General features: G+C 36.1%; 62 protein-coding genes, 2 tRNA genes, 1 pseudogene and 1 other annotated feature (2 of these 66 running past the window's edge). Of the genes and pseudogenes, 29 read left to right on the forward strand and 36 right to left on the reverse strand.

The features are described 5' to 3' along the window. Window positions 1–398 carry the end of a glycoside hydrolase family 13 protein gene (locus STA7437_RS08430; protein WP_015192959.1) on the forward strand. 1,057 nt of this gene lie to the left of the window's left edge, so 398 of the gene's 1,455 nt are visible here — the last part of the coding sequence; its start codon lies off the left edge, out of view; it ends in the stop codon at window positions 396–398. Between the two features lie 431 nt (window positions 399–829). After that, window positions 830–1,033: a hypothetical protein gene (locus STA7437_RS08435; RefSeq protein WP_015192960.1), complete on the forward strand. Its 204-nt coding sequence runs from the start codon at window positions 830–832 to the stop codon at window positions 1,031–1,033. A 24-nt stretch (window positions 1,034–1,057) separates the two neighbouring features. Here STA7437_RS08435 and STA7437_RS08440 read toward each other — a convergent pair whose 3' ends face one another. The 4 genes from STA7437_RS08440 to STA7437_RS08455 all read right to left on the reverse strand — a co-directional run bounded on the left by STA7437_RS08440 (window position 1,058) and on the right by STA7437_RS08455 (window position 4,081). Next, window positions 1,058–1,432, reverse strand: a complete 375-nt coding sequence (locus STA7437_RS08440; RefSeq protein ID WP_015192961.1) for an ArsR/SmtB family transcription factor — start codon at window positions 1,430–1,432, stop codon at window positions 1,058–1,060. Between the two features lie 229 nt (window positions 1,433–1,661). After that, window positions 1,662–2,123: a cupin domain-containing protein gene (locus tag STA7437_RS08445; protein ID WP_015192962.1), complete on the reverse strand. Its 462-nt coding sequence runs from the start codon at window positions 2,121–2,123 to the stop codon at window positions 1,662–1,664. A gap of 238 nt (window positions 2,124–2,361) precedes the next feature. After that, entirely contained in the window at window positions 2,362–3,150 is a 789-nt protein-coding gene (locus tag STA7437_RS08450) for a globin domain-containing protein (RefSeq protein WP_015192963.1), read from the reverse strand. 154 nt (window positions 3,151–3,304) lie between these two features. After that, the gene (locus STA7437_RS08455) at window positions 3,305–4,081 is read right to left on the reverse strand and encodes an SAM-dependent methyltransferase (protein ID WP_015192964.1); all 777 of its coding nucleotides are present in this window, start codon (window positions 4,079–4,081) and stop codon (window positions 3,305–3,307) included. 184 nt (window positions 4,082–4,265) lie between these two features. Between STA7437_RS08455 and STA7437_RS26115 the strand changes: the two genes are divergently transcribed. The 9 genes and pseudogenes from STA7437_RS26115 (at window position 4,266) to STA7437_RS08500 (ending at window position 9,222) form a co-directional block, all read left to right on the forward strand. Beyond that, a complete protein-coding gene (locus STA7437_RS26115) occupies window positions 4,266–4,685 on the forward strand; it encodes a hypothetical protein (RefSeq protein ID WP_015192965.1) in 420 nt (139 codons plus the stop codon). Between the two features lie 131 nt (window positions 4,686–4,816). Further along, complete coding sequence (locus tag STA7437_RS08470) at window positions 4,817–5,002, forward strand: type II toxin-antitoxin system HicA family toxin (RefSeq protein WP_015192966.1); 186 nt, start codon at window positions 4,817–4,819, stop codon at window positions 5,000–5,002. Beyond that, entirely contained in the window at window positions 5,002–5,214 is a 213-nt protein-coding gene (locus tag STA7437_RS08475; RefSeq protein ID WP_015192967.1) for a type II toxin-antitoxin system HicB family antitoxin, read from the forward strand. Before STA7437_RS08470 ends, STA7437_RS08475 begins: the two co-directional genes overlap by 1 nt. A gap of 40 nt (window positions 5,215–5,254) precedes the next feature. Then, complete coding sequence (locus STA7437_RS08480) at window positions 5,255–5,461, forward strand: type II toxin-antitoxin system HicB family antitoxin (RefSeq protein ID WP_015192968.1); 207 nt, start codon at window positions 5,255–5,257, stop codon at window positions 5,459–5,461. A 6-nt stretch (window positions 5,462–5,467) separates the two neighbouring features. Then, window positions 5,468–5,568 (forward strand): annotated as a pseudogene (locus tag STA7437_RS27665) (type II toxin-antitoxin system HicA family toxin); the annotation flags it as partial. A gap of 315 nt (window positions 5,569–5,883) precedes the next feature. Next, window positions 5,884–7,011: an iron-containing redox enzyme family protein gene (locus STA7437_RS08485; RefSeq protein WP_015192970.1), complete on the forward strand. Its 1,128-nt coding sequence runs from the start codon at window positions 5,884–5,886 to the stop codon at window positions 7,009–7,011. A gap of 35 nt (window positions 7,012–7,046) precedes the next feature. Continuing rightward, window positions 7,047–7,790: a class I SAM-dependent methyltransferase gene (locus STA7437_RS08490; protein WP_041619269.1), complete on the forward strand. Its 744-nt coding sequence runs from the start codon at window positions 7,047–7,049 to the stop codon at window positions 7,788–7,790. A gap of 248 nt (window positions 7,791–8,038) precedes the next feature. After that, window positions 8,039–8,662, forward strand: a complete 624-nt coding sequence (locus tag STA7437_RS08495) for a LysE family translocator (RefSeq protein WP_015192972.1) — start codon at window positions 8,039–8,041, stop codon at window positions 8,660–8,662. Between the two features lie 365 nt (window positions 8,663–9,027). Next, a complete protein-coding gene (locus tag STA7437_RS08500; protein WP_015192973.1) occupies window positions 9,028–9,222 on the forward strand; it encodes a hypothetical protein in 195 nt (64 codons plus the stop codon). 141 nt (window positions 9,223–9,363) lie between these two features. On the opposite strand, the gene STA7437_RS08505 is transcribed toward STA7437_RS08500, so the two are convergent. Continuing rightward, window positions 9,364–10,071 (reverse strand): serine/threonine-protein kinase, encoded by a 708-nt coding sequence (locus STA7437_RS08505; RefSeq protein ID WP_015192974.1) that lies wholly within the window; start codon window positions 10,069–10,071, stop codon window positions 9,364–9,366. Between the two features lie 469 nt (window positions 10,072–10,540). Between STA7437_RS08505 and STA7437_RS08510 the strand changes: the two genes are divergently transcribed. After that, on the forward strand, window positions 10,541–11,224 hold the full coding sequence (locus STA7437_RS08510) for a hypothetical protein (protein ID WP_015192975.1): 684 nt from the start codon (window positions 10,541–10,543) through the stop codon (window positions 11,222–11,224). Between the two features lie 76 nt (window positions 11,225–11,300). On the opposite strand, the gene rplL is transcribed toward STA7437_RS08510, so the two are convergent. The 18 genes from rplL to STA7437_RS08600 form a co-directional block, all read right to left on the reverse strand. Then, the gene (gene rplL / locus STA7437_RS08515) at window positions 11,301–11,693 is read right to left on the reverse strand and encodes a 50S ribosomal protein L7/L12 (RefSeq protein WP_015192976.1); all 393 of its coding nucleotides are present in this window, start codon (window positions 11,691–11,693) and stop codon (window positions 11,301–11,303) included. A gap of 47 nt (window positions 11,694–11,740) precedes the next feature. Next, window positions 11,741–12,277 (reverse strand): 50S ribosomal protein L10, encoded by a 537-nt coding sequence (gene rplJ / locus STA7437_RS08520; RefSeq protein WP_015192977.1) that lies wholly within the window; start codon window positions 12,275–12,277, stop codon window positions 11,741–11,743. Window positions 12,278–12,312: 35 nt separating this feature from the next. After that, window positions 12,313–12,481, reverse strand: a sequence feature (ribosomal protein L10 leader region). A gap of 57 nt (window positions 12,482–12,538) precedes the next feature. After that, window positions 12,539–13,258: a 50S ribosomal protein L1 gene (rplA, locus tag STA7437_RS08525; RefSeq protein WP_015192978.1), complete on the reverse strand. Its 720-nt coding sequence runs from the start codon at window positions 13,256–13,258 to the stop codon at window positions 12,539–12,541. Window positions 13,259–13,336: 78 nt separating this feature from the next. Next, the gene (gene rplK / locus STA7437_RS08530) at window positions 13,337–13,762 is read right to left on the reverse strand and encodes a 50S ribosomal protein L11 (RefSeq protein WP_015192979.1); all 426 of its coding nucleotides are present in this window, start codon (window positions 13,760–13,762) and stop codon (window positions 13,337–13,339) included. Window positions 13,763–13,764: 2 nt separating this feature from the next. Beyond that, window positions 13,765–14,388: a transcription termination/antitermination protein NusG gene (gene nusG, locus STA7437_RS08535; RefSeq protein ID WP_015192980.1), complete on the reverse strand. Its 624-nt coding sequence runs from the start codon at window positions 14,386–14,388 to the stop codon at window positions 13,765–13,767. Further along, on the reverse strand, window positions 14,388–14,624 hold the full coding sequence (gene secE / locus STA7437_RS08540) for a preprotein translocase subunit SecE (RefSeq protein WP_015192981.1): 237 nt from the start codon (window positions 14,622–14,624) through the stop codon (window positions 14,388–14,390). The genes nusG and secE overlap by 1 nt, the downstream gene beginning before the upstream one ends. Window positions 14,625–14,738: 114 nt before the next feature. Next, window positions 14,739–14,811 (reverse strand) — tRNA-Trp (locus STA7437_RS08545). 93 nt (window positions 14,812–14,904) lie between these two features. Further along, window positions 14,905–15,267, reverse strand: coding sequence for a 50S ribosomal protein L19 (rplS, locus tag STA7437_RS08550; protein ID WP_041619272.1), 363 nt, complete (start codon window positions 15,265–15,267; stop codon window positions 14,905–14,907). A gap of 489 nt (window positions 15,268–15,756) precedes the next feature. Beyond that, entirely contained in the window at window positions 15,757–16,818 is a 1,062-nt protein-coding gene (locus STA7437_RS24805) for a glycine zipper domain-containing protein (protein ID WP_015192983.1), read from the reverse strand. 879 nt (window positions 16,819–17,697) lie between these two features. Beyond that, window positions 17,698–17,769, reverse strand: a tRNA-Cys gene (locus tag STA7437_RS08560). 80 nt (window positions 17,770–17,849) lie between these two features. Continuing rightward, window positions 17,850–20,555, reverse strand: a complete 2,706-nt coding sequence (locus STA7437_RS08565) for an efflux RND transporter permease subunit (RefSeq protein ID WP_015192984.1) — start codon at window positions 20,553–20,555, stop codon at window positions 17,850–17,852. A gap of 30 nt (window positions 20,556–20,585) precedes the next feature. Beyond that, entirely contained in the window at window positions 20,586–21,038 is a 453-nt protein-coding gene (locus STA7437_RS08570; RefSeq protein ID WP_015192985.1) for an ATP-binding protein, read from the reverse strand. Window positions 21,039–21,435: 397 nt separating this feature from the next. Continuing rightward, window positions 21,436–22,803, reverse strand: coding sequence for a 23S rRNA (uracil(1939)-C(5))-methyltransferase RlmD (rlmD, locus tag STA7437_RS08575; RefSeq protein ID WP_015192986.1), 1,368 nt, complete (start codon window positions 22,801–22,803; stop codon window positions 21,436–21,438). Between the two features lie 183 nt (window positions 22,804–22,986). Beyond that, window positions 22,987–24,381: a cytochrome P450 gene (locus tag STA7437_RS08580; RefSeq protein WP_015192987.1), complete on the reverse strand. Its 1,395-nt coding sequence runs from the start codon at window positions 24,379–24,381 to the stop codon at window positions 22,987–22,989. 127 nt (window positions 24,382–24,508) lie between these two features. After that, entirely contained in the window at window positions 24,509–25,009 is a 501-nt protein-coding gene (locus tag STA7437_RS08585) for an AAA family ATPase (RefSeq protein WP_015192988.1), read from the reverse strand. Between the two features lie 324 nt (window positions 25,010–25,333). After that, window positions 25,334–26,158, reverse strand: a complete 825-nt coding sequence (proC, locus tag STA7437_RS08590) for a pyrroline-5-carboxylate reductase (RefSeq protein ID WP_041619274.1) — start codon at window positions 26,156–26,158, stop codon at window positions 25,334–25,336. A 15-nt stretch (window positions 26,159–26,173) separates the two neighbouring features. Further along, complete coding sequence (locus STA7437_RS08595; protein ID WP_015192990.1) at window positions 26,174–26,770, reverse strand: cell division protein SepF; 597 nt, start codon at window positions 26,768–26,770, stop codon at window positions 26,174–26,176. 464 nt (window positions 26,771–27,234) lie between these two features. Then, window positions 27,235–27,672, reverse strand: coding sequence for a secondary thiamine-phosphate synthase enzyme YjbQ (locus STA7437_RS08600; RefSeq protein ID WP_015192991.1), 438 nt, complete (start codon window positions 27,670–27,672; stop codon window positions 27,235–27,237). Between the two features lie 140 nt (window positions 27,673–27,812). Here STA7437_RS08600 and STA7437_RS08605 point away from each other — a divergent pair, with 140 nt between their 5' ends. Together STA7437_RS08605 and STA7437_RS08610 are read left to right on the forward strand one after the other, a co-directional pair. Beyond that, complete coding sequence (locus STA7437_RS08605; RefSeq protein ID WP_015192992.1) at window positions 27,813–28,763, forward strand: ABC transporter ATP-binding protein; 951 nt, start codon at window positions 27,813–27,815, stop codon at window positions 28,761–28,763. Between the two features lie 138 nt (window positions 28,764–28,901). Beyond that, entirely contained in the window at window positions 28,902–30,575 is a 1,674-nt protein-coding gene (locus STA7437_RS08610; RefSeq protein ID WP_015192993.1) for an ABC transporter permease, read from the forward strand. Between the two features lie 154 nt (window positions 30,576–30,729). On the opposite strand, the gene STA7437_RS08615 is transcribed toward STA7437_RS08610, so the two are convergent. Beyond that, entirely contained in the window at window positions 30,730–31,065 is a 336-nt protein-coding gene (locus tag STA7437_RS08615) for a hypothetical protein (protein WP_015192994.1), read from the reverse strand. 236 nt (window positions 31,066–31,301) lie between these two features. Here STA7437_RS08615 and STA7437_RS08620 point away from each other — a divergent pair, with 236 nt between their 5' ends. The 3 genes from STA7437_RS08620 to STA7437_RS08630 all read left to right on the forward strand — a co-directional run bounded on the left by STA7437_RS08620 (window position 31,302) and on the right by STA7437_RS08630 (window position 34,546). Then, window positions 31,302–32,312, forward strand: coding sequence for a hypothetical protein (locus STA7437_RS08620; protein WP_015192995.1), 1,011 nt, complete (start codon window positions 31,302–31,304; stop codon window positions 32,310–32,312). Between the two features lie 173 nt (window positions 32,313–32,485). Then, window positions 32,486–34,255: a S8 family peptidase gene (locus tag STA7437_RS08625; protein WP_015192996.1), complete on the forward strand. Its 1,770-nt coding sequence runs from the start codon at window positions 32,486–32,488 to the stop codon at window positions 34,253–34,255. A gap of 69 nt (window positions 34,256–34,324) precedes the next feature. Further along, window positions 34,325–34,546: a hypothetical protein gene (locus STA7437_RS08630; protein WP_015192997.1), complete on the forward strand. Its 222-nt coding sequence runs from the start codon at window positions 34,325–34,327 to the stop codon at window positions 34,544–34,546. On the opposite strand, the gene sodX is transcribed toward STA7437_RS08630, so the two are convergent. Next, complete coding sequence (gene sodX / locus STA7437_RS08635; protein ID WP_015192998.1) at window positions 34,543–34,896, reverse strand: nickel-type superoxide dismutase maturation protease; 354 nt, start codon at window positions 34,894–34,896, stop codon at window positions 34,543–34,545. The two genes, STA7437_RS08630 and sodX, sit on opposite strands and share 4 nt — an antisense overlap. Before the next feature lie 79 nt (window positions 34,897–34,975). Beyond that, a complete protein-coding gene (sodN, locus tag STA7437_RS08640; protein WP_015192999.1) occupies window positions 34,976–35,449 on the reverse strand; it encodes a superoxide dismutase, Ni in 474 nt (157 codons plus the stop codon). A gap of 411 nt (window positions 35,450–35,860) precedes the next feature. On the opposite strand from sodN, the gene aroA reads away from it, so the two are divergent. The 3 genes from aroA (at window position 35,861) to STA7437_RS27400 (ending at window position 38,719) form a co-directional block, all read left to right on the forward strand. Then, window positions 35,861–37,210: a 3-phosphoshikimate 1-carboxyvinyltransferase gene (gene aroA, locus STA7437_RS08645; RefSeq protein WP_015193000.1), complete on the forward strand. Its 1,350-nt coding sequence runs from the start codon at window positions 35,861–35,863 to the stop codon at window positions 37,208–37,210. Window positions 37,211–37,377: 167 nt separating this feature from the next. Continuing rightward, window positions 37,378–38,469, forward strand: coding sequence for a chorismate synthase (aroC, locus tag STA7437_RS08650; RefSeq protein WP_015193001.1), 1,092 nt, complete (start codon window positions 37,378–37,380; stop codon window positions 38,467–38,469). Between the two features lie 118 nt (window positions 38,470–38,587). After that, window positions 38,588–38,719: a hypothetical protein gene (locus tag STA7437_RS27400; protein WP_281169259.1), complete on the forward strand. Its 132-nt coding sequence runs from the start codon at window positions 38,588–38,590 to the stop codon at window positions 38,717–38,719. A gap of 23 nt (window positions 38,720–38,742) precedes the next feature. Here STA7437_RS27400 and STA7437_RS08655 read toward each other — a convergent pair whose 3' ends face one another. Beyond that, window positions 38,743–39,144: a hypothetical protein gene (locus tag STA7437_RS08655; RefSeq protein ID WP_015193002.1), complete on the reverse strand. Its 402-nt coding sequence runs from the start codon at window positions 39,142–39,144 to the stop codon at window positions 38,743–38,745. Between the two features lie 286 nt (window positions 39,145–39,430). Between STA7437_RS08655 and proA the strand changes: the two genes are divergently transcribed. The 3 genes from proA to STA7437_RS08670 all read left to right on the forward strand — a co-directional run bounded on the left by proA (window position 39,431) and on the right by STA7437_RS08670 (window position 42,743). Then, window positions 39,431–40,732, forward strand: a complete 1,302-nt coding sequence (gene proA / locus STA7437_RS08660) for a glutamate-5-semialdehyde dehydrogenase (RefSeq protein WP_041619891.1) — start codon at window positions 39,431–39,433, stop codon at window positions 40,730–40,732. Between the two features lie 72 nt (window positions 40,733–40,804). Continuing rightward, a complete protein-coding gene (gene folB / locus STA7437_RS08665; protein ID WP_015193004.1) occupies window positions 40,805–41,182 on the forward strand; it encodes a dihydroneopterin aldolase in 378 nt (125 codons plus the stop codon). A gap of 949 nt (window positions 41,183–42,131) precedes the next feature. Then, window positions 42,132–42,743, forward strand: coding sequence for a PH domain-containing protein (locus STA7437_RS08670; protein ID WP_015193006.1), 612 nt, complete (start codon window positions 42,132–42,134; stop codon window positions 42,741–42,743). 23 nt (window positions 42,744–42,766) lie between these two features. Here STA7437_RS08670 and ruvB read toward each other — a convergent pair whose 3' ends face one another. The 3 genes from ruvB to STA7437_RS08685 form a co-directional block, all read right to left on the reverse strand. Further along, on the reverse strand, window positions 42,767–43,831 hold the full coding sequence (ruvB, locus tag STA7437_RS08675; protein WP_015193007.1) for a Holliday junction branch migration DNA helicase RuvB: 1,065 nt from the start codon (window positions 43,829–43,831) through the stop codon (window positions 42,767–42,769). A gap of 268 nt (window positions 43,832–44,099) precedes the next feature. After that, complete coding sequence (locus STA7437_RS08680; protein ID WP_015193009.1) at window positions 44,100–44,390, reverse strand: nucleotidyltransferase family protein; 291 nt, start codon at window positions 44,388–44,390, stop codon at window positions 44,100–44,102. 147 nt (window positions 44,391–44,537) lie between these two features. After that, the gene (locus tag STA7437_RS08685) at window positions 44,538–44,759 is read right to left on the reverse strand and encodes a hypothetical protein (protein WP_015193010.1); all 222 of its coding nucleotides are present in this window, start codon (window positions 44,757–44,759) and stop codon (window positions 44,538–44,540) included. Between the two features lie 79 nt (window positions 44,760–44,838). Here STA7437_RS08685 and STA7437_RS08690 point away from each other — a divergent pair, with 79 nt between their 5' ends. The 3 genes from STA7437_RS08690 (at window position 44,839) to STA7437_RS08700 (ending at window position 47,959) form a co-directional block, all read left to right on the forward strand. Continuing rightward, window positions 44,839–46,221 carry a sensor histidine kinase gene (locus STA7437_RS08690; RefSeq protein ID WP_041619892.1) on the forward strand — a complete coding sequence of 461 codons (1,383 nt, stop codon included), beginning with the start codon at window positions 44,839–44,841 and terminating at the stop codon, window positions 46,219–46,221. A gap of 27 nt (window positions 46,222–46,248) precedes the next feature. Next, window positions 46,249–46,995, forward strand: a complete 747-nt coding sequence (locus STA7437_RS08695) for an SDR family oxidoreductase (RefSeq protein ID WP_041619276.1) — start codon at window positions 46,249–46,251, stop codon at window positions 46,993–46,995. Window positions 46,996–47,098: 103 nt separating this feature from the next. Beyond that, window positions 47,099–47,959, forward strand: a complete 861-nt coding sequence (locus STA7437_RS08700) for a GNAT family N-acetyltransferase (protein WP_015193013.1) — start codon at window positions 47,099–47,101, stop codon at window positions 47,957–47,959. Between the two features lie 121 nt (window positions 47,960–48,080). Here STA7437_RS08700 and STA7437_RS08705 read toward each other — a convergent pair whose 3' ends face one another. Next, entirely contained in the window at window positions 48,081–48,371 is a 291-nt protein-coding gene (locus STA7437_RS08705; protein WP_015193014.1) for an RNA recognition motif domain-containing protein, read from the reverse strand. Between the two features lie 160 nt (window positions 48,372–48,531). Further along, window positions 48,532–49,317, reverse strand: a complete 786-nt coding sequence (xth, locus tag STA7437_RS08710) for an exodeoxyribonuclease III (protein ID WP_015193015.1) — start codon at window positions 49,315–49,317, stop codon at window positions 48,532–48,534. A 78-nt stretch (window positions 49,318–49,395) separates the two neighbouring features. Here xth and menH point away from each other — a divergent pair, with 78 nt between their 5' ends. Then, window positions 49,396–50,196 carry a 2-succinyl-6-hydroxy-2,4-cyclohexadiene-1-carboxylate synthase gene (gene menH, locus STA7437_RS08715; protein WP_015193016.1) on the forward strand — a complete coding sequence of 267 codons (801 nt, stop codon included), beginning with the start codon at window positions 49,396–49,398 and terminating at the stop codon, window positions 50,194–50,196. A gap of 31 nt (window positions 50,197–50,227) precedes the next feature. On the opposite strand, the gene STA7437_RS08720 is transcribed toward menH, so the two are convergent. The 3 genes from STA7437_RS08720 to groES form a co-directional block, all read right to left on the reverse strand. Next, window positions 50,228–50,746 (reverse strand): hypothetical protein, encoded by a 519-nt coding sequence (locus STA7437_RS08720; RefSeq protein WP_015193017.1) that lies wholly within the window; start codon window positions 50,744–50,746, stop codon window positions 50,228–50,230. A 194-nt stretch (window positions 50,747–50,940) separates the two neighbouring features. After that, window positions 50,941–52,566, reverse strand: coding sequence for a chaperonin GroEL (gene groL / locus STA7437_RS08725; RefSeq protein WP_015193018.1), 1,626 nt, complete (start codon window positions 52,564–52,566; stop codon window positions 50,941–50,943). Window positions 52,567–52,660: 94 nt separating this feature from the next. Beyond that, complete coding sequence (groES, locus tag STA7437_RS08730) at window positions 52,661–52,972, reverse strand: co-chaperone GroES (RefSeq protein ID WP_015193019.1); 312 nt, start codon at window positions 52,970–52,972, stop codon at window positions 52,661–52,663. Between the two features lie 418 nt (window positions 52,973–53,390). Here groES and STA7437_RS08735 point away from each other — a divergent pair, with 418 nt between their 5' ends. Beyond that, entirely contained in the window at window positions 53,391–54,164 is a 774-nt protein-coding gene (locus STA7437_RS08735; RefSeq protein ID WP_015193020.1) for a hypothetical protein, read from the forward strand. Window positions 54,165–54,197: 33 nt separating this feature from the next. Here STA7437_RS08735 and STA7437_RS08740 read toward each other — a convergent pair whose 3' ends face one another. After that, a complete protein-coding gene (locus STA7437_RS08740) occupies window positions 54,198–54,545 on the reverse strand; it encodes a hypothetical protein (protein ID WP_015193021.1) in 348 nt (115 codons plus the stop codon). A 278-nt stretch (window positions 54,546–54,823) separates the two neighbouring features. On the opposite strand from STA7437_RS08740, the gene STA7437_RS08745 reads away from it, so the two are divergent. Next, window positions 54,824–56,402 carry the 5' portion of a pentapeptide repeat-containing protein gene (locus STA7437_RS08745; protein ID WP_015193022.1) on the forward strand. The gene runs 404 nt beyond the window's last position, so the window shows 1,579 of its 1,983 coding nt (coding positions 1–1,579); the start codon lies at window positions 54,824–54,826; its stop codon lies beyond the right edge, outside the window.

Below are 56,402 nucleotides of genomic sequence, written 5' to 3' on the forward strand. Positions count from 1 at the left end.
TTTTTTATGGAGATGAAGTAGGTTTGATTGGAGCGAAAGATCCTGATAGTCGTCGTGGTTTTCCTCGACAAGAAAAGTGGGATTTAGAAGTATTAAATTATCATCGTAAATTAATTTCTCTTCGCAATCAATATCCTGCTTTACGGACTGGCAATTATCAGATTTTATCTGCCGAAGATTCAGTTTATGTCTTTGCTCGCTCCTTAGAACAAGAAACAATTATTGTGGCAATTAATACTGATTCTGATGCTCAGCGAGTTAATTTTTCTACCTCTGGTTTGCAGTCAACTCCCAGTCATTTACTTTATGGAGATGCTCAAATTAGTTGGCAATCAGTTGAAGAACAAAATTATCTCGAATTAACTATTCCTCCCCAGAGTGGCTTAATTATTGGATAAATTTGCTTCAAGGGGAGATACTCTAAAATTAGAATCGCTGGATTTGATTGAAATTTTGGACAGAGTTGAAAAATATGATTTTTGAGCCAAGGTGGGCAAATTATTTAACCTGAAACGCTTTTTTCTTTGATTTTTGCTCACCCTATTTTTTAACGCATTTCTCACGCTCTATGAAGTACATCCGTTCGATACGGATTGAGCGTTGATAGTAGATTGGTAATTAGTAATTAGTAACTGATAACTGGTGTACCTTACCAATATGAGAAACCCTATAATTTTGGTCAAATATTAAATCGGATTATGACTAAAGACTGATATTTTTCCAGCGTTGACATTGCTAGATTGAATTTAGATAAACAGCTAAACTGTCTAAAATCCTGAGCCGATTAGAAACAGATTTAGCAACTATGTAACAAATTTATTTTCTGCAAATGAATAACCATTCAGAAGAAACAAACAACCAACAATCAGAACCAACCACATCTAATGAAATAAACACTCCTATTGAAGCCAGTCAACGTAGAACAGGACAAGGAACAAATACGGATGTTAGAGAAGGAGCAGCACCTGAAGCTCCAGGATCAGCTAATCCTCAAGTTGAAGGCGACCCAAATCAAGGTACGGAAGCTCGTTAATACCTTATCTAAATTAGTTATAATCTATTTAGAAGAAATGCTAAAAGTATTTAATTGTTTAAATCTTTTTGCCTGTTCCTGCATCCGTTCGTAAAGGCGATCGCAAACTAACTCGCATAACTCAAAAATCATGGGGTCTTTAATTTCATAGTAGACACTCACTCCTTGAGGTTGACGAGACAGGATTTCTGCTTCGGTCAACATTTTTAAATGTTTTGATAAATTTGCCTGTCCTAAACCCGTTGCTTCACCGATTTCACTGACATTCATTGGTCCGGCTCTCAAGCAACTTAATATTTGTAACCTACTCACTTCTGAAAGCACTTTAAAATAATCAGCAACTGGAGCAAGAAATTCTGGAGGCTTTGAGGTGTTTTCACGAGTAGGATTAGTGGACATGGACAGATGAAGTTAACTATATAATTTATATAACTATATAGTATGTTAACAAAAAATCAAATTTTTCTTGTTCAAGTCAGACTCAATCCAATAATTTTGAGTTCGACACGGTTAGAGCGATCGCAAATACCAAAGAATTTAGAGAGAAGAACTTTTGCCCCACACTAGCAACAGCTAGCTAAACCAAGAGTTTCAAGAATTTCTGGGCAAACAGCCAAAATCTCTGTTACTAAGAATCATAAACGCTGCCATTTTTGTGAGTAAAAATCCAAACACCATCTTGATCTTTTGCCATCAGATCCTCATCAGGATAATCAACTGTATCTTCTGGCGTTCTATCTCCAATCTCTATATAAACTACATTTGCATTAGAACGATTTAGCAAATGATGTCCATCAGCTTCTCCTGCTGGAAATCCTGCTGCCATTCCCGCTGGTAAAATTTGTTCGCCAGCATTAGTAACTAAAGTAGCTTCACCAAACAAAATATAAATAAATTCATCTTGTTTAGTATGCCAATGCCTTAGCGCAGAACGACTTCCTGGTTCAAGTGTTACTAAGTTAACTCCAAAATTTTTTAACCCTGCGAAATTTCCGAGTTTTTTCTTAATTCTTCCTGAGATATAAGTTTGAAATTGTTGGGGATAATTAGAACTTCTCTGACCTGATATCTTTTGCGGATCGATAATCATGTTATACTCTTGCTTTGTTCTATTTGCTCCTATTTAACCAATTAAAAAGCTGAGAAACAGTTAATTTTAATTAATTGCATCTAAGGCAGACAAAGCTTTCAACAAAATACTGTTCTTGAAAACTCACCGAAAGTGTCAAAAGGATGCCCCCACAGATGATGACAAATGAGGCGTTCAATAGTAATTAAATGGACTTGATCTAAGAGAGCAAATTTGATTCGCCCCACAGTCCCCCGATTTATGAATTGTTCCTACAATAGATTTGTTGTTCTCGGTTAATAAAAACTTCAGCTAATACTTGATAAGCTTCTGTCCAAGCGGTCATTACTTCTTTCGTGGCAGCATCTCCCAAAACATCTTTGATTGCCTGTAATAAACTTTCTCCAACAATGGCATATTGTTCTGGTTGAACATAAGTTGCCACATGACGATGGGCAATTTTTTCTACCATTGATTGCAACGCTGACAAATTATCAATCTGAGTAGCATAACTATAAACCGCAGTAGCAAGTTTGGCAGGTTGAGAACCATTAGCTTGGGCAGACATATCAAATTGTTCTTTCACTTCTGGATGGTTGCGGAACATAATTTCATACATCTTCTTCGTGATTTTTTCGCCATGCTGTTTGAGGAGAGGTGCTGTAGATTTAACAATGTCAATTGTTTTTTGACTAACTTGATTTTTGGGGTGTGGATGTTCGGAAAGAGTCAGTAAAAAAGCAAGATTTTCTTTAGCTTGTAAAGCATGAGGTGCATTGGCAGGCATAAAAACAAATACACCTGAGTTCAAAGCAATTTCTTCATTGTTTAAAGTTAAAATTCCTTGTCCTTCAATTACTGTAACTACTGCATTCCTAGTTGAAGTATGTTCGTCGATTTCTGTACCTTTAGCTAAACAGAAAAGAGTGTATTGACAGTTATTATCTTTGAGTAAAACTTTACTGAGAATACCTTGTTTGGGATATTCAATCAAATCTTTTAAAGTAGCAGTAAATGAATTGTTTACTGAAGCTAATCCATTACTCATATTTTTTCTCCTATAAATCTTGGTTATTTTGCTCTCGGTATTACCCTCAATTTGTCATTCCGAGTGAAGCGAGGAATCTAGCAAGCTGCAATAAAAGGTTTCCTATTTCCTAGAGATTCTTCCTTACGTCAGAATGACATTGCTAAAAAACGCCCTACATTTTTACTGTTGACATAAAAACGATGTAACCTAAATCCCGTTGATGTTTTTGAAAACTGCGACGCATCTGCCAAACTCTCTGACGTAAAGGTGCATTAGTCAAAATCTTCCAGCAAATTTTTAATGTGCCGAAAATTCCTTCATCTCGAATCATTTGCCCTAAATTTAACAGTCCCATTGCACCTGTCTGCTGTTGTTGTACAGTTAAACCAGCAGTAGCACAAACAGACTGCCATTCTTCTACAGTTAACGGCTGAGAATTAACCCGAATTGCTTGAGATAGAGTTTGATAAACTGCTGACTTGTTACCTTTAACCAAAAGTTCATGAGATAAGAATTTGCCACTCTGTTGAAGATGATTATGAATTGCTTGTAAAACTTTTGCCTTTCCTGCTGGTGATTGCATCGTAAGAATAGCTTCAGCTAAGACATAATCAAACTTTTCTGTAATCTTATCTAAATGAAAGATATCACCCTCAATAATTGTTATCCGATCTTCTAAACCAGCATTTTTAATGTTTTCTCTGGCTTTAGCAACACTTTCGGGATTTTTTTCGATTCCCACAACCCGAACATCAAAACGTTTCGCTAGGGAGATAGCACTTTCGCCAAAACTAGCTGCTAATTCTAATACTGTTTCTCCTGGTTGGAAATTAGCCCAAGTAAATAGTTGTTCGGTGGCTTTTCTTCCCCCAGGACGTAAAATCTTTTTACCTGCTGCTGCTAAAGTTTGATGACCAGGTGCAGTGGCAAGATTTAGAGTGGCTGTCATGAGTTTTATCCCCAACTCGATACTCTTACTTTGACATCAAGTTTTAGTCCCGTCTTTGAGGTAGCTCATGTTGGAGTGTAAAGTTTTGTTATGTTTGTCTTTTGTCCTTATGTAATTGGTTATTAATGAGCAAACATAGCAATTTATTTTTATAATCGTACAAATTGAATCATTCAAGACAAATATGGCTATTTTTACTCCAAAAACCTTAAAATTAATTACATATTTCCCCAAAATATTTATTTGCTTAGTTTTAAGCTCATCAGTATCTTTAATATTATGTCCATCTAAAAAAGTATTAGCAATCCCACATTTAGTTTCAGGTACAAAAATTTTAGCTATGGGTGTGGATGAATGCAAAGCTAGAGCTACACAAGCAGGAACTATAGCATTCACAAGTGAGAAATCATCTGAATCTGACTTAGGTTTTCAACTATTTGGTTATACATCACTAAGTTCAGTAGTTATTTATTGTATTGAAAGACCAGAAAGAACAGTTGTTACTATTACTACTAGCTCTGATTCAAGTGATGAGCATTTTGGCAATGCACCTGCTCTTTATCGCAGAATTTGGTCATTTATGGAAACTGATATGTGGAAGTAAATGGAATAATAAGTTTTGGTATTCGATTTTTATAAATTTAGTTAACAAAAGAAACTCAACAACTTTTTATTTAATTAATTCTGTTACTTCAATGCGATCTGTGAAAAAAAGCGATCGCCTAAAATTAGGGGATGAAAGTTAGAGATATAATCAAACTAATCGAACAAGATGGATGGTATCTAGCTCGAACGCGAGGCAGCCATCGTCAATACAAACATCCTATTAAATCGGGTTTGGTCACTGTACCAGGAAAACTAAGTGACGATTTGGCTGTAGGAACACTAAACAGCATATTAAAACAAGCGGGTTTGAAATAATGCAATATTTAATTGTGATTGAAACAACAGAAACTGGTTATTCTGCCTATTCTCCCGATTTACCAGGTTGTGTTTCCACTGGCGCAACTCGTGAGGAATTAGAACAAAATATGCGTGAAGCGATTGAATTTCATCTTGATGGATTGAAGGCAGAGAATTTAGAAATTCCACAACCCACAACCTCATCAGCTTATGTAGAAGTTGCAGCCTAAGTATAAAACGCTTTATTCTGCATTTAAAACATAGAATTTCATGAAAATATTTACCTCAATTGTTGAGCGAGATTTGGATACTAATTTTTACGTTGGTTATATCCCAGGATTTAAAGGCGCACATTCTCAGGGAAAAACTTTAGACGAGTTAAAGGAAAATATACGAGAAGTAATTGAAATGTTGTTAGAAGATGAAAATATAATCTTTGACAGAGAGTTTGTAGGTACACAACAGATTGTGGTCTAATGATTAATGAGTAATATTCCTGTTTTAAAACCACAAGAAGTTGTCAGGATTTTAGAGAATCTGGGATTTCTAGAAGTGCGTCAAAAGGTTCACATAAGCAGTTTCGATTATTTGATTAACTGGTATTGGTTACCTTGGAATATCGCCAAAAGAGCGATCGCTTAAACTTGAAAGATGAAATTTACAGATAAACAAATATATTTACAGCATTTTTAAGTAATACGCCCAAAACACCTAAAACTAAACTTTTATAATTTAAAAGTAATACATTTGACTTGGGGATTCTGTCTATAGATGGACGTGACAATTCTGTTAAATTGACTACACTACAGTCTAAATACATTCACTTGAGAGATTGGTTAGGTTTTCGTCTCAATCAATCTGGCGGTGAGTTAATAGAAAACGATCCTCAGTAACATTCTATGATTACAGATGTCAATCCTCACACTTTGATCAAAAAAGTTAAACATCATACCTCACCTACGGTTGAAAACCGAGATTTTCTCGTTGCAGAAAACCAACTCATTGAATTATTAACGTTAGAAGAGTTAGATAAATATCTTACTCAATCTCCTGAGCGAGTTGAGAAATTGGAAGCAGCGATCGCAACTGCCCTTCCCCTGGCTTATGCCGATCCTTTAACACCTGGAGATGCAAACGCTCATCGATTTTTACAGCGAGTTTTGTACCGTATTAATCGCCTCAATTTATTCTGGTACGATGATTTAAATCATTATCAAAATGAGAGATCGTTTTATTTACAGTGGATACGCGATCGCATTGAATCGGTATGGCAGGCTTGGGAACTGGCTCAGATAGATATTGAAACTCTTAAACAGCAGGATGTAAAACAAACTTTAACAGAATGGGGTGAGGCAGATCTAAATCCTCCAATAACAGAAAATCGAAGTTTCTTACGGAAAGAAATAGATCGAGAAGGATATCGATGGTTATTAGCGATCGCATCTCTGGACGGTTTAGTAGAAGCTAGTCGGATGTCTCGAATCCTTGGGGGAGCTAGTAATGAAGTTCAAGCAACCTTGATTCGAGTTTTGCTAGAAGAATATGGCAATGGTCGTCTCTCACGCAAGCATTCCACCTTTTTTGCCAAAATGATGGCTGAAATGGCGTTAAATACAGAACCAGAAGGATATTTTGATCTAGCTCCCTGGGAATTGCTTGCCAGCATTAATCACAACTTTTTACTCACTGAATGCAAACGTCACTTTCTGCGTTACAACGGTGGATTGACTTACTTTGAAATTGTTGGTCCGTCTATCTACACAGATTATCTAATAGCTGCTCAAAGATTGAACCTCAGCGAAGACTCATCAGGGTATTGGACTTTGCACATTCGGGAAGATGAACGACACGGACAGTGGATGTTGCAGGATGTAGCTCTTCCCCTCGCAGAGCAATATCCCGACAACGCCTGGGAAATTTTGCTTGGCTATGCCCAGGAAAAGTTGATTGGAGAACGTGCTGGTAAAGCGGTTATTCAATGCATCAAACAAGCAGAGAATCCTCTTCCTGTTATTCCTTCGGCGTAATTGCCTATTTTTTAACTTATTATCAAACTCTTACTATGAACAAAAGTCTTTTAACCTCCGATACTGTAGTTGAGGTTAATTCTCCCAATCAAGTTTTCTTCTGTCCTGAAGAATCTCAATTCTATGCTCAATGCCTAGAAAAAATGGTGCTATCTCAAAATATCTCAGACCACTTCATCGTTGAATTTGGCTCTGGAGATGGTAGCCCTGTTATTCAAGCACTTCTAAAAAGTTCTTTTATAGGAATTATTCAAGGATACGAATTAAATCTAGACGCTTATCAGTTAGCTCAATTAAAAATTAAGCAATATGGTCTTGATTCCTATTATAAAGTTGACAACAGTTGTTTTTTTGCCAATTCTCATAAAAAAGCTCGTTGTTTGATTGCTAATCCTCCTTACCTTCCAGCACCAGATAACCAGCTTTATATGCCATCTCTGCATGGAGGACATGATGGAGCAAGCATTACCAAACGGCTTCTTGCCCAGGGCTATGAACAAGTAATGCTGATGATTTCGGCATACTCAAATCCAGTTGATACGGTGAACTACGCCACTAAACTAGGCTACCAGGTGGTTGATTTTATGATTTCTCCTCTTAAGTTTGGCTATTACAGTTGTGAACCTAAAGTTAGAAATACTATTACACAATTGCAGCGTAAGCGTAAGGCATTCTTCTCAGAGAACATTTACTTTCTAGCAGGAGTTCTTTTTCAACAAAAAAGTTCTCAAACTCCCTGTCTTGCAAAAGAATTTTTGAAAGTAATGACGGTATTGTAGTAGTAAATTATCCGCTATCAAAGAATATATAAATTTCCCGAGCATAGTAAGTCTATGTTCGGAGAAAGTGCTGTTTAATTAATAGTAATAACTTCGCTCCTTCGATTATTTTTCTTTCCTTCTGCCTGCTGCTTCCTTTCTCCTGACGAGACGTAATACCATTTCTCAAAAGTAATAAAAGCTAAAAGCTTTGTATTTTGTGTTCCTACAAATTGAAAAGCGCAGTAAATTGTAGAATTGTTACATTTATGCAAAGCAGTATGACATTTAGCAGCATAGTTGCATTATTTGGCGCCATGATTGTTCTGGCTTCTATTCCCAGTGTGAGTGTCTTGGCAGTCTCCACTCGATCTGCTACATCTGGATTTATTCATGGTGTTTTCACGACTATAGGAATAGTGCTTGGTGATATTTTTTTCATCATCATAGCGATTTGGGGTTTGTCGTTTCTTGCTGAAACGATGGGCAGTTTATTTGTTTTTATAAAATACTTAGGTGGAATTTATTTAATCTTTCTGGGAATAAGATTATGTAGATCAAAAGTCAAGGATTTTCAGACACAGGAAGTTGTTAAATCTTCTTTAATGTCTAGTTTTTTGACCGGATTGTTGATTACATTAGGCGATCAAAAAGCTACCTTGTTTTATCTTGGTTTTTTTCCAGCTTTTCTCGATCTTTCTCAAGTATCTTATTTTGATACTGGCATCATTATTGGTATTACTATAGTTGCCGTAGGCGGTGTAAAGCTTGGCTATGCATTTATGGCTGATAGAGCTAGATTATTAATTAGTTCTAAAACAAGGAAAATAATGAATCTTGTTGCAGGCAGTGTGATGATTGCTGTGGGATTATTTTTAATAACAAAGCCTTAATCAGGTGCAAGTTACTTCAATTGCTAGAGTTTTTACCAAACTACTCAAAAAATTGGAGTTAAGCGATCGCTTGTCTAACAAATTGCTTTCACACAATTTCTCTTATTTAATTTTACCGTAATGACACGGAAAAAACCTTTTTCTAGAAGCAAGTAACTTAATTATTCTTGTTGATGATCTTCTTTGGGTAATGACAAAATTTGTTTTTTTGCCTTTAATCTTGATAGTTACTTCATAAAAAACATTATTTAACAGTTTTATTCATCAAAAATTTATTTGATAATTCAGTAAATGTTACCTTTTAAGTTAGCCATCAACGTTATTAAATTTAGATATAGAAATTAAACGTTGACGAGAGAAAAAAAATGCACTTCTTAGGATTGGTTAAATTCAATTTAAAATTTTCTAATACTCAAAACGATTCTTTAATAGTTAGTGAAAAAAAAGTCCAAAAAATTGATTTAAGTCAAGAACCACAAGAAGCAAGTTTAGCTAGATTAGAAGAAGCTTTATATGCCGATGAAAACGAAGGAATTTGCAACTTAGGTTTGTATTGTTAAAGAACAATCTAATCAAATAAGTTTTGAGAAAATTTTAATATATATTGCTATTCAAAATTTTTTTTTAATCTAGTTATTTAGTTGCACGATTAATTATCGATTAAAAAACTTTTATTAAAAGTAAGTAATTTAGCTAGCTGACTAAACACCACGAAGTGTTAAGCGACGAAAAAGTCGGTAGCTTTTACGAACTAAATCTAAGATAAAGTAAGGGATTGGTAGCGGAAGCCAATAAAGAAAAGGCAAATAGATTAAATAATAAGCTTTTTTTAAATCATCCCATGCTCGACAAGGTTGTTCGCGAAGAAAATCAGAGACATCTACAACTAATCCTCTGCCTTCGTACATCATCACATTACGTCCGTGAACATCGTGAGGATACATACCTTGCTCTTGAATATATTTTAAAGCTTGGTCGATATCTTTGATAACTTGTGGCGGAATTTTTAACCCACGATGCAAACAATCGTAAAGAGTTACTCCATATAATCTCTTCAAAACTAAAAAACCTTCTTCTGCATAAAAACATTGGGAAAAAGCTGGGTGAGAACCTAGACGACGATAAACTTCTAATTCTTCTGTCCAACCCAAACGTCCAGGAGCATAAATTTTGACTACGAGATCGATATAATTAGGATGATAAAATACTCCTGCATAATTTCCTGTTCCTATTAGTTGCCAAGGTTGAGGAAGATGATGAACGACTACAGGATTATAAGGCTCGACACTTTCTATTTCTAAATGGGGAAGTAATTCTTGATGAATACTTTCGATGAAAGGGGAAATTTCTAATCCATTATGATAAAATTGCTCAGAAAGGTTAGCAGAATTTTGTGATTTGGGCAACATTAGTAATTAATTGTAATTATCAGTAAAACTATATTTTGTCATTTTTTGAGAGTAGCTTTGATTAAAAGTGTTTGAGTCTACCAAAAAATTAAATTTATAGCTTGTTGCGATCGCGCCTTTAACTTGCAGATTATCCGATATTGAGCGAGTCTGGCAAGCTCTGAAACAAGATTTAAAATGGGAACTTTTTTCTAACTTAGATGAATTACATTACTTTCTTGATCGCAACGCGCCTCGGCTCTGCCGAGATCGCGCTTTGAGAAAGTTAACTCCTGAATTTATTGCTTCTGTTTGTGGATATATAGCAGTACAAAGAAAGATTAGGACATTATTGTAAATCGTAGGGGCGATTGGCCAATCGCCCTGACAAGATTTGCGTGTCCTAACCTAAATACGTAGTGTTATAGTTTCATTCTTGATGCTCTATCTGTCACAAACATTTATTGATTTGGTATAACATAAAAAGACAATGAAACTAGACGATGTTGTGCCTTGGGGTAGAACTTTAAAAGAATATCAATTGATGTTCAACCTTTCAGATGCCGACTTAAAGCTTAAAATTCTTGGTTGTGGAGATGGCCCTGCTAGCTTTAATGCTGAAATGACTCAATTTGGTTACAAAGTAGTATCTATCGATCCAATTTATCAATTTTCGACTGAAGAAATTAGAAAGCGAGTTGAAGCAAGTTACCAACCCATTATCTCATTAGTGACCCAAAATCGAGACCGCTATGTTTGGCAGACTTTTCGAGATCCAGAAGAATTAGGCAAAGCTCGTCTAGCTGCAATGGAAAAATTTTTATTAGATTATGAAATTGGTAAAGCAGAGGGACGTTATTTAGCTCACTCGTTACCCAATTTAGATTTTTCTTCAAACCAGTTTCAATTGTGTGTTTGTTCTCATCTACTGTTTTTGTACTCCGATAATTTTTCCCTTGATTTTCATCTAGAGTCAATCCAAGAATTATTAAAAATTGCTCCAGAAGTGAGAATTTTTCCGCTTTTTAAAATGGATTGTACCCCATCACCTTATGTTGATGTAGTTATTCAAGAGTTTTCTCGTCAAGGCTATCAGGTACAAATTGAAACAGTGGCTTATGAGTTTCAAAAAGGTGGCAATCAAATGTTGAACATAAAAAAAAGCAGCCTCTGAGAGACTACTTATTTGAAAAAAATGGTAAGGGGTCGTCCCCGCCCTTCGAGGGCGAGGCTTGTGAATCGCGTGATAATTACTTAACAGTAACTTTGGCACCAGCTTCTTCCAATTTCTTCTTGGTGTCTTCTGCGTCGTCTTTGGGTACACCTTCTTTGATGGGTTTAGGTGTAGATTCAACTAATTCTTTAGCTTCTTTCAAACCTAAACCAGTGAGAGTCCGTACCACTTTAAGAACAGCAATTTTCTTATCAGCAGGAACTTCATCGAGAATAACGTCAAATTCAGTTTTCTCTTCTTCAGCTTCCGCAGCACCGCCACCAGCACCAGGAGCCATCATCATCATGCCACCAGCAGGAGCAGCAGCACTAACACCAAAGGCTTCTTCAATTTGCTTAACTAGTTCAGCAGCTTCTAACAGAGATAAAGATTTTAGCTTTTCGAGAATTTCATCAGTTGCAGCAGACATTTCAGTTACTCCTTAATTAACAATGAAAAATTTAGAATTAACAAACTTTAGGCAGCAGCTTGGTCTTCTTTTTCCGATACTGCTTTGATACCACGCGCCAAAGAAGCAGGAACTTCCTTGACTCCGACAGCAATCTTGGTCGCCAGTGCATTGAGTGCGCCAGCAATTTGCGCGTAGAGTTCTTCTTTAGAAGGTAGATCTCCTAACGCCTCAACTTGTTCTTTAGTTAAGGCTTGCCCTTCCATAACACCACCCCGTAATTCGGTTTTTTTGGTGGCTTTCTGGAATTCTTTATAAGCTTTAACAGCAGCACCTACTTCTTCTCCTGCAAGCAGGAAAGCAGAAGCATTACTCAAAAACTGCTGCATAGGTTGCCAGTTTTCGTCTCCCTCAATGGCAATATTCATGAGGGTGTTTTTGGTGATTTTGCAAGTAGCACCAGCAGGACGCAGACGATTACGTAAGTCAGTTATTTCTGCTACTGACAACCCTTCATAATCGATCACAAAAGCCATTTGAGATTCTTTTAAGATCTCTTTAAGCTCAGTTACGATTTCTTGCTTGTTGGCAAGGGTTCTTCCCATTCTGGTTTCACCTCCTTAGATTTGGTGGGAATTGTTTCGACATATAACAAGACCCCTAGCTAGATGCCGGGGTCGCGTCTGATGTCTTTCCCTAATTGCTACAGTTATTTTTGAAGCAAGGGAATTTTTTTTAGGACATCAACCTCGGCAGGATATTAAGCTGATTTCAGCACCCACTGTCTTTGGTATAGGTCGTTTAAAACTTGAATATTTAGTTGGTAATCTTCGTTGTGAACTACAAAAAGCAATTTAGACTATGGTCTAAGCTGCTTCAGTCATTTTCAAGTCTCTTAAACCACTAATATCTACTTGAATTGAAGGTCCCATCGAAGAAGACACAAAAATACTGCGCCAGTAGCGACCTTTTGCCCCAGAAGGACGATTGCGGTCAACTGTTTCTTGTAGAGCCTTCAAATTAACTAGGAGGTCTTCGGCTGAAAATGATACCTTTCCAAACATAACATGAACGATACCAGTTCTGTCAGCACGAAATTCTTGTTTACCACCTTTAAAATCACTAATAGCAGTTGGTAAATCATCGGTGACGGTACCGCCTTTGGGAGAAGGCATCAAACCTTTTGGACCCAACATCCGCCCTAATCTTGCTACTTTGGGCATCATATCAGGAGTGGCAATTAGAATATCAAAATCCATCATGCCTTTTTGAATTTCGTCAATTAATTCTTCCGAACCAACTATTTCTGCTCCGGCTTGTTCTGCCTCTTTTACTTTTTCACCGCGAGCAATTACAGCTATGCGTACAGTTTGACCAGTTCCTTTAGGAAAAGTTACAGTTGTCCGTAGTTGTTGGTCGGTATATTTGGGATCGATACCTAGACGTATATGAGCTTCAGCCGTTTCGACGAATTTAGCTGTTGCGGTTTCTTTTAATAATTGTAAAGCTTCTAGAGGTTCGTAAGCTTTGTCTTGATCTACTTTAGCTAACGCCTCTCGCATTCGACGCGATAGTTTTTTTGTCATTACTGGATTACTCTCCTTGGGTAGTTAACGAAGCTTAAGCTTCTCCCCTAAATTAATTTTAGATTTTAGTTTTTGAAATTATTCTGCGATCGCAACACCCATATTTTTTGCCGTACCTGCAACAATTTTCATTGCTGCTTCAATATCATTGGCATTTAGATCGGGCATTTTAGTTTCTGCGATTTCTCTCAACTGAGCTTGAGTAATCGTAGCTACAGTTTGTTTATTGGGCTGACTTGCCCCTCTTTCAATTCCCGCAGCTTTTCTAATTAGAACAGATGCTGGAGGAGTTTTAAGAATAAAAGTAAAACTTCGGTCTTCAAAAACTGAAATTTCTACTGGAATAACTAACCCTACTTTATCAGCAGTCCTAGCGTTGTATTCTTTACAAAACGCCATAATATTGACACCATGCTGACCTAGAGCGGGACCTACGGGAGGTGCAGGGTTAGCTTTGCCTGCTGGCAGAGCTAATTTAATGATTGCAACAACTTTTCTTGGCATTTCTAGCTTTGTTTTTCAATCTGGTTAAATTCCAGTTCTACTGGAGTATCTCGTCCAAAAATTGACAATAATGCTTTGAGTTTGCTTCTTTCTGGACTTACTTCTATGACTTCCCCTTCAAAATCTTTAAAGGGACCGGAGAGAACTGCTATTTTGTCTCCGATTGCCATATCGACTTTAACAATTGGTTCTTGTCCTTCTGCTTGTTTAAAAATACGTTCGACTTCACCAGGCGATAACGGTAATGGTTTAACGTGTCCTCTTCCTCTGCCGTAGTTGCGTTTTTGTTCTGCACCGACAAAGTTAATTACATTGGGAGTGTTTTTGACTACCTGCCAAGCATCATCGTCCATAATCATTTGAACAAGAATATAGCCAGGAAAGACTTTTTCTTGACCGTGTTGACGAGAACCATCTTTACGAATTTTGACTGTTGGGGTTTGAGGTATTTGTACTTGTAGCACGCGATCCGCTACTTCTAGAGTATTAATGCGCTGCTCTAAGTCTGTTTTTACCCGCTTCTCACAGCCAGAAGCTACTTGCACGGCATACCAACGAGGTCTACCTTGCGGTTGCGATTGTTGTCGTTGCTCTATTTCTTCTGGTCGGTCTGCTGCAAAATTCATTAGAATACTTTTCCTGATCCCCAAGCAAAGAAATTATCGACTAAATATATTACTGTCGCAACCAAAGTTACCATTAAAATTACTGCTGCCGACTCACTCAACAGTTGTTGACGAGAAGGCCAGACAACTTTTTCTAGTTCTTCTTTGGTTTCACTAGTAAACTGGCTTAAATTAAAACCATCACCTTGTTCTTTGGTGACTTCAACCTCTTTTTTGACGACATCGTTTTTAGCCAATGATCTTACCCTCCAGGAGTTATCAGAATAGAGTATTCTACTGATACCCTACTTTACTTTGTTTAGATAACTTAAGTCTAGCCGATTTAACTAGTACGGTACTAATAAGGTTGACGCGCCCTGGAGGACTTGAACCCCCGACATTCGGTTTTGGAGACCGACGTTCTACCAACTGAACTAAGGACGCATTTAATGCATCTTAACTTAAGTGTCAAGCTTGATTTACCTTATATTACCGTATTTTGGTAATTTTTAGTTAATAAACTAGATCAATATTTTTTCAAATAGGGCGGTCAAAACGTTGCTGAATCCGAGTAGCTTTACCTACGCGATCGCGTAGGTAATATAGTTTAGCACGACGAACTTTACCGCGACGCTCAATTTTAATATGAGCAACGATAGGAGAATTAACTAAAAACACTCTCTCTACCCCGACACCTTGAAAGATGCGACGGACAGTAATAGTTTTGTTGATACCGCCGTTGCGCATAGCAATCACGGTACCTTTATAGGGCTGAACACGTTCTTTGTTACCTTCTTTGATTCTTACGCCTACTTCTACGCTGTCACCAACATGAATTACGGGTAAGTCAGTTTTGATATGTTCAGCTTCTATGGAACGAATAATCGCTTCTGCATTCATAGTTACCATAAAAACTCACGATTTATCATAATAACTTTTTTTTCTTTAATTGGGAAGTACTGTAGTAGTAAAACGGCGTGGTTTGAAATCAAAGAGCAATATATAAGTACCATTAAAACATTATTGAGGTCAAAAATCATAGTTCAAAACTAATAAGTACTTCAGCAAATTTATTTATATATTTTTCTTTTCTCCTTTGCGCCTGAAGCTCCTGAAGCTTTTGATTACTAAAGTACACAATTAATTTTGGCTAGATACTTAACTGGTTGCTACTGCTACTTATTTTGGAAGAGCTAACAAATAAATAAAGAGTAAGACTATTTAATCTAGAGTCCTACTCTTTTAAGGTCTGAAAAAATCGGGTAACTAGCTAATTAAGTCAATGGTTCACACTAATTAGTTACAAATTATCAAACGTACAAAAGTAAATTTAACTAAAACAGTTAAATTGTTTCAAAAGAATGCAAATTTGCCTTTAATAATCACTTATTACGAAGAAGCTCGTTTTTGGTGAAGTTCCCATTCAGATGCTGATTCTCCTTCCGTCTTGGTTGGTTCACTCTGCCAATCAACCGTTGTTGCTTCAATTGTGATTGGTTCAGTTTCCGGTTTTGTAGACGTTGCCTCAACCTTATTCTGTGCAGCAAGTTTGGTATTATCGGCTAAATTTTGTGCGACTCTAGAAGTACGCTCTGCTGTATCGGCAACAGACGATTTGACATCATGCACTGTTCCCTTCAGAGAATCAGTTACACCACGGACATCAGCTTCATTAATTTTATTTTGAACCGATTGACTTATGCCACGGGTATCAGTTTGATCGATTTTATTTTGAACTGATTGAGTAACACCATGGACATCAGCTTCATTAATTTTATTTTGAACCGATTGACTTATGCCACGGGTATCAGTTTGATCGATTTTATTCTGAACTGATTGAGTAACACCATGAACATCTGCTTCATCGATTTTGCGTTGAACAGAATTAACTACGCCTTTGACATCAGTTTGATCGATTTTATTTTGAACTGATTGAGTAACACCATGAACATCTGCTTCATCGATTTTGTTTTGAACCGATTGACTTACACCATGGACATCAGCTTCATCGATTTTGTTTTGAACAGAATCAACTACGGCTTTGACATCAGCTTCTGCCACTTTCTCTTTAACAGAATCAATTGCTCCTTCGATGCTATGGGTAACACCTTGAGCCGTATCTTTAACCGTCTCAACAGCATCTTCTAATTTTTTGTCAATGTCTTCAGCAGCTTGATCCCCAATTGCTGCTCCAGCAACTGCGCCACCTATAGCACCAACTGCTGCACCCAGTTTTCCACCGACTAATCTACCGATTGCTGCTCCAGCTATACCACCGCCAGCAGCACCAACGGCGCGAGCAACTGTATGGTCACTTTTTTGGTTGGTATCTAGGGCAAGGTTTTCTTGAGAATTTTCTAGTTCATTTGTAGCTGACGGACGTTCAATCAGTCCATAGTCTTCGGGATTACCTTTTTCAATCTTTTCAAATGGTTGCTGGTTGCTAGTCATAAAGATTTTCTCCTTCAAATAAAATTTCTTTAATTTTTGAAAATTCCAAAATTTGTCTTTGTAGTTTGACTTTTATATCGCCACAATAAATTATTAATGCTTTTCCCAAAACTCAGTTAAATTACTTAGATAGTATGGGAAAATTTCCAAAAGAAAAATCAATTTATTGTTTATCTGTGATACCTATAAGTTTATTAATTTTAAATTTTTATTTAATCATTCTTAGGTAAGAAAAAAGATTGGTTCTAAGTTACGACTTAAGCCAGAGATTTTTTTGATAATAAAAGAAATTATTTTTAAAAGTTTTTTACTGCTCGCATTAAAAATAATAAAAAGATTTTCAAAACCAAAACTATTACTATTTAGTTTTAACTATTGATGCTAATACTAAATTGCTTAATTTTTATTACTACTGAATGTTTACTGGTTAATATTGTTTGGTTCTCATGAAATTTATTCTTATAGCCGTACAAAGAAAGATGAGGACATCATTATAGATCGTAGGAGCGATTCATGAAGCGGAGGGGCTGTCCCTTGCGAGGCAACCTCGCCAATCGCCCCCTCACAAGGTGAGGGTCGAAGTAGGAAACAAGTTCCCACTGTAAGCGACCCGAAGCCCCTTCCCCAACAGGTTTTTTGTCCTAACATATTTGCGTAGTGCTATAATATCAATCACTTAATTTCTTTTTATTCTTAACTTGTGGTGACTGTTTTTTTGTGCGACCGCGACCGAAGGGAGTGAACCCATCGCTACGCGCCGAGTGCGGACTTCTTTGAGCGTCGAAGACTAGCTGAGATCGCATTGAGGCAGAAAAAACCTGTGTATCGGTGTGTTAGTCTTAACAATTATTCGTTCTTTTTCGATAATTGTAAAAATTAAGGCGGCACCCAGATTCGAACTGGGGGATAAAGGATTTGCAGTCCTCGGCCTTACCACTTGGCTATGCCGCCGAAAAGTTTGCTTACCTATTCTACAATAATAATCATCCAAATAGATCAAACTTAAGCAACTTCAAACAAAATTAGTTTTATTAAGACCGCTTTTGATGAACTCTTTGCACCCAGAAATCTTCAAGAAGAGTATAAACTACGGGTACAACAATCAAGCTTAATAAGGTAGAAGTAATTAAACCACCAATAATTGTTACTGCCATTGGTTGACGTAATTCTGCTCCTGCGCCCCAACCTAACGCGATGGGTAACATTCCTAAAACAGTTGAACCTGTAGTCATAATAATTGGTCGAAGACGCACTATTCCTGTCTTGAGGATCGCCTCGGTGCGAGTTAAACCAGTTTGACGTAACTGATTAATATAATCCATCAGCAGAATAGCATTTTTATCGAGTAAACCGACTAAAAAGATGGTGCCAATCACCGCAATCATGCCAAAATCGTTTTGAGTAAACAGTAGAGCGAGCATTGCCCCAATTAAAGCTAAAGGAAGACATAAAGCAACAACGATTGGTTCTAATAATCTTCCAAATAGTAAAATTAAAAGGAGAAGCATACACGCGATCGCAAAAATGAGAGTTTCAGCAAAACTACCTAAAACATCACTACTAAGAGCAGCATCTCCTGATAACTGCAAGGTTACACCTTGAGGTAAAAGAGGTTTGGCGATTTCTTCAAGCTCTTCGGTTGCATCACCGATAGTTTTGCCTTGGCTAAGATTGGCATTAAAGAAAACTACTCTTTGGCCGTTACGGCGTTCTATTTTGGTTAAACTATCAATATTTTCTGATTCGTTACTCAAAGTGATGTCTGCAAAACCTGGCAACGTTTCAACTTTTTTTTGTAGTTGTTTAGCAGTTTGAGTTAACGCTTTGAGATCATCTCCTGCTAAAGCAATTTGCAGATTTTGTTTACTTTCGATATCTACGAAAGGAATATCTTCAATACTTATTTGCACTCCAGGAATGGTAGGTAATTTATTCCGTAGTTGAGCTTGTATTTCAGCAGTAGTTAAAGTGCGGTTGGGATTGAGTTTGACGTAGAGTTTGCCTTGATTTGGTTTTCCTTGCAATCCTGCTACAGTAAAGACTGACTGGACTTCGGGATCAGCTAGGGTAACTTGTTCAATTTCTTTGCCGACTCGGAGGGTTTTATTAAGTAAAATTCTGGCAGGAGATTGAGCTAATTGTTGCAACCAAGCAAAGTTTTGATTAGTTTCTGCTTGATTGCTTGTATTTGCTTCCGTTTCCTGTTGCTGTGGTATTTGGTCTAATTTTGGTAAAGGAGTAGTATAAATAATATTAAATTCACCTCGATCTAGTTGAGGAATAAAACCCTTGGGAACTAAAGGAATCAATCCTAATCCTGCTACCATAGTGATAAGCGCGATCGCAATTACCGTTTTTCGATGTTGAAGTGACCATTGTAATAATCGGCGATAGTAAGATATTAATTTTGAATTAAAATCACCATGATTATTTCCTCGATTGTTTTTGCTTCTTAACCAATAAAGAGCGAGTACAGGTGATAAAGTTCGAGCTACTAACAAAGAAGTAATTACCGCAGCAGCTACCGTTAAACCAAAGGGTTTAAAAAACTGTCCCACTGTACCACCCATAAAAGCAACAGGGAGAAATACCGCCACGATGGTTAAAGTCGTCACCGAGACAGTAAAACCAATTTCCTGAGTTGCTTCTGTAACTGCTTGTCTTGGTTGAGATCCAGCTTCGAGATAGCGGACAATATTTTCTACATCGACAATAGCATCATCAACCACAATCCCAATCGTTAAAGCTAAAGCTAAGAGGGTAATGGTTTCCAAATTAAATCCTGCGATCGCCATTATGATAAATGTTCCTAATAAAGAAATGGGGATCGCTAAAGCTGTAATTATCGTAGCTGCCCAATTGCGTAAACAACCAAAAATTACCACCACTGCCAAAACAATTGCACCCCATAAAGCTTCGATGGTGGCTTGTGTTGCTTCACGAATATAGTCTGCTTGAGTTGCTGCTAAAGTTATTTGAATATCTTTTAAACTTGGTTGAATTGTAGCAATGGCAGCTTGAACTTGTTTGACTACTTCGAGAGTATTCGCATCACTACGTTTTACTACGGCAATGGCTAAAGCATTGTCACCATTTAAATGAACTAACGACGGAAAACTATGATTAGGAAGAGAAGTTTCTGAAGATTGATTTAATTCTTGACTGCTAAGATCCCCTAACAAATCGACTCTTAAAACACCTGGAATTGATTTGATTGTCGGGATCATTTGTGTTTGAACAATTGGAATTAACTCAGTTAAACTTTTACTCTGACTAGTAATTCCATAACTAACCACAGTAGATTCATTTAAATTAAATGGAATAACTTTAACATCCGTATCGGGAGGCAAAGAAACTTCTGTCAACTTCGCTTCTACCTCTTGTTGCACTGATGCTAAATTTTGTCCTGGATAAAACAAATGAGTTATGATACTTCGTCCAGGATAAGTAACAGAATTTAACTGATCTAATCCAGTCAAAGATTGCAAAGGTTGCTCTAAAATAGTTGTCAGTTGTTGCTCTGTCGCTAAAGTCGTTTGTAGAGAAGTTTCAGCTTGAACAATAACTACAGGGAAAGTAATATCGGGGAAAAGAGCATATTTGAGAGAACTATAAGCAAATATCCCAGCAACTGCAACAATCAACCATAAGCACAAAGTTAGCCAAGGATAAGCCAGTGCTAGCTTAGATAAATTTAAACTTTCTCTAAGGTTCGGTTTCCTCTGGGACTGTACCATAGGATTGCAGTAAACATCAGTAATTAAGTTTTAATTAACCAGAGATTGTTTGCGATGATTTTTCTTAACCGATTTGGCAACAGTTAATTGTGTTCCCTCTCGATTCCAATGAACCCGATCAAAAACTTCATGTAGAATGCATAAACCACGACCATTTTCTGCTTCTTCTGGAGGAATATGTTCCTGTAAACTGTGATGGCAGCTACATTCGGGGACAAAACCAGTACCTTCGTCAGTAATAATCCAAGAGTATTCTCTATCTGTAATTAAAAACTGAACAATAATAGTCTTGTTGGGATCAAGTTTATTACCGTGTTTGGCTGCATTAACTAAAGCTTCTTGCAAACCTAATCTTACTTCTGCTCGCCATTCAGTAGGAATATTAGCTAGAAGTAGCTCAAGAATAGGATGAAGATACAGAGTAGAAGCAAAACTCATTCTTGTCCATTTGCTTCGATTCCAAGGAATAGGAATAGCAATCACTGATTATACCTCTGGTTTAATTCTCGCTAGTTCGACTATGTTTAAATCGAGCGAGATAGAACAAAAATCAGCAGTCATTGTGTAATTTAAATAATTTAGGTAAGCATTTGGTTGATTAATTTGAGAGAGATATAATTAATACTCTGACACCAAATAGTTAAATCTTGAAGTAGACAGTTTAATAATTAGTTTTGGCAATATTGCAGTAAATATTGTTTTGATTGCCTTAAAAGTTGACCGAAAAACCGTTAATCTAGACAAGTTTTATTTTTTTTTAACTCGGTATTATTGTTGAATATTTCACCGACTAATAGCATAGTTTGCCTCTTTGAGTATCCTAAAAACTTGCCTCCTCTATTATACTAGGATTTCGTCAAAGAGCATCAAAATTGCTAGATTAGCTAGTCGCATTAAGATAAGCATAGGATTCAATGTGAGTAGTTTGAGGGAAAAAGTCAACAGGTTGAACAAAGTTAAGTTGATATTTTCCAGATTGACAAAGCAAATTCAGATCTCGAGCTAAAGTTGCAGGTTTACAACTAACATAAATAATCCTAGGGGAAGGGGAAAGATTGATTAAAGTTTCAATTACTTGAGGTTCGCATCCTTTACGAGGGGGATCAAGAAGAATAAGATCAGGAGTAAATTCTAGTTGTGGTAAAAGAGTTTCGACTGCTTCAGCGTAAAAGGTGACGTTAGTAATTTGATTGATGTTTGCATTTTGTTTGGCTTGTTCAACCGAAGTTGGATGCAATTCGATCCCCACTATACTTTTTGCTTGTTTGGCTAAAGGTAAAGTAAAAGTCCCGATCCCGCAGTAGGCATCAACAATAGTTTCATCACCTTCTAAGTTTAATTGTTTGGTAATATCACTCAGTAACAATTCTGCTGCTTCAGTATTAACCTGAAAAAAAGTATCTGACAAGATATTTAATTCAACTCCAGCAAAAATTTCTCTTAGGTAACTTGATCCCGCGACAGTAATAGTTTCTTGTCCAAAAATAACATTAGTACGCTCAGGATTATAATTTAAACAAACTCCTACTAATTGAGGATATCTAGTTAACCAAGTTTGAGCTTGTGCTTCTATTTCTGTTAAGTTTTTATCTGTAGTGACTAGCGTTAGTAAGATTTCTCCTGTACGATTACCGATACGTAGGGAAAGATGACGTAGTTGTCCTTGATGAGTTTTTTCATTATAAATAGTCCAACCTTGTTTCTGAAGATCTTGTTTGACTTCGGCTAGAAGAGGATGTAAACGAGCATCTTGAACAGGACATTGATTGAGATTAATCAATTGATGGCTACCTTGACGGTAATAACCAGCTTGAACTTGTCCACTAGCAGAAATTCCTAAAGGATAAGTAGATTTATTGCGATAATTGAGCGAATAAGGAGTATGAAGAGTGGGTTTGACTTGGACTTGTGAAAAACCACCGATCCGTTGTAAAGCTTGAAGTACCTGTTGACGTTTACTATCTAACTGATATTCCCAATCAATATGTTGCCACTGACAGCCACCACATTTATCAGCAACAATACAACGAGGACGAATGCGGTAGGGAGATGCAATTAAAAGTTGCTCAATTTTTCCATAGCTATATTTATTTTTTACTTTAGTTAAACGAACTAAAGCGCGATCGCCTGTAACTGTATCGGGAATAAAGACAACTTTACCATTAATCTTGCCTACTCCCTCACCACTACTATTGAGATCGACAATTTCTAGTTCAACTAATTCCCCTTGTTGCCATTTTTTCGTCATGAATTGAGAAAAAAAATCTATAGTAATTGTTACTATAACTTTTTGTACAGACCAAAGAAATTGCTCACTAAGAATTGATTAAGTAAGCGGGCGTAATTAATTATAAAACGCAGCAAGGCAGAGGAAGAGGAGGTGCTTCGGATGCAGAAGAGGAAAATAAGCTTTTTTATTTTGTCTTGGTAATTAGTTCGTCAAAATTGTTTGATTGGGTTTTTCTGCAACAGTAGACAAAGTTCGTTTAGCTTTCAGTAACATTTTTACTCCACCAGTAGGGGCAAGAGTAACACCACGACGATGAGGTTTTTCTGGACTTTGACTAACAAGGGTTAATTCATAGTTAGAAAGAATATTAGCTAAAACTAACTTCATTTCCAATTGCGCTAAAGCTTCTCCAATACAACGACGCGCCCCACCACCAAAGGGTAAAAATTCGTATTGAGAATATTGCTTTTCTAAAAAACGTTCTGGTTTAAACTGGTGATGATTGGAATAAATATCTTCTCGTTGATGAGCTAAATAAATACAACCCATTGCAATCATTCCTGGTTCTAATTGATAGCCTAATAATTCGATTGGTTCGGTGACAACTCTGGGAAAAGTCAGCATTGCTACTGGATAAATTCTTAAAGTTTCCTGACAAACCGCAGTTAGATAAGGAAGTTTCGCGATCGCCATTGGTTCGGGATTGCTACCTAAACTATCTATTTCTGCCACTAACTTTTGCCGTACTTCAGGAAGACGATGAATCCAATACAAAGCCCATGCCATAGCTGTAGCAGTAGTTTCATGTCCAGCAAACATCAAAGTCATCAATTCATCCCGTAACTCGCGATCGCTCATGGGATCACCAGACTCATCGCGGGCAGACATCATTAAAGATAGAATATCATTGCGATTTTCATAGCCTTTAGCTCGACGTTCAGTAATTTCACCATAGATTAAACTATCAATTTCCTGTTGTTGACGTAAAAAATTACCCCAGGGACTCCAAGCACCTAAATCTTTTTGTAACCAGTCGAAAAAGAGTAAAGCAGAGCTTAGAGGAGAACTAAAGACATCGGTAACCTTAGTCAATAAATATTTTAGTTTTTGGCTTTTTTCGTCTTCATATAAACCATAAACAGCTTCTAAAATCACTTGTAAAGAAATTTCTTGGGTAATTTTTCTAGCAGTAAAGGTTTGATTAATTGGTAATTGGGCAAAAATTTTATCTGTCAAATTCCAAATTAACTTGCCATAAGCTTGCATTCGTTCGCCATGAAAAGGAGGCAACAATAATTTTCTTCTTTTTCTGTGGGGATTACCTTCCAACATGACAATTGAATATTCCCCTAGTAAAGGTTTTAAGATGGCGTTTTCTTTACCAGAAGCAAAAAACTGTTGCCGATCCTGGGTAAGTAACTGTTGAATTCCTTGGGGATGATTGACAAAGATAAACTGATCACCAAAGCCGATTACTTCTGCTGCAAAAATATCAGGATGTTGTTGGGCTGCTGTTTCCATATAACCGACAGGATCGGCAACCCATTTTAATCTTTGAATTAATGGGTGAATATTTAATTTGGGAGGTCGAGTCATATTCAAATTAAGCTGTTAATTTTTATCTCTTTCTTCTTAGTGTAGTTAGATTTATTTAAACTCGACAGAAAAAAAGCACAGGTGTAGAGGATAGAAGAATAAATTGATGTAATGTCTTAAGGCTGCACTATATATCGTCTCTTCTGACTATTTGTATATTAAACCCTTCCTGTTCAGTAGGAGGTTGAAAATAACGATTTACTTGGTGAAAAACCTTTTCGGTATCAAAATTGACGCGACTTGGGTTGATTTTTCTACGCTGTTCGATCTGCTTTAAACAAAGTTGATCGCTTGCTTCTAGATAATATAATTTATGAGGTATTTCATACTCGGAAAATATCTCTTTAAACCAAGCTCGTTGATTAGGTGTGTTACCTGGAAAATCCATGACTACAGAAAGACCAGAATTTAAGAGTTTTTGGACGTGTTTCTTTAATAAGGGCTTGAGACGCGCTGAATATTTTATATAATCATCAAAAACTTTAATTTCTTCAGGATAAACAGCTTCCAACCATTCATCTTCAGATAATAGTATTGCATTATATTCCTTCGCTAGGGAGATCGCTTTTGTACTTTTACCAACTCCCATCTTTCCACAAAAGAATATTAATGTTCCTGGTTTACGCATCAATACTTTTCTGTTTGTATAACTGTAATGATAAGGTTAACTAATTTATAGCAGTTTTTGCTTCTATGAGTTGCATCCGAAAATACTTGTTTTTGTTGATAGTTAATTGTTGGTGGTTGGTCGCGCAGCGCACCTTCGGCTGATGATGACGCGTCATCATCGGGGTTAATTGTTTGTCAACAGCCTTTACACAGATAGATAGATTTATCGGTTGGTAGTGTTTTTTGTTAATTACTACTTTGATCCTTCATTTCACTCAGGACGCTTCGCGCTTTTTACTTTTTACTTTTTACTTTTTACTTGCTACTTTATAACTGATAACTGTTATTGTCCTAATTCCTGGGAACGATGATAGGCAGCTAAAACAGCTTCGATTAATGCCGAACGAAAACCAGCTTTTTCTAAAGCTGCTACTCCCGCAATAGTTGTCCCTCCTGGACTACTGACTCGATCTTTTAATTCGCCTGGATGAAGTTGTGATTCTTGTAGTAGTTTAGCTGTACCAAAAACGGTTTGAATAGCTAATTGAGATGCGATCGCTCTAGGTAATCCTGCTGCTACTCCACCATCAGCTAAAGCTTCGATCATCAAAGCTACATAAGCAGGGCCAGATCCTGATAATCCTGTCACTGCATCCATCAAATATTCTGGGACTTCTACTACTTCCCCAATGGCAGTAAAAATATTTTTTGCTTTATTTAATTCTTCGACTGTAACATTTTTTCCTGTCGCGATCGCAGTCATTCCTGCACCGACAGTAGCAGGAGTATTGGGCATTACCCGAATTACAGACTGATCAGGAAAAGCTGATTCTAGTTTACTGAGAGGAACACCAGCGAGAATTGAAATGATTAAAGGATGAGAATTACTAAATGTCGTTGGGGCTAATTGAGCAACTACCTTGCTTAAAATTTGCGGTTTAATGGCTAGTAATAATATTTCTTCTGCCTCAGCAGCAGCTTGATTATCGCTGCTTACTTGAACCTGATACTGTTGTTGAAGTAAACTTCTTCGTTCTGCTTGTGGTTCACTGATCAAAATATTCTCAGCAGCATAAATTCCTTGACGAATGAGGCGGGATAAAATGGCTTCTCCCATTACCCCACCACCAATCATACCAAAATGAATTTTGCTACTTTTGGAACTCATTCTTAAACACAGTAATTATTGAGCCATAGCAGTCGATTCACCCCAATGGTCGATCACATTGTTGGGAGTTTGACGAACTCGACTTTCAGGAGTTTCAGTTACATTATGAATTATGCCAGAAAGTGTACTAACTTTGACACAACTAGGCGTAAAGAGAAAAATACTTTCTCCTACTCTTTCCTGATGACCGTCCATTGCAAACGTACCACCAGCAATAAAGTCAACTGCCCGTTGTGCTTCTTCTGGATTCATTACATTAAGATTTAAAATAACAGATCTACGTTCTCTTAATGCTTGAATGACTTGGGGCATTTCTTCAAAAGTATGGGGTTCAATTACCACTACTTCAGAAATTCCATTTGTCAATCCAGGCATCCCAATTACATTATTTTTGGGCATTTTTTCTACCGATTTTTTAGGTTCAGGTCGGCGATTATTGGAATAATTTTCGAGCATTTCTTGATTAAAATTGGGTTGGATTTGCTCATAATTATCTGAGTAATTACTAGCTTCCATGCCCTCTTGTTCAGGGAGATATTCTTCGTAGTCGTATCTATCTTGATCGTACTGTTCTTCGTTGATTCCCATTATGTCTTTAATTTTATTCCACATAATTGCTCACAGTTCCTTTGTTTTCACAACTCACAATTTGATTACTTGATCTACCCAGGGTAAAAGTTGCCAGTCTTACCAGAGCTTTAAGAATAACAAGTTATTAATTGCTGATTTTTTTCTATATATGTAATAGCATTTAAGCAATTATTCTTAATTTTCTTTTCAGGGTATTTATTTAGTCTTTTGTAAAGATAACAAAAATATATACCGATAATTAAAATTAATCCTCCGCATTTTCTCTTAAATTTTTCCTTGGAAAGTATCTTAATGTAAGAGATGCTAGATTACTCGAATCAGTAAGAATATTTATTTGAAAGATTTTATTTAAATTTAATTTAGTTTACAATCCTTTAAAATTGACTGATTAATAGCAATCACCATGATTTTAAGCCTTATTTAACTTAGGCGTAATCACGGTTTTGGCTCATAAAGAGGTACAGAAAGAGATTGATTAAATCAAACTATTCTCCATTAATTTGAACTAAAATTTTTCTTCGACGAGGGCCATCTAATTCAAAAAATAAAATTGATTGCCAAGTTCCTAAAGCTAGATTGCTATCGATCACAGGAATAATTTCACTGTTATTAAGTGTCATCGCTAGGAGATGAGAATGAGCATTGATCGGTTCATCAGGTGGAACATCTCGAAGATGTAAATCATTATGTAAATATCGATCTGTAGCTGGAGCTAATTTGTTGAGATAGACTTTTAGATCTTCTAATAATCTTTCTTCATATTCATTAACTGCGATTGCAGTAGTTGTATGATGACAACAAACGATAACATAACCATTTTTAATTGAAGTATTTGCCAAGATTTTCTTAACAATTGGGGTTAAGTTATGAATATTAATTTCTGGTTGGGTTTCTAGCTCAATATATTCGTTAATAATGGGCATATTGCGGATTTTACTCGCTATAAATAACTTCAAAAGTAGTTTATCAAGTAAAAAGTATTTCTCCTTAGTCAAGCTTTTACAGAAAAAGTTAAGCTAGCGATGAAGACAAAATTTTCAATACTAAAATTGGGAAATTTTACATGGGGCAAGAATTAGCGATCGCAACCTATGGACTGACCAAAAGATTTGACCGATACATGGCGGTAAATGAAGTCGATTTGCGGATTTTACCAGGAGAAGTTTATGGTTTGATCGGACCTAATGGTGCAGGAAAAACTACTTTAATTAGGATGTTAGCGATCGCAGAAGAACCCACAAAAGGTGAAATTTACATTAATGGAGAACGTATTTTAAGGGATGATAGTAATCCTGAGATCAAACAACGTTTAGGCTATCTTCCTGATGATTTTCCTCTGTATGATGATTTAAATGTTTGGGATTATTTGGATTATTTCGCTAGGCTTTATCGTCTCAAGCAGCCTTATCGTCACCGTCGACTATATGAAGTATTGGAGTTAGTTCAACTAGAAAATAAACGCAATAGTATTATTTCCAGTCTATCGCGGGGAATGAAACAACGCCTTAGTTTAGCTAGAACTATTATTCACGAACCAATTTTATTGCTATTAGATGAACCTGTTTCTGGTTTAGATCCGATTGCCCGAATGCAGTTTCGACAAATTATCAAAGTTTTGCAAGAAGCAGGCATGACAATTCTGATTTCATCTCATGTTCTTAGCGACTTGGCAGAATTATGTACTTCAGTGGGCATAATGGAGTTAGGTTTTTTGGTAGAAAGTGCTTCTTTAAAAGAACTATATCGACGTTTATCTCGTCAACAGATTATTGTTGGTAGTTTAGGAGATTTGCAGCTACTTTCTGGCGAACTAAGTAAAAATTCTTTAGTAGAAGGATGGGAAATAATAGCAGGAACAAACCGCTTAAAAGTTAATTTTTCGGGAGGAGAAATAGAAAGTGCCGATCTATTACGAGAACTTATTCAAGCAGATATTTCTGTAACTGAGTTTCATTGTTTACAAGAAGATTTAGAAAGTATTTTTCTTAACCTAGGACATCAACAAGCTTCTTAAATAATGTAGCGAAAATAACTATTAGAAAAAGGTAAAAATCAAAATTCAAAAGAAAACTTGTTGAGAGTAATTAATTTATCACAATTATTACTTGTATTTTAGTTAAATTGAACTAGAACTATGATACCAATAACTAAGATGATGCATAATTTTTTAGAATGGAATCCTCAATTATTCCGCGAGATTAAAGGCAGACTAAAAACCAGAAATGTTGTTATTGTTGCTTTACTTGCGATCGCTACTCAATTTTTTATTGGTTTGATTTATTTTAGTCAGCTACCTAGTAGTGAGCCTAAATTTGATCAATATAGTCGTTATTGTTTTAAAGTAGTAGACCCATATTATCGCAATCATTATGGTTGTGAAACCGATTTAGTTGGTAATTGGATGATTAATTGGCAACTATTATGGTTAGATATTTTTATTACTTTAAGTGTAGTAGGGATTTTTGGTTTATTAATTGTCGGCACTTATTTATTAATTGCTGACGTAACTCAAGAAGAAAGTAGAGGAACTTTAAACTTTATTCGTTTAACTCCTCAGTCTGCTACAAGTATTTTACTAGGAAAACTTTTAGGAGTACCTATTCTACTTTATTTATTTGTTTTAGTTGCTCTACCTTTTAATTTTATAGCAGGTTTAGGTGCAAAAATTCCAATCAGTTTATTGTTGGCTTTTGATGGAGTTATTGTTGCTAGTTGTGCTTTCTTTTATAGTTTTGCTCTACTATTTAGCTTGCTCAATAGTAAATTACCAGGATTTAAACCTTGGGTAGGCAGTGGCGTAGTTTTATTTTTTCTCTTTGTAACTAATACAATTATTTTCAATAGTTATTCGGTTAGTAATACACCAGGAGATTGGTTAACTTTATTTCATCCTGGCATAGTTTTACCTTATTTAGTAGACGCTACTTATTTACCCAGTCAAGATGTTTATTCTTTAGATATAGAAAACATTGCCGAGTTATTATTTTATGGACAAACTTTTTGGCATAAAGCTAGTTCGGGAATAGGGTTAGTTTTATTAAATTATTGTTTATGGACTTATTGGTTATGGCAAGGATTAAAACGTCGTTTTCATAATCCTGTTAGTACCTTACTTAGTAAATCACAAAGTTATTGGTTTACTGGTTGTTTTACCGCAGTCGCCTTAGGGTTTACTCTTCAAACTACTGAAGAATATCGTTTATTTGAAAACTTTTCTATGTTGCAATGTTTCCTGGTAGTTATGTTTCTAGGATTAATTGCAGTTTTAAGCCCCCATCGTCAAACCTTACAAGACTGGGCGCGTTACCGTCATCAACTGAAAAAAGAAGGTAAATTTCTCTGGCAAGAATTAATCTTTGGTGAAAAAAGTCCCTCTACAGTAGCGATTGCTATTAATTTATTAATTGCGATGATTTATATTATCCCTAGTTTATTTCTTTTTCCCTTTGAGAACAAAACTTTACCTGCATTTTGGGGACTGATACTGACAACTAATATGATTTTATTTTATACTGCGATCGCACAATGGCTGTTAACAATCAAAACACCAAGAAGAGCAATTTGGGCTGCCGTCAGTATCTTTACTTTAATTGTTTTACCACCATTTATTCTAGGTATTACCCGTCTTGATCCCCACTCTTCCCCTGCAATCTGGTTGTTTACCTTTATCCCAACCGTTGCCACCAAATACACCACCATGTCTACTGTCATTGTAGCTATTTTAGGACAATGGCTCGCGATCGCATTAGTTAGTTTACAAATGACTCGACAATTACGTCAAGCAGGTGCATCAGAAACAAAAATCTTGTTGTCTCAAGTGAATTAAATCACTAATTATTGCTCAATTATTTACTTAAAGGTGGGTTATTTACCTACCTTTTTTTTCTTCTCTAGTTTTTCATTTAAAAAAGAAAATTTCTCAAACAAAAGGGGCATTTGTCGCCCCAATCAATTGCTATTCAAGAAAAGTAAATTAATTATTAGTAAGGATAAGCAGGGAAATCAATTTGAGTTTGGTCTGCATTATTGTAAACACCTTGGTTGGTAACATTTCCGTAACCACTAGTTAAAGATTGGTTTTGACCAGCTTGAACAGAATTTTGAATTTGAGGGTCAACACCATAATAACCGTCAGCACCAACTTGAGTTTGAGTTAAATCGTTAGAAACCGCTTGATTGGTGTAATTGCCAGCACCAACACTAACAGCACTGTTACTGCCACCTTGAACAGAAGTTTGAACTTGTGGATTAGCAAAAGCAGCGACGGGAGCAAGAGTTAAAGCGAGAGTGGAGATGATTAAAGAAGCTTTTTTCATTTTTCAAGACCTCGAAACTTTTTTTTGGTGATTTTTGTCTTCACTCTCTATGTATGTCGGGTTCAATTTTTTTATGCAGGGTGAATTTTTTGACACTCCCTAATCCGCAGATAAAAATTTTGTTTCTAATTGTTGAAACGCCCTAAATTATTTACGAATAATTTAAATCTTTGCTCTAGTTAGACAAAATAGAAGTGATAATATTGTAGACATCCTCAATAGTCCTTCATGAATTTATGAAATCGTCTATTAAAACTCCAGCCTCTCTTCGTTATCTGAAAGCTCGTTTAATACCTTTTAGTAGACCGATATTTTGGGGGTCTTTGAGTATAGTTTTTATCTTTGGGTTAGTGATTTATCAATATTGGCAAAATCCTGAATTGTTAAACACAACTTCAACAACTGATGATTCTCAAACTCGCTCTCAATTATCTTCGGAAGATTTAGCAGTTGGAGCAGATTTAGACAATGTTGATTTGCTTTTGCAAGAATTAGAATCCCAAGCTACAATTCCCTTAAATTTATCATCTCCAAAAAATTACTCTTCAAGCGGAAAAAATCAAAAAACAGTTTTTAATCAGTTTAAAGAACAGCAGAAAGCAAAATTAAATAATTCTTCAAGTTTTGAGTCTTCTTCCAATAACTATAGTAATAATTTACCTATTAATAGGTTGTCTAACCAAGTTCCGTTTAATTCATCTAATTTTAATAGCATTAGTCCACTAACAAATTATCAGGGTAACAAAAATAATCGAGCCTCAGAAAATATTATACCTAATCCTGTAGGTAAATTATATTTATCTAATCGCAATCAAAGCTTAAATACAAACAATTTGTTTGAGCCAAAAATTATTAATTCCACTAATAAGACAAAAAATGATACCAACCTTAATAATTCAGTAAAGTCGATCAATATAGGTAATAGTATAGAATCAGTCGGAACAATTAATTCTCCTAATTACAATTCTCCTCAAATCATTCAACCTCAGTTTAACTATTCTATTAATCCTAAAGTTAATAATAATAATGCACCTTATTCTTCTAGTAGTTTTAATTCTTCAAATCCATCAGAAAAAAAATTAATTAATTATCAATTACCTTTAGTAAACTATAGTAATAATCAATCAAATTCACCTAATAATTATCAAGATCAAAGCCAAAATACTAGACAATCTAATCAAACTAACCCAAATTTGCCTTCAACTGGTTTATTGCAACCTAGTTCCTTAAATAAACCAAATTTTTAATCTAACTTTTTCACTCAAATAAAACCAGTAACTCATTACTCTTGAGCAGATTTATCCTCTCGCTCGCAATTTTTAATAAATCTTAGAGCCTTGGCAAAAAAAAGTTCTTCTTTCACCCAGAAGATAAGCTATCGTGGTAAACAAACTACCAAGATGTCAGGGTAAGGGTTGCGATGAAAAGGATTTTATTACTCGGCTTATTTATTATCGGTTTAGGATTTGCGCTGTTTAACTTCTCAGGAATGGCAAATCGAGGCGAATTTGAATCGATCATCATTGACTTTCGGGAAGATATTCCTACTATTAATGTAAGTCAAGAACTTAGTGCGATCGCACAAAAATATCAGCAACAACCAACCCTCAATAGTATCTTTTCGATCAATGATCATGTTTATATAGTCGAAGGCGATCGCAAATTACTTAAACAACTTAAAAAATCATCTCTTAAACAAAAAACTGAATATATTGAACCTAACTATATCTATCAAGCTTTAGAAGTTCCAAACGATCCAGAATATCCCAAACAATGGAATTTTCGCAGTATTAACATCGAACAAGCTTGGGATGAAACTAAAGGAACGGGTATTACCGTAGCTGTCATAGACACAGGAGTAACGAAAGTTCCAGACTTAAAAATTACTAAATTTACAGAAGGTTACGATTTCGTCAACGATCGCACCGAAGCAAGTGATGATAATGGTCATGGTACTCATGTAGCTGGCACAATTGCTCAATCAACTAATAATGCTTATGGAGTAGCGGGAATTGCTTACGAATCAACGATCATGCCTCTCAAAGTTTTATCTGGTAGTGGTGGTGGTACAGTTGCTGATATCGCTGAAGCGATTAAATTTGCTGCTGATCACAATGCCAATGTGATTAATTTGAGTTTGGGTGGTAGTGGTGAAAGTAATTTACTCAAAGAAGCAGTTGATTATGCTTACAACAAAGGAGTAGTAGTAATTGCTGCTGCGGGTAATTCCAATCAAAATTCTGCTGCTTATCCTGCCCGTTATCCCCACGTTATTAGTGTTGCTGCTACCGATTCTACAGGAGAAAAAGCTCCTTATTCCAATTATGGTGCAGGTGTAGATATTTCTGCCCCTGGTGGTAGTGAAACAGGCAAAATTCTGCAAAACACCATCGATCCTAGTACAGGAGAATCAGTTTTTGTTGGTTTCCAAGGTACAAGTATGGCAGCACCTCATGTAGCTGGTGTAGCTGCTTTAGTTCAAGCTTCGGGTGTTACCGAACCTGCTGAAGTCTTAAAAGTTTTAAAACAATCTGCCCGTAAATTACAAGAAGATCCTCTCAATCACTTTGGGGCTGGTCATTTAGATGCAGGTGCAGCAGTAAAATTAGCCCTGAAAGGACAAATTACCTTCAAAGACTTTTTCCGTTGGTTAAGAGACAATGGCTATCTCAATCCCCGTTTTTGGATTGATGGAGGCGCGATCGCTTTATTACCTAAAATTGCGATGGTACTTGGTTCTTATTTACTAGCTTGGGTGTTACGCAACTATTTACCCTTCAATCTGAGTTTACAAAGTGGTTTAATTTTTGGTAGTTCGGGACTATTTTTCCTACAGGGATTATATGTCTTTGACTTACCTCAATGGCCGATGCGTTTATTTGGTAGTTCCTTACCAGAGTTGGGTAATACAGTCGTTGGTAGTGCAACTTTTAATCCACTCTTTGCCAGTGTTTTAATTCCTTTTGCTTTAATTAGTTTCTTGTCAGGACATCAAACCCTCAAATGGTTTGCAATTGGTTCTAGTTTAGGTGTAGCTGCTTGCTTGGGAATTAGTGCCGTAGTCGATCCTGCCGTTTGGGGACTAGGAAGTAATGCGATCGCACAAGGATTTTTAGCGATTAATGCCATTTTATGTTTTGGCTTGGCATATTTAGCTAGTCAAGGAGAAAAACAAAAACATAAAGCTTAAATTGACTATAGTAGAGATGAATCGATCTTTCGTCTCTACATTTCAATCAAATAATTTAATTTAAAGCTTATGAGCATTACAGTAACAGGAAAAATCGAAAAGAAAGGATTTGGTTTTGGCACTTGGGCATTAGTAGCAGACGATGGTAAAACTTACGAACTCAAAGATCCACCCCAAGAACTTTGTCAATCTCTTCCGCAAGTTCAAGTCGAAGGAAAAATTCGCGAAGATGTAATGACTATAGCCATGATTGGACCAGTTTTAGAAGTAAAATCCTATCAAATACTTTAAGGTAGACGACTAGTTACTTTACCAAGAATTTGTTCACCAGAAATAAAACCAAAAGAACGACTATCAGTACTTTCCTTTGGATTATCGCCTTTTAAAAAACAACTACCATCTTCTTGAACTAAGGCTACTCTTTTTATAATCTGTAAATCTGAACGATAGGGATGAATGGCAACCACCAAATCTTTAATTTCAGGCAATGTATTTAAATAAGCTTGAGGATCGACTAGAATTTGTTCTCCTGGTTGAAGTAAAGGAACCATCGACAGCCCGACAACTTTAAATCTTCTTCTTTTTCTCAACAACCAGAGTAATAATTCTCGATAGCTACTTTCTGGTAATTCTGTTTTCATCTAACTTTAAATATCAATAACTAAAAAGGCGCGCTAATGATGGATTAACGCACCTTATTTTTTTAATCCCTTGAATTAACTAGCTAGCTTTGTACCAATTAACATCACGGTCTTTAGTAGCCCAAAACATTTGGTGAATTTTTTGAACAGCATCCATTAATTCATTAGCGTGTTCGAGATTAACTTCAACTTTACAAGCAGAACAGAGTTTAGCTGCTTTCCAGAAAGTATCATGTAAATCGGGATATTTTTCCAAATGTACGGGTTTGAAATAGTCAGTCCAAAGAATTAATAATTCTTCCTTGGTTTTTTGCGCTTGTTCTTCTTTAATCGCAATATAACGAGATAAAGTGTTTTGATAAGCGATATTAGCTGCCTTATCCCCAGAAGCTGGCATCTCTAGATCGAGAATTTTTTTAGTCATCGAGAGTACCGCTTCCGCAGTAATGCGCGCAGCAGCAGGATCGTAAACACCGCAAGGTCCATCGCAGTGTGCATGAACTTCAGAGACAGGAAGCCAAGTTTTGATTTTTGCAATAGCTTGTTTCAACATACTATTTATGATTGTTTTTTTTGATGCAGTGGTTAAAAATAGTTAGCTTTTGAAGGGGATGATCATAAGTAGCACGCCATAGATTAATCGTAGCTTTATGCCTCTACCCCCCATTTTTTATAGCTTAGTTCGATTGGGGTATTGTTTGCAAGACAAATTGAATTTTTGAGCAAAAACCTCTTCTCTATTTCTACCCTTTCAACCTTTTCAATCTTTGATATGTCCAGTTTCAGATAACTGATAAAACTCTCGAAAGTGATACGTACAAGTGAACTCAAAAGGCGAAATGCCTAAAGAGACTTTGCGTAGAAAATTACAGGCACTTGAAAGAAATTCAAGAGAACCTGGCAATATACCAAGTGACCAAAAAATTAAAGCTTTGGACGATTAGTTGATAACTGATAAAAAGCCATGCTTAACTTAATTTCCAACCCAATCAACTTTTATAACCAGTACGACTTAACTATTCAATCTCCTGCTTCTGGCATTTCTTTAAAAGGTTCGCTTGCTATCCCAGGCGATAAGTCAGTTTCTCACCGCGCCTTAATGTTCGGTGCATTAGCCCAAGGAGAAACTCGCATTCAAGGATTATTATTAGGAGAAGATGTAATTAGTACAGCCAATTGTTTGCGATCGCTTGGAATCCAAATTTCCGATCTTACTGCTGAAACTGTTTTAGTTCAAGGTGAAGGTTTAGAACAACTACAAGAACCACTAGATGTTTTAGATGCAGGCAATTCTGGTACTACCATGCGGTTGATCTTAGGAATTTTATCCGCTCAATCCAACCGTTTCTTTACCATCACAGGCGATCGCTCTTTGCGTTCTCGTCCCATGTCTCGGGTAATCAAACCTTTAACGGAAATGGGGGCAGAAATTTGGGGTAGAAATAACAATAATTTAGCTCCTTTAGCAATCAAAGGGCAAAAATTAAAACCGATTCATTATTTTTCTCCTGTAGCTTCGGCTCAGGTTAAATCTTGTCTTCTCTTGACTGGATTGATGACAGCAGGAAAAACCACCGTTACCGAACCAGCTTTATCTAGAGATCATAGCGAACGGATGTTAAAAGCCTTTGGCGCGGATATTACTACTGACTCCGAAACCAATAGCGTTACCATCACTGGCGGGAATACTTTACAAGGACAATCAGTTATCGTACCTGGGGATATTAGTTCAGCAGCTTTTTGGTTAGTAGCAGCTTCTATCATTCCTGATTCAGAATTAATTCTTACCAATGTCGGGATTAACCCCACTCGAATCGGAATTTTAGATGTTTTAGGCAAAATGGGGGCGAATATTACCATTGAAAATCAAAAAATAGTCGCAGGAGAACCAATTGCTGATTTACGGGTTCGCTACAGTCCCCTTCAAGGATGTGAAATCGCAGGAGAATTAACCGTGCGTTCGATTGATGAAATTCCCATTATTGTCGTAGCAGCAGCCTTAGCCCAAGGAACAACCATTATCAAAGATGCAGCCGAATTAAGAGTAAAAGAATGCGATCGCTTGTCAGTTATGGCTACTCAACTAAGTCGTATGGGAGCAAAAATTATCGAACATCCTGATGGCTTAGAAATTCAAGGCGGACATCCTTTATCTGGTACAGAAGTATCAAGTTATGACGATCATCGCATTGCCATGAGTCTAACAATAGCAGCCTTACAAGCCTCAGCAACAACACTGATTAAGGACGCAACCGCAGCCAATATTTCTTACCCCAACTTTTTTGACAGTTTGCAACAGGTTTGTCATTTGTAGGAGGCAGTAGGCAGGAGACAAAAAACTAATTATGAATGATGAGGGATGAATTATGAATTAAATAATTTCTGCATTCATCATTGCTAATTCATCATTTTTTTGTTCCCTATTCCTTCCTGATAACTGAAATTCGTGTCAACTGAGTAATTTTAAAAGAAGAATCAATCATGGGAAACACATTCGGACATCTATTTCGGATCACAACCTTTGGAGAATCACATGGCGGTGGCGTTGGTGTCGTCATCGATGGTTGTCCACCACAACTAGAAATATCAGAAGCCGAAATACAAATAGACTTAGACCGCAGAAAACCAGGACAAAGTAAAATTACGACACCCAGAAAAGAAAGTGATACCTGTCAAATCATCTCTGGTGTCTTTGAAGGCAAAACCCTAGGAACACCGATCGCAATTTTAGTCACAAATAAAGACGCTCGTTCTCAAGATTACGATGAAATGGCATACAAATATCGTCCTTCCCATGCGGATGCTACCTATGATGCCAAATATGGCATTCGTAACTGGCAAGGAGGGGGAAGAGCTTCTGCTAGAGAAACTATTGGTAGAGTCGCAGCAGGAGCGGTCGCCAAAAAAATTCTTAACTCAGTAGCAGGTGTAGAGATAGTTGCTTATGTTAAACGAATTAAAGATTTAGAAGCGTCAGTAGATAGTAATAGCGTTACGATTCAACAAGTAGAAAGTAATATTGTTCGTTGTCCCAATCCCGAATCTGCAGATCAAATGATCGAATTAATCGAGCGCGCTAAAAGAGATCAAGACTCTCTTGGTGGTGTAGTAGAATGTGTAGCGCGTCATGTTCCCAAAGGATTAGGAGAACCAGTCTTTGATAAATTAGAAGCAGAGCTTGCCAAAGCAATCATGTCTTTACCTGCTACCAAAGGATTTGAAATTGGTTCGGGTTTTGCGGGGACAACGATGACGGGTAGTGAACATAATGATCAATATTATCTCGATGAAAATGGCGAAACTCGTACCGTAACCAATCGTTCGGGAGGTATTCAGGGAGGAATTTCTAATGGAGAGAATATTATTCTACGTGCTGCATTTAAACCCACGGCAACAATTGGTAAGCAACAACGAACTGTCACCAATTCTGGAGATGAAACCGTTTTAGCAGCTAAAGGTAGACATGATCCTTGTGTGTTACCAAGGGCGGTACCGATGGTTGAGGCAATGGTAGCTTTGGTTTTATGCGATCATTTTTTACGCCATCAGGCTCAGTGTAAAAGTTTAAAATAACTAGTTATTAGTTTGTTTCAATAAAGCGAGAGATTGTTGTTTAGTAGTCGCGATCGCTCTTGAACATCAATCAGATTTTTTAGACAAAAATTGATTAAAATAATTGTTCGCTAAACTGATGTGCATTGTCCCACCTGCATATTTTCCTTTTCCTTCTGGAGGGGCTGTCGCCTGCGATGCTTGTCCGCGTCGGATCGCGTTCAGGCTTCATACGCCCCGTCTTTCTGCCTTTTCTCAACCAATAAATTAAATGCACCAGCAGCTTACTAATTCTTATTGTTGACCAGTAACACCATTGATAAAATTAGGATCGTGAGCAGGACTGTAAATACCAACTTGGGTAGAAGGAGTAACTGTAACTGTAGGAGTAGTTAAACCAGTATTATTTTGCTCACCACCACCTACAAAATATTGAGCATCACGATTTTGTTGTACTTCACCAGAACCAATTCCAACTTGAGTATTAGTACCACCTGCAACGTTGTTAAAACATTTATCATCACTGCCTGTAGTAACATCATTCTCTTGTTGAGCAGGAGTTTGAGAACCGTGAATGGCAACTTGAGTATTCACATCGTAAACTAAACAAGCTTTAGCAGCAGGGGTAAAGGAAGGAGTTAAGGGTAATAAAGCTGAAAAAGATAATAGGCTAAGGGAAACAAATCGGAATTTCATAGTGACCTCACAATCTTAATTAATTTCTAGACCTCTTGCATTTGATGAAGCAGTAATTGCTGTCTTCATTATCTTTGTATGTTGATTGAGATCGGTTTATGCACCATCTAACAGTTATCAGTTACTAATTACTAATTATGAGAGATTAATAATCAACCTCGCCGAAGGTGCGCGTAGCGCATTTAGGATGTACTTCATAGAGCGTGAAAACTGTTATAAAACTTGAGTGCAGCGAGTGACCACCAATTCGTTACAATAGGTGATGCACTCTGGATTAAGTTGGATTATGGTTGCTTCTGAGATCGGCTTTTCTCTAGTTGAGTTGGCGAAACAAACTCGTCAAGCCTCACGTCAATTAGCAGTACTATCAAATCACGACCGCAATTTTGCTTTAGAAGCGATCGCGGATGCTCTTACTTCAGCAACTCCAGAAATTCTTGCTGCTAACGAAACAGATTGTCAATTTGCTAAAGAAGAAGGAATTTCTCAAGCTTTATACGCAAGATTGCATCTAGGTGAAACAAAACTACAAGCTGCGATCGCAGGTGTGAGAGATGTAGCCAAATTACCCGATCCGATTGGAGTTAAGCAAATTCATCGTGAGTTGGATCAAGGTTTAATTCTTCAACGAGTTACCTGCCCTTTAGGTGTGTTGGGTATTATTTTTGAAGCTCGTCCAGAAGCTTTAATTCAAATTACTAGTCTGGCGATTAAATCGGGTAACGGTGTCATCCTCAAAGGAGGCAAAGAAGCACTCCGCTCTTGTCAAGCTTTAGTTAAAGTAATTCATCAAGCTCTTGCTTCAACGAAAGTCGATCCTGCTACTGTACAACTTTTAACTACAAGAGAAGAAATTAACCAGTTATTAGCTCTAGATGAATATGTAGATTTAATTATTCCTAGAGGTTCTAATTCTTTTGTCCGTTACGTACAAGAAAATACTCGCATTCCTGTTTTAGGACACGCTGATGGCATTTGTCATCTCTATATCGATGGGGATGCTGATCTAGAAAAAGCCATTAACATTACGGTTGATGCCAAAACTCAGTATCCCGCAGCTTGTAATGCCATTGAAACTTTATTAATTCATCAGGCGATCGCTTCAGAATTTTTACCTCAAATTGCTTTAGCGTTGACGGCTCAAGGTGTAGAATTGCGAGGAGACGAACAAACCTGTCAGATTATCCCCGCTACTCCTGCCACAGAAACCGATTGGAGTACAGAATATAGCGATTTAATTCTCTCTATAAAAATAGTAGATTCTTTAGCAACTGCGATCGCGCATATTAATACCTACGGTTCTAAACATACTGATGCGATCGTAACAGAAAACTCTCAAACTGCGGAAACATTTCAGAATCAAGTAGATGCTGCTGGGGTTTATCATAACTGTTCTACTCGTTTTGCTGATGGTTTTCGCTATGGCTTTGGAGCAGAAGTAGGTATTAGTACTCAACAAATGCCCCCCAGAGGGCCAGTCGGTTTAGAAGGTTTAGTAACTTATAAGTATAAAGTTACTGGTAATGGTCATATTGCTGCTACCTATAGTGGTAATAATGCTAAACCTTTTACTCATAAAGATTTATAAATATTAATTGTACAGACGTATCATGCTACGTTTTTACAGATAATTTATAACTGATAACTGCTCACTGAATAAATGGATTCAATTCAAGTTACTGGCATTCGCTGTTACGGATACACTGGTTATTTACCAGAAGAACAAATTTTAGGACAATGGTTTGAAGTAGATCTAACTTTATGGGTAGATTTAAAACCTGCTGCGCAAAGCGATCGCATTGAAGATACTTTAGATTACCGACAAGCGATCGCAATTGTCAAAGAAAAAATTAAAACGGCTAAATTCGCTTTAATTGAAAAATTAGTTGATGCGATCGCAGAAGAATTATTATGCCTCGAAAAAGTTCACCAAGTAAGAGTCAAGTTATCTAAACTCGCTGCACCTATTCCTGATTTTGGCGGAAAAATTACTCTAGATATTACCAGAGCTAAAATGGCTGCAATTGACAATTCGTAAAATCACTTAACATTTAGAAAAATAGTGATCAACTTTACGCAATTACGACCAAGGAAATTAAGAGTAATATCTGCCACATTAGTATTAGAAAATCTACTTCTAGAAAATTGTTGAGTTTGGAAGTTTGATTTAAATACAAATTTATAGGCAAGGAAATTTTAGGTCGATGAATAGAAAAATTAAATTACTAATCAATCCTTTTTGGTACTACCTTAATCAGCATCTTTTCGATCATCAATCTGTTTGGAATATGAATCTATTTTGGCACTTATATAAAATTCAGTTACTAAACAAATGTTGGAACAAGGAAAGTTCTCAACAAAGTCATCCTTATCTCTAAATTATTGGTTTCATATCTTAATTCTTTAGAGGCTATCGGTACTCTGATTTAGTGCAGTTTGACAGCCTCATTTTTATTTAAAATAACAATTTTTACTTTATTAGTAATTAGTAACTAGTAACTAAGCTGGTTGAGCTTTTTATTTTTATGTAATTATGAAATGGATTCCAAATCACTAATTAATATCTGCGATGAATGTGGTAGCCTGTATTATCAACCAACTTCCAAGATGAATTCGTTGTGTCCAGAATGCAGTCATATTCTTTATGGCTATGAGTTATGTATTCATGAATTCAACAACGTAAGATGTACAAAATGTTATTGGGATGGTTCGATATCAGAATATATTACGAAACTTAAGTCAGAAAATTTTTTTTAATTATCTTTTAACAAGAAATAATGTTTAACTTTTTAAATGAATGTTATATTGGGCAAGATTTTGGTCTAAATCTCAATTAAGCTTAGTAATTCTAGTTTAGATAAAGCGATCGCGTTTTTTTAGTTTACCAAAGAGTATAAAATACCTGTTTATTTAGTAACTTCAATAAGTATTAGATTCGCCTACACTAAACAAGAAATTATAGTTAATTTTTACCTGCAAAACTTACAATGTTTAAAAAATTAGCAGCTGAAACACTTGGTCTTAGCGATATTGGCAAAATTATTTCGCCAACTGATTACGATAAAGTAGATGCGGATGATTATTTGTTTCACGAGGATGGAGAGAAAATATTTTTCTTAATCAAATCAAAAAAAGATGAATATTGTTTTACTAACTTGGCTTTAATTCATGTTGATGGAGATTCGGCTGTTTCTAGTAAAAGAATTGTCAAGCGTTATGAATACGTCAGTTATAAAATTTCACAAGTATTCATTGAAACGGCAGGTAACCTAGACTTAGATATTGAATTGAAATTTACTTTAGATGATCGCCTAGTTTTTAGTATTGACGTAAGTAAAAATTGCCTCGAATCTTTGAAGGATATTTACAAAGTTCTAATCACGATTGGCAAAATTCAGAATAATGAAGAAATTGCCCGCAACAACGCTACTTTGTGTCTTCAAGCTTTAGCATCCATGTACAAACTTGGCACTATTGAAAACGAAGAAACAATTGTGAAGCATTACAATTCGCTTCTGGTAAACTTTAATGCCAAAATTTTGGAAAACTATAGAAAACGGGACTTTAGCAAGATTTTTGAAAAATATATTCGTCTTTAAAGGATATGTAACTTGAACTCAGCTTATATAACATAACCTAAATGCCGATAAGCTTCTTCTGTGGCAATTCTACCGCGATGGGTACGACTGAGATAACCAATTTGTAACAAATAGGGTTCATAAACTTCTTCAATTGTTCTGGCATCTTCTCCTGTTGCTGCTGCTACAGCTTCTAATCCTACTGGCCCCCCTTTAAATTGTTCAATAATCGTACCGAGTACTAAACGATCTGTCCAATCTAAACCAGAAGCATCCACATTAAACAGATTTAGTGCTGTTGCTGCTAATTCTGGGGTAATAATTTCTTGTTGGTGAACTTGGGCATAATCCCTGACTCTTTTGAGGAGACGATTGGCAATTCGAGGTGTGCCACGAGAACGACGGGCAATTTCCGTTGCACCTGGTTCAGTAATTGAACAGTTTAAAATTTCTGCTGTACGTTGGATAATCAGAGTTAGTTCATCAGGTTCATAAAAACGTAATCTTTGAATTAAACCAAAGCGATCGCGTAAGGGTGAAGTAAGAGAACCAATTTTGGTTGTTGCACCGACTAAAGTAAAACGTGGTAAGGGAATACTTCTAATTTTTGTAGTTTGTCCTTTGCCAATAGTAATATCCAAGCGGTAATCTTCCATCGCAGGATAAAGTAATTCTTCGCTCATGCGGTTGAGACGATGAATTTCATCAATGAAAAGAATATCTCCTGGTTGCAGATTAACCAATAATCCCGTAATATCTCGCGGACGTTCCAAAGCAGGTGCAGCAGTAATTTTGCAGTTGACTCCCATTTCTGTCGCCAAAATTAACGACATAGTAGTTTTGCCCAAACCAGGAGGGCCATATAACAAAAGATGATCGAGGGGTTCTTGTCTGCTTTTGGCTGCTGCGATCGCGATTTGTAACACCCCTTTTAAATCTTTTTGTCCGATATAATCAGCTAAAGTATGGGGACGAATGCTCTCTTCATTCTGTTCGTTTTCTTCGTTAATTGTAGTAGCGGTTAACAGCGATCGCTCTTCAGTATTAATTTTTGATTGAGATGGTTTTTTAGAAGAGGAAGATTGATCGGAATTTCGTTTAAGTGCCATTGGCAAGCTAATTAATTTTAGAAGGCTGAAAATGCAAATTGTTTCTCAAGTATAGCTAATCTAGTAATTATAAAGAAATTAGGAAAAAACTAAATTTAAAATATTTGTTGGTTGTTAATAGTTGATTATTGATTTCTACTAATTATTAACTATAGATATTAATCTTGAATTATTGTTGTTTGTAAAAATATTTCTTTGCCATCGCGAGTGTAAAATTCAATACGCTCAATCCATTCTTTAATATTAGTTAAGTAAAGGCGGTCATCTTTCATAAAACTATAGCTTCTTGCAATACTTTTTCTCTAATACACTCGTGTAAAGTTTTTGGTTCAGTTAAATCTACCTTTCGTCCTAGCAATTCTTCCAATGATTGCATTAAAGCAATTTGGTCTAATAAGGTTCGTTGTGGTTCAAATTCTATCAGCAAATCTACATCACTATCTGGTCTTGCTTCACCTCTAGCTACAGAACCAAACACTAGCACTTTATACACACCATATTTTGCAGCTATTTTTAATATTTCTGCTCTAAAAGGTAATAATAATTCTTCGATTCCCATCAGTTAAATTTAGCTCAAATCAATGATTGATATTGGGTTTGGTTATCGCTTAACTTGGCCTAATTATTAAATTTAATTATGTTTGTTAAACAGATTTAAAATTATAAAATAAACTGAATCTAACCAGAATCTCAATTTATGACTAAATCACAGGGGCGGAAGATTATCGAGCAAGTTATCCAAATCAGTCAGGGCAGCAATAAGACCAAAAAATATTGCTAAAAATAAACTGCTCATAATTCCGTAAATTAAAGAAAAAGATGCGTGGAAATAAGTAGAATAAGACCAATATATTGCTGCCACAAAAAATCCAGCTAAAATACCAAAAATAAAACGCTTGATTAATCGACGAAGAGATTGTTGATTCATGTTTGATGGTAAAACTAAATCTATTAAATTTATTCTAAACGAGAAACTTTTGCTCGATACAAGCGATCGCATGAATCCTCTGTTTCAATCTACTCGTCGTCGTTTAGCTCTTTGGTACACTATTGTTACTGCGGTATTGCTATTTTTATTTGCTACGGGAGTTTATCTTTACGTTCGTAGTACTTTAATTGAGCGGATTGATGATACTCTCAAACACGTGATTGAAGTAGTTAATCGTTCAATTGTAATTCAACCGACTGCTAATAGTAATGTTAATTATCGAATTAATTTAGAAGCGAGTTTTCGTCATAATCCTGATGCTGTAGAAGATGATCGCATCGATCTTGAATGGTTTAATCCCGATCAACAATTACTGTGGTGGACATTTTCTGAACCTTTAACCGTACCTTTGCATCCTAATCGTATTAGTGAAACGGTGTATTTATCAGATAATCGGATTTTACGGCAACTAACCAAAAAAATAGAAGTTAATCATCAGATTTTAGGTTATTTAAGAGTTAGTCATCCTTGGTTTGAAGTTACTAAACCGATTCATCAGTTAACTAGAGATTTGGCAATTGGCATTAGTTTGATGGTTCTTTCGGTAGCAGGAATTGGTTGGTGGTTATCAGGAATCGCGATCGAACCTGTGCGAAATTCGTACTCTAGTTTAAAACAATTTACTGCTGATGCTTCCCATGAGTTACGCAATCCGATTGCGACAATTCAAACTAATGTACAAATGGCATTAGCTTATCCTGAAGCAGAACCTCAACTGCAACAAAGACAATTAAAAGTGATCGAAAGATTAACTCAAAGGTTGGGTAGATTAGTTAATGATTTATTATTTTTGGCGCGTTCTGATAGTGGCATTGTCCAAACTAATTTTGAACCAGTACCATTAGATGCATTATTAATTGAAGTAATTGAAGAACAAAAAACCCTTGCCGAACAAAAAAATATTTTCTTATCAGTACATTTAATTGAACCCAATCTAAAATCTGATCTCAGTTGCGAAGAAGTTTTTACTGTACCAGGAGATTGGAATCAGTTAGCGCGTCTGTTTACTAATTTAATTGCTAACGCGATTGAACATACTAAAACAGAAACCAACTCTGAAGATTATCGACCTGCGATAGAAGTAGAATTACAACAAATTAAACGCCCTGCCAAACTTAAAGTTAGAAGAAATTATTCTGATTCACCTCGTTCTTTTGCTTTACAAATCAAAGTCAAAGATAATGGCAATGGTATTCCTGAATCAGCTTTACCTCACATCTTTGATCGCTTTTATCGGGCAGATCCTTCTCACAGTCATAACCGCGATTTAGAAAATGCCACAGGGGCAGGTTTAGGACTTGCGATCGCTAAAGCTATTGTTGAAAATCATCAAGGACAAATTACTGTAGAAAGTGTAGTTAATCAAGGAACTACATTTACGGTGATTTTGCCACAAGATTGAGGTAGTTTTTTCGTACAAAATATAAAAATGGAAAAAATTATGATTATTACGGGTAGTAGTCGTGGTATCGGTGCTGCTACTGCCTGTATTGCTGCCGAGCGTGGTTATGCTATTTGTGTTAACTATCTTCATCAACAAAAAGCTGCCAATAACATTGTTGATTCTATTACACAGAATGGAGGTAAAGCGATCGCAGTCGCTGCTGACATTGCTTCTGAGACTGAGGTAATTCATTTGTTTAAAACAGTGGATCGACAATTAGGAAGGGTAAGTGCGCTGGTTAACAATACTGGAATTCTAGCGCAGCAAATGCGAGTAGAAAATATGAATGCTGCTCGTCTCAATCGAGTTTTTGCGACAAACATCACTGGTAGTTTCCTTTGTGCAAAAGAAGCTATTAAACGAATGTCTACTAAATATGGTGGTACAGGAGGAGCTATTGTGAATGTTTCCTCAGCAGCTTCTCGTCTAGGTTCTCCTAATGAGTATGTCGACTATGCTGCTTCCAAAGGCGCGATCGATACGATGACAATTGGATTAGCGAAGGAAGTCGCCGAAGAGGGCATTCGCGTAAACGCTGTACGTCCAGCTTTTATCGACACTGATATTCATGCAAGCGGTGGAGAACCAAATCGGATCGAACGAGTCAAAGAGTTTATTCCTATGAAACGAGGAGGTCAACCAATTGAGGTAGCTAAGGCAATTTTATGGTTATTATCAGATGAGGCGTCCTATACAACAGGTTCATTTATAGATGTTGCAGGAGGCAAATAACCCCAGTCTAATTTCCGCAATATTTACAGCAGTTTTCGTGCTTAGTAGACTATAAGGCAGAAGGCAGAAATACAAACTGGAAATCGCTGTAAGGAGCGAACAAATGACTCCAAAGTTGACGATTCGACCCATGACCTCTTCAGAGGTTCAGCTTGCTCTCGATTGGGCAGCCCAAGAAGGCTGGAATCCTGGTTTACACGATGCCACCTCTTTCTACGCCACCGATCCAGCAGGATTTCTGATTGCAGAACTTGAGGGGGAACAGATCGGTTGTATCTCCGTAGTTCGCTACAATAGCAAATTTGGATTTATCGGGCTTTACATCGTTAAACCTCAATGGCGAGGACTTGGGTACGGACTTCAATTGTGGCAAACTGCATGGCAGCAGTTGATTAGTCGACTTGATTCGGAAAACTTTAGCATTGGTTTAGATGGAGTGCTGGAGAAGGAATCAACCTATCATCAGGCTGGATTTACAGCAGCATATCGTCATGTTCGTTACGTTTATGAACCTATTTCATCCAATTCAGTTCCGAGTGATGTAATTTCACTAACGGATGTGCCATTAAAACAAATCATTCTTTATGACACAAAATTTTTTCCAGCGTCACGTCCTCAGTTTTTGTCGCCTTGGATTCACTTTGCAGAAGCTGCCTATGGAATTGTATCGGGCGATCGCCTTTGTGGTTACGGAGTGTTGCGTTCCTGCCGTCAAGGTTTTAAAATTGGACCTTTGTTTGCAGATACGTTCGAGATTGCAGATTCTCTATTTCGTGCCTTGACGTATCATGCTGAAGGGCAGCCTGTATTTATCGACATTCCCGATGTTCAACCAGCATTACCAGTTTTAATTCAACGCTATTGTTTAGAGTCTGTGTTTACTTGTGTGCGAATGTATCGAGGCAATGTGCCAAATCTTGATGTAGAGCGCATTTTTGGAGTGACAACTTTGGAACTTGGATAGAGAAAATGAAGAAATTTTAGGTATTTTTGTAGTTTTTTTTTTCAAACAAAACACTTCTGAAATAGCGAGAATTGAATCCCTTTCACTCCAGAAGTGTTAAATTTTAGTTTAAGTTGAAATTTTAGAAACGATTGTTTCTACGTCCGCCGCCACCAAAAGAGTTTTTGTTTTCACGAGGTCTAGCTTTATTAACTTTTAACTCGCGATCCATCCACTCTGCGCCGTCTAATTTAGCGATCGCTGCATCTTCTTCTGCTTCTGTTTCCATTTCTACAAAAGCAAAACCACGCTTGCGTCCTGTTTCACGGTCAGTAGGAAAATGAACTCGTTTAACACTGCCATACTCAGCAAAAACTTCTGTTAGATCTTCTGGACCAATCTCATAATCCAGATTGCCTACGTAAATTGACATAAGTTGATTGTCTCCTCAATCAAAAGTGTGTAGAGAGATAAGATTTCGGAGTGAAGCTTGTCAATACCAGATGGAAAACCTATCAATACTGAATGCAAATTCTAATCTTCAATCTCTATTCTCAGGATTAATGATAACACTTTATTTGAGAATGTCAGATTCAAAATTCCAAAATTACAGGAGCATGATCACTTGGTTTATCTAATTTTCTTGGTTCAAGGTCAATTTTACAATTAATTGCTTGTTTGTATAACTTTTGTGTCAAATAATGATGATCGATGCGCCAACCACGATTACGAACAAAACCAGCAGCACGATAATCCCACCAACTATAATGTCCTGTTTCTGAATTAAATTTACGAAAAACATCTTGAAAACCAATCGCTAATACTTCTCGTAAAGCTTCTCTTTCTGTAGGAGAAGACATAATATGATTTTCTTTGCCTTTGGGATTATAAATATCTCGATCTTCTAAAGCAATATTAAAATCACCACAAATACAAATTTCTCTAGTTTCTTTATCTTGTAAAGTGGCTAAATATTCGCCCAACAATTTTAACCAAGCTAACTTATATTGATATTTTTCACTTCCCACTGCTGAACCATTAGGAACATAAAGATTAACCACTCTAATATCTGCGATGACTCCTGTGATTACTCGCTTTTGTAAGTCAAATTCTGCAACTATATCACCTAAAATAGGACTAAAACCGCTACTCACCTCGGTTAAAGGAGTTCTACTAAAAATAGCGACACCGTTATAAGCTTTTTGCCCTGAAATGTAGAGATGATAACCTAATTGTTCAAAAGCAAGTCGAGGAAAATCTTGATCGATCACTTTGGTTTCTTGTAAACAAAGAACGTCTACAGAATTTTGGCTTAACCAATCAACTACAATTTGTTGACGAGTCCGAATTGAGTTGACATTCCAAGTCGCGATTTTCATCTTCCGTTTGAATTTTAATTAACGAGTTTTAAATTATCTCATTTACAGTCAAAATAAACTTGAAAATATTATATTTTAATGATTTTAGAAAATTATCAATTTAATTATTCTTGGCAAGGCAATAAAAACAAACCTGTTATTTTATTTCTTCATGGATTTATGGGCGATCGCTTTGATTTTGAGCAAGTTATTTCTTTGCTTTCTTCTTCTTTTTCTTTTCTTACTGTGGATTTACCTGGTCACGGTAAAACTAAAATTTTTGGCTCAGAGGAATATTATACTATGTCAAAAACTGCTCAAGCTTTAATTGAATTATTACAAAAAAATCAAATTGCTAGATGTTTTTTAGTAGGCTATTCTTTAGGTGGTCGTTTGGCTTTATATTTAACTATTTATTTTCCTAACTATTTTGAGAAAGTTGTTTTAGAATCTGCTTCTCCTGGATTAATAGCAGAAAAAGAACGTCATCTACGTCTTAAAAAAGACTGTCAACTTGCAGCAAAATTAGAAACAAACGATTTTGAAGCTTTTCTAAATCAATGGTATAGTAATTCTTTATTTAATTCGTTTAAAAAACATCGCGATTTTAATCAAGCCATCCAAAAAAGATTAAAAAATAATCCCCAAGAGTTAGCAAAATCTTTAAGAAATCTCAGTACAGGACTTCAACCTTCTCTATGGCAGCAACTTAAATTCAACAAAATACCTCTACTGTTTGTGGTCGGAGAATTAGATCAAAAATTTGTTTTGATAAATACTCAAATGTCAAAACTATGTCCCAATTCTCAATTAAAAATAATTAAAAATAGTGGTCATAATATTCATTTTGAAAATCCTGTTGAGTATTCAAAAGTTATTAAAAATTTTTTATTTAAATAAGTTCAAAAAATATTTATACTTAACAACAAAATTAACTAGGATTAACTAAATTTTTCTTGGATTCTGGCATAATACTCGGAAAAGCCATTGTGAGCAACATAATCAAATTTGCTACCCAAAACAACAAAACTAACCATAAGAAACCAAGCCAAGGTTGCGGATAACTAACTAAGTTTATTCCCGACCACAATTGCCAAATCCGAAACCCAGTATAAACTGTTCCAATCGTAACCACAACACTTGGGCATAACCAACGACTAAAACTTATTTCAGAAGTAAGCTGAACCACAACGGCTAATAAATAACAACTGAAAAACTGACGAGATAGCGATCGCTCCCAAAAAACAACCAACATTACCGTAGGAAGAATTACTCCAATCACTAAGGCAACCTTGACCCAAATTCTCATAAACTGCCACTGTGTCTCACTGAAAGCCATAATTGGTTTTAGTTTTAAAATTTGATGTTTAACTAACCAACCAACTCCGCCACTCAAGCAAGTAGCGATCGCAATAAATAACCAGACAGTAAGCCAGTGATTGGGATTCATTTTAATTACTTACTATAGCCTTTTTCATAGTTGTGAAGTACAATCAACACCCCAGTTTTTGTTTATGGTTAATTGATAACTGGTAACTGGTGTACAGACGTTCCATGGAACGTCTCTACTGGTCACTGATTAAAATAGCTGCCTTCGATGTAGAAAGCAGCTTAAAGTTAAATTACTAATTTGGAGAATGAAAATTAGTAGTCGAAGTCACCGCCACCTGGTGCAGCAGGAGCTTTTTCTTTTTCAGGTTTATCAACTACGATACATTCAGTAGTTAAGACCATACCTGCAATAGAAGCTGCGTTTTGTAGAGCGGAACGAGTTACTTTAGCTGGGTCAACAATACCTGCTTCAAACATATCAACAAATTCGTTGTTAGCAGCATTGAAGCCAACATTAAAGTCTTTTTCTTTAACTCTTTCAGCAATTACCGCACCGTTTTGACCAGCGTTTTCAGCAATTCTTTTTAGAGGTGCAGTTAAAGCACGAGCAACGATTAAAGCACCTGTTAGAGCTTCGTTAGAAAGGTTGCTATTAGCCCAAGTTTCGAGTTCAGGAGCGAGGTGAGCTAAAGTAGTACCACCACCAGGAACAATACCTTCTTCTACGGCTGCTTTAGTTGCGTTGATTGCGTCTTCTAAACGAAGTTTGCGGTCTTTCATTTCGGTTTCAGTAGCAGCACCTACTTTGACGACAGCTACACCACCAGCTAATTTAGCTAGGCGTTCTTGAAGTTTTTCTTTGTCGTAGGAAGATTCGGTTTCGTCGATTTGACGGCGAATTTGTTCGCAACGAGCTTTAACAGCTTGTTCGTTACCTTCAGCAACAATGGTGGTGTTGTCTTTAGTAATGGTGATACGACGAGCTTTACCAAGCATATCTACTTTGGTATTTTCTAATTTTAAGCCCGCATCTTCAGAGATTAATTGACCACCAGTTAGAACAGCGATATCTTCAAGCATTTGCTTACGGCGATCGCCAAAACCAGGAGCTTTTACTGCTGCTACGTTGAGTACGCCACGAAGACGGTTAACAACTAAAGTAGCTAAAGCTTCTTTTTCGATGTCTTCAGCAATAATCATCAAGGGTTTGCCTTGACGAGCTACTTGTTCTAAAACTGGAACTAAGTCTTGTACTAAAGTGATTTTTTTATCAGTGATCAAGATAAAAGGATCATCGAGAACCGCTTCCATGCGTTCGGTATCAGTGACAAAGTAAGGAGAGGTATAACCTTTGTCAAAGCGCATCCCTTCAGTGATTTCTAATTCGGTAGTCATAGACTTACCTTCTTCAAGGGAAATCACGCCTTCTTTACCTACTTTATCCATCGCTTGAGCGATCATGCTACCTACTTCGTCGTCGTTACCAGCAGAGATAGCACCAACTTGAGCGATCGCTTTGGAATCTTCAATTTGCTTGGCGTGTTGAGCAATTTTGTCGACTAAATATTCTGTAGCTTTATCAATTCCGCGTTTGAGAGCGATAGGATTAGCACCGGCAGCAACGTTGCGTAAGCCTTCTTTGACAATCGCATGAGCGAGAACTGTAGCAGTAGTAGTACCGTCACCTGCCACATCATTAGTTTTGGAAGCAGCTTGACGAATTAAAGATACTCCAGTATTTTCAATGTGATCTTCTAATTCGATTTCTTTGGCGATTGTTACCCCATCATTAACGATTTGGGGTGCGCCAAATTTCTTTTCTAATACTACGTTACGTCCTTTAGGGCCAAGAGTAACTGCAACGGATTCTGCTAAAATATCAATTCCTCGTTCTAAGGCACGGCGTGCTTCGTCGTTGTAGATAATTGATTTAGCCATAGGTTTATCTGTTCTTCCTTGAAACTAATATTGTGAACTTGAAAGTAACTTAAATGTTGATGAGATGATTGTCAGTTATTACTAACTCTGACTACTAAGCAACAGATGCTAGAATATCTTTTTCAGATAAAAGAACGTAATCTTCTCCGCCAAGTTTGATATCAGTTCCAGCATATTTGGAGTAGAGAACTTTATCTCCTACTTTGACTTCCAAAGGTACATTACCGCCATCATCATTGCGTTTACCAGGCCCAACAGCAACTACTTCACCTACTTGAGGTTTTTCTTTGGCAGTGTCTGGTAAAAGGATACCACCAGAAGTTTTCTCTTCAGAAGCACTGACTTTGACAAATACGCGATCGCCTAAAGGTTTAACTGTTGAAACATTAATTGAAATAGCTGCCATAGACTAATCCTCCAGATATATTTGAGAAGAGAGCTTTCTTTTAAGTTAGCACTCTCACCTTCCGAGTGCTAATTTAGCTAAATAAGGTAGGAGATGGCAACTGTTTGGATAGTGCGGTTTACCGTACAATCTTGTGACGTTGATTTAAATGTAGATAGCAGTGGCAAAAGAAATGAATAAGGGCGATCTCGTGTCTTGCTGTACTTGCAGTGACGCAAATTTTTCTGACAATGATTGACCGTTGATTGTTAACAAATGTTTTTAAATTACAAAGAAATGCAAAGCAACTACATTTTTTTGTCTTAAATATCAATTTTCAAAATTGATTTTTATATTTTCTTTAGTTTGTTTAAGCTAGTAGTTATATTATTTTTATAATTAGGGTTGGCAATAATATTCTATTTAGTAAGAAAATATCATGCCTATCATTTATTTATTAATTGTTCTTTTTTGCCTATTTATACTAATTAAATATTGGTATATTTTTGTTTCGTTGATAGCGGGAATTATCGGCTTATATTTAGCAACCAAATTAATTTCATATATTTTACTTCAGCAAAAAATAACTAAAATCCAAAATAGCGATGTAGTTTCGATCCCATCTCAAACTCTTTACAGCATTCCAATTGATATTGTTAAAATTCCTGGTGAGCCAAAAAAATCAGTACAGTGGATAGTCAAATCTATTCGCCCCGAACTGAATGATGGCATTCTTAATTTTGTAAAATTAGAACATGAAATTAATAAAACAAAATTAATTAAACAAGAAAATCCCAAAGATACTAATTTTCAAACTATCAAAAAAATCTCTTCACTCACCAAAGAAATTTTTAACAAAATAAATCCTCAAATTACTGAATTAAACAATAAAAAAAATGAATTAAAAAGATTAGAAAACTTGGTATTGACTTCTAATATTTATCAATCAAAAGCTCAACTTTATTCAAGAGCAGGAGTGCAAGTACAACAACTAATTCAAACCACAGAAGATTTAAAACATGAATATTCACAAGTGATCCGAGAAGAGTTAATCAATGCAGAATTATGTAGATTTGATCCAGAAAGCATCTCACATTTTCTAGAAGAGAAAATAGTTTTACAAGCAAAATACGAAGCAATTAGAACTCAATGTCAAGATCTAAAAAATGAAATAGAAGCTTACACAAACTTAACCAAACAAAGCTCTGTTTAAAAAAATTAAAATCAGCCGTTTTCAGTTGAAGTTTTAAAAAGTAAGTGTTATTTTTCTAATGATCAGTAGAGCGATCGCAAAAACCTTATCTTGCCATTGTTTTGCTTCAGTAAAATAACTTAAATGCTTGACATTAGTAGTAGCTACTGCAATATATCTACCAGGATATTTTTCAGTTAGTAGTTGCCATTGGGTGCAGATAATTATATCAACGTCGAGACTTTTTTCATCTGCTGTAGGGATTTCTTGAGTTGTAGCTGTTGCCCATAATTCAGCTGCTTTTGACAACACTTCAGAAGTTAAAGGTAGGAAGGTTACAATATTTTTCAGTTCGTCTAAACTTTCAATACTATTAATATTTGATTTTTTCTGAGACTCCAAAATAAAGCTTCTTCTAACTTCATAGTCACAGATAGTTGTCTGAAAAGTATAAAATGTCGTCCTGAACGCAGTGAAGGATCAGCGCAGCGATTGCGAAGCGAAACATCTCAGCGCATCAGCCAGAAAGATAGATTCTTGAGGGGCTGTCGCTGGAATTTACTTCCAGCGTTTAAACGCCCCGTCGTTCCGTTTCACTCCACTTCATTATGACAAATGAGACTTTTCAGATCTCCTCTGAGGGTTTCAAACTCATTAACATAAAAAGGAGTTTATAAATATTGAAAATATTTGGCTTGTTTCAATTAAATTTAAAAGTATTTATCATCAAATTTTTATTACTTTTATCTTGTTGCTGGCTAATTATAGGATTAGGAAATTTAGAGCATAATTTAGCTTGGGCTGAAACTAAAACTTTATTAACCTTAGAAATTTTGCAATCTCGGATTGAACAGCCAATTCAAAAAGAAGGAATAGATACAATTGATTTAAGTAATTTTATTATTGATTTAAGTAATAAAAATCCCGAATTTAATCAACAATTTTATCAACAACTCCAAACTAAATTAATTCGTAGCAACAAACCCATTGTTTTAGATTTTAGTCAAACACTTATTAAAGGGAAATTTGAGGCTAAAGATTTAGGTATTTCAACTCGTTTAGCTGAAGGAGCTTTATCATCTTTATTAAATCCCTTGGAACAAGAAACTATCAAAGAATATAGTCAGCTATCTCTTCAACCAGGAGAACAAATTCCAACAGTTAATATAATTAGAAGTGGATTAAAGTTTCAGCAAACTGAATTTACAGATCAAGTAGATTTTAATAATAGTTTTTGTTTACAAAAAATTATTGCTACAGAAGCAAAATTTAGACAAGAATCTAATTGGATTAATAGTATTTTTGTTCGAGAAATAGATTTTAGTAATACTCGTTTTCAGAAGGAAGCAAATTTTAGTTATAGTAATTTTGGTAGTAAGGTAAAATTTGTAGGTGGACAATTTTTAGCTCAGGCAAACTTTAATAATAGTTATTTTCAAAATAAGCTTGATTTTCAGTCGGCAAGTTTTGAACAGTTATTAGATTTTAATAATAGTAATTTTGAGGGATTAGTTAATTTAAGTAAGAGCGATTTTAAACAAAGAGTTATTTTTATTAAAAGTAGATTTCAAGAATCTCTCTTAATGATTAATAGTATTTTTGAAGGGATGGTTGATTTTCGGGATACTTTTTTTAAAAAGCCAATTGATTTACAAGATTCAATTATTTTAGAACAAATTAATTTAAGTAATGCAGTTTTTGCTCCTCAGACAAAAATTAATGTGGCTGGGTTAGGTTTTGATTCTGATGTTGCCAAAATTATTGGAGAGACTGGAATAATTGGGAAAATTATTAATGTGCCAATTTTAGAAGGTAATGAAATTATTTTACGCAATTTAATTAGAAACTTTCGGAGATTAGAACAAATACCTGACGCTAATCAACTTGAATATCAAAGAGAAAAACTTAGACTGAAACAATTAGGTAGTCAAATTATTGCTGTTAGTTGGCAAACTATTTTTAGTTTAAGTTGGCTTGGCAAAATTTTGGCTTGGTTGGGATTAAGTTTGGTTTTATTGTTAGGAAATTATGGCACAAACTTTAGTTTAGTGTTTGCCGTCGGGTTAATTGCGATCGCATTTTTTAGTTTATTATTTTGGTTTGTTGATCGCTATCGTCGTCGTGTACCCAAACCAATTGTACCGAACCGCTATGAAACTATTTGTATTGTAAGTAGTTATTGGGCATTAACTTTATTTGGCATCATTGGAATTTTTCAAGCTACCGACCGACCTTGGTTAACTTTAGCTTGTTTAGCCA

This window comes from Stanieria cyanosphaera PCC 7437 (genome assembly GCF_000317575.1).
In the GTDB taxonomy this organism is placed as follows: Bacteria; Cyanobacteriota; Cyanobacteriia; order Cyanobacteriales; family Xenococcaceae; genus Stanieria; species Stanieria cyanosphaera.

Bases quoted from the DNA above. Each gene is read 5' to 3' on its own strand.
- rplL (WP_015192976.1), bottom strand. From the start codon at position 11,693: ATGTCTGCTGCAACTGATGAAATTCTCGAAAAGCTAAAATCTTTATCT.
- STA7437_RS08630 (WP_015192997.1), top strand. From the start codon at position 34,325: ATGAGCATTACAGTAACAGGAAAAATCGAAAAGAAAGGATTTGGTTTT.
- STA7437_RS08680 (WP_015193009.1), bottom strand. From the start codon at position 44,390: ATGGGAATCGAAGAATTATTATTACCTTTTAGAGCAGAAATATTAAAA.
- groL (WP_015193018.1), bottom strand. From the start codon at position 52,566: ATGGCTAAATCAATTATCTACAACGACGAAGCACGCCGTGCCTTAGAA.
- sodN (WP_015192999.1), bottom strand. From the start codon at position 35,449: ATGTTGAAACAAGCTATTGCAAAAATCAAAACTTGGCTTCCTGTCTCT.
- menH (WP_015193016.1), top strand. From the start codon at position 49,396: ATGATTTTAGAAAATTATCAATTTAATTATTCTTGGCAAGGCAATAAA.
- STA7437_RS08495 (WP_015192972.1), top strand. From the start codon at position 8,039: ATGCAAAGCAGTATGACATTTAGCAGCATAGTTGCATTATTTGGCGCC.
- STA7437_RS08615 (WP_015192994.1), bottom strand. From the start codon at position 31,065: ATGAAAAAAGCTTCTTTAATCATCTCCACTCTCGCTTTAACTCTTGCT.
- groES (WP_015193019.1), bottom strand. From the start codon at position 52,972: ATGGCAGCTATTTCAATTAATGTTTCAACAGTTAAACCTTTAGGCGAT.
- STA7437_RS08435 (WP_015192960.1), top strand. From the start codon at position 830: ATGAATAACCATTCAGAAGAAACAAACAACCAACAATCAGAACCAACC.
- STA7437_RS08655 (WP_015193002.1), bottom strand. From the start codon at position 39,144: ATGAAATTCCGATTTGTTTCCCTTAGCCTATTATCTTTTTCAGCTTTA.
- aroC (WP_015193001.1), top strand. From the start codon at position 37,378: ATGGGAAACACATTCGGACATCTATTTCGGATCACAACCTTTGGAGAA.
- aroA (WP_015193000.1), top strand. From the start codon at position 35,861: ATGCTTAACTTAATTTCCAACCCAATCAACTTTTATAACCAGTACGAC.
- STA7437_RS08620 (WP_015192995.1), top strand. From the start codon at position 31,302: ATGAAATCGTCTATTAAAACTCCAGCCTCTCTTCGTTATCTGAAAGCT.
- STA7437_RS08605 (WP_015192992.1), top strand. From the start codon at position 27,813: ATGGGGCAAGAATTAGCGATCGCAACCTATGGACTGACCAAAAGATTT.
- STA7437_RS08580 (WP_015192987.1), bottom strand. From the start codon at position 24,381: ATGACTCGACCTCCCAAATTAAATATTCACCCATTAATTCAAAGATTA.
- STA7437_RS08685 (WP_015193010.1), bottom strand. From the start codon at position 44,759: ATGAATCAACAATCTCTTCGTCGATTAATCAAGCGTTTTATTTTTGGT.
- STA7437_RS08720 (WP_015193017.1), bottom strand. From the start codon at position 50,746: ATGAATCCCAATCACTGGCTTACTGTCTGGTTATTTATTGCGATCGCT.
- STA7437_RS26115 (WP_015192965.1), top strand. From the start codon at position 4,266: ATGGCTATTTTTACTCCAAAAACCTTAAAATTAATTACATATTTCCCC.
- STA7437_RS08625 (WP_015192996.1), top strand. From the start codon at position 32,486: ATGAAAAGGATTTTATTACTCGGCTTATTTATTATCGGTTTAGGATTT.
- STA7437_RS08585 (WP_015192988.1), bottom strand. From the start codon at position 25,009: ATGCGTAAACCAGGAACATTAATATTCTTTTGTGGAAAGATGGGAGTT.
- STA7437_RS08450 (WP_015192963.1), bottom strand. From the start codon at position 3,150: ATGAGTAATGGATTAGCTTCAGTAAACAATTCATTTACTGCTACTTTA.
- STA7437_RS08500 (WP_015192973.1), top strand. From the start codon at position 9,028: ATGCACTTCTTAGGATTGGTTAAATTCAATTTAAAATTTTCTAATACT.
- STA7437_RS08455 (WP_015192964.1), bottom strand. From the start codon at position 4,081: ATGACAGCCACTCTAAATCTTGCCACTGCACCTGGTCATCAAACTTTA.
- STA7437_RS08565 (WP_015192984.1), bottom strand. From the start codon at position 20,555: ATGGTACAGTCCCAGAGGAAACCGAACCTTAGAGAAAGTTTAAATTTA.
- proA (WP_041619891.1), top strand. From the start codon at position 39,431: ATGGTTGCTTCTGAGATCGGCTTTTCTCTAGTTGAGTTGGCGAAACAA.
- xth (WP_015193015.1), bottom strand. From the start codon at position 49,317: ATGAAAATCGCGACTTGGAATGTCAACTCAATTCGGACTCGTCAACAA.
- rplK (WP_015192979.1), bottom strand. From the start codon at position 13,762: ATGCCAAGAAAAGTTGTTGCAATCATTAAATTAGCTCTGCCAGCAGGC.
- STA7437_RS08475 (WP_015192967.1), top strand. From the start codon at position 5,002: ATGCAATATTTAATTGTGATTGAAACAACAGAAACTGGTTATTCTGCC.
- STA7437_RS08490 (WP_041619269.1), top strand. From the start codon at position 7,047: ATGAACAAAAGTCTTTTAACCTCCGATACTGTAGTTGAGGTTAATTCT.
- nusG (WP_015192980.1), bottom strand. From the start codon at position 14,388: ATGAATTTTGCAGCAGACCGACCAGAAGAAATAGAGCAACGACAACAA.
- folB (WP_015193004.1), top strand. From the start codon at position 40,805: ATGGATTCAATTCAAGTTACTGGCATTCGCTGTTACGGATACACTGGT.
- STA7437_RS27400 (WP_281169259.1), top strand. From the start codon at position 38,588: ATGTGCATTGTCCCACCTGCATATTTTCCTTTTCCTTCTGGAGGGGCT.
- rplA (WP_015192978.1), bottom strand. From the start codon at position 13,258: ATGACAAAAAAACTATCGCGTCGAATGCGAGAGGCGTTAGCTAAAGTA.
- STA7437_RS08485 (WP_015192970.1), top strand. From the start codon at position 5,884: ATGATTACAGATGTCAATCCTCACACTTTGATCAAAAAAGTTAAACAT.
- STA7437_RS08480 (WP_015192968.1), top strand. From the start codon at position 5,255: ATGAAAATATTTACCTCAATTGTTGAGCGAGATTTGGATACTAATTTT.
- STA7437_RS08470 (WP_015192966.1), top strand. From the start codon at position 4,817: ATGAAAGTTAGAGATATAATCAAACTAATCGAACAAGATGGATGGTAT.
- STA7437_RS08735 (WP_015193020.1), top strand. From the start codon at position 53,391: ATGCCTATCATTTATTTATTAATTGTTCTTTTTTGCCTATTTATACTA.
- STA7437_RS08600 (WP_015192991.1), bottom strand. From the start codon at position 27,672: ATGCCCATTATTAACGAATATATTGAGCTAGAAACCCAACCAGAAATT.
- STA7437_RS08595 (WP_015192990.1), bottom strand. From the start codon at position 26,770: ATGTGGAATAAAATTAAAGACATAATGGGAATCAACGAAGAACAGTAC.
- STA7437_RS08705 (WP_015193014.1), bottom strand. From the start codon at position 48,371: ATGTCAATTTACGTAGGCAATCTGGATTATGAGATTGGTCCAGAAGAT.
- rplS (WP_041619272.1), bottom strand. From the start codon at position 15,267: ATGAATGCAGAAGCGATTATTCGTTCCATAGAAGCTGAACATATCAAA.
- proC (WP_041619274.1), bottom strand. From the start codon at position 26,158: ATGAGTTCCAAAAGTAGCAAAATTCATTTTGGTATGATTGGTGGTGGG.
- STA7437_RS08510 (WP_015192975.1), top strand. From the start codon at position 10,541: ATGAAACTAGACGATGTTGTGCCTTGGGGTAGAACTTTAAAAGAATAT.
- STA7437_RS08700 (WP_015193013.1), top strand. From the start codon at position 47,099: ATGACTCCAAAGTTGACGATTCGACCCATGACCTCTTCAGAGGTTCAG.
- STA7437_RS08440 (WP_015192961.1), bottom strand. From the start codon at position 1,432: ATGTCCACTAATCCTACTCGTGAAAACACCTCAAAGCCTCCAGAATTT.
- rplJ (WP_015192977.1), bottom strand. From the start codon at position 12,277: ATGGGAAGAACCCTTGCCAACAAGCAAGAAATCGTAACTGAGCTTAAA.
- STA7437_RS08610 (WP_015192993.1), top strand. From the start codon at position 28,902: ATGATGCATAATTTTTTAGAATGGAATCCTCAATTATTCCGCGAGATT.
- STA7437_RS24805 (WP_015192983.1), bottom strand. From the start codon at position 16,818: ATGACTAGCAACCAGCAACCATTTGAAAAGATTGAAAAAGGTAATCCC.
- STA7437_RS08505 (WP_015192974.1), bottom strand. From the start codon at position 10,071: ATGTTGCCCAAATCACAAAATTCTGCTAACCTTTCTGAGCAATTTTAT.
- STA7437_RS08695 (WP_041619276.1), top strand. From the start codon at position 46,249: ATGGAAAAAATTATGATTATTACGGGTAGTAGTCGTGGTATCGGTGCT.
- sodX (WP_015192998.1), bottom strand. From the start codon at position 34,896: ATGAAAACAGAATTACCAGAAAGTAGCTATCGAGAATTATTACTCTGG.
- STA7437_RS08670 (WP_015193006.1), top strand. From the start codon at position 42,132: ATGTTTAAAAAATTAGCAGCTGAAACACTTGGTCTTAGCGATATTGGC.
- rlmD (WP_015192986.1), bottom strand. From the start codon at position 22,803: ATGACGAAAAAATGGCAACAAGGGGAATTAGTTGAACTAGAAATTGTC.
- STA7437_RS08445 (WP_015192962.1), bottom strand. From the start codon at position 2,123: ATGATTATCGATCCGCAAAAGATATCAGGTCAGAGAAGTTCTAATTAT.
- ruvB (WP_015193007.1), bottom strand. From the start codon at position 43,831: ATGGCACTTAAACGAAATTCCGATCAATCTTCCTCTTCTAAAAAACCA.